Source organism: Mycobacterium gordonae, assembly GCF_001417955.2.
GTDB classification, from domain to species: domain Bacteria; phylum Actinomycetota; class Actinomycetes; order Mycobacteriales; family Mycobacteriaceae; genus Mycobacterium; species Mycobacterium gordonae_B.
On the sequence record NZ_LKTM01000267.1, the window covers coordinates 1 to 56,273 of the forward strand.

General features: G+C 66.9%; 47 protein-coding genes and 1 tRNA gene. 30 read left to right on the forward strand and 18 right to left on the reverse strand.

Annotated elements, in window-relative coordinates; translation table 11 throughout:
* Window positions 1–1,221 precede the first annotated feature (1,221 nt).
* The 3 genes from AO501_RS36065 to AO501_RS18765 all read right to left on the reverse strand — a co-directional run bounded on the left by AO501_RS36065 (window position 1,222) and on the right by AO501_RS18765 (window position 3,040).
* A complete protein-coding gene (locus AO501_RS36065) occupies window positions 1,222–1,389 on the reverse strand; it encodes a helix-turn-helix transcriptional regulator (RefSeq protein WP_231752544.1) in 168 nt (55 codons plus the stop codon).
* 147 nt (window positions 1,390–1,536) lie between these two features.
* The gene (locus AO501_RS18760) at window positions 1,537–2,868 is read right to left on the reverse strand and encodes a tyrosine-type recombinase/integrase (RefSeq protein ID WP_055579145.1); all 1,332 of its coding nucleotides are present in this window, start codon (window positions 2,866–2,868) and stop codon (window positions 1,537–1,539) included.
* 98 nt (window positions 2,869–2,966) lie between these two features.
* Window positions 2,967–3,040, reverse strand: a tRNA-Leu gene (locus AO501_RS18765).
* Window positions 3,041–3,111: 71 nt separating this feature from the next.
* On the opposite strand from AO501_RS18765, the gene AO501_RS18770 reads away from it, so the two are divergent.
* Window positions 3,112–3,729 carry an ANTAR domain-containing response regulator gene (locus AO501_RS18770; protein ID WP_055579179.1) on the forward strand — a complete coding sequence of 206 codons (618 nt, stop codon included), beginning with the start codon at window positions 3,112–3,114 and terminating at the stop codon, window positions 3,727–3,729.
* A gap of 178 nt (window positions 3,730–3,907) precedes the next feature.
* Here AO501_RS18770 and AO501_RS18775 read toward each other — a convergent pair whose 3' ends face one another.
* Together AO501_RS18775 and AO501_RS18780 are read right to left on the reverse strand one after the other, a co-directional pair.
* Window positions 3,908–5,116 carry a lipid-transfer protein gene (locus AO501_RS18775; RefSeq protein WP_197419893.1) on the reverse strand — a complete coding sequence of 403 codons (1,209 nt, stop codon included), beginning with the start codon at window positions 5,114–5,116 and terminating at the stop codon, window positions 3,908–3,910.
* On the reverse strand, window positions 5,107–5,550 hold the full coding sequence (locus tag AO501_RS18780) for a Zn-ribbon domain-containing OB-fold protein (RefSeq protein ID WP_055579147.1): 444 nt from the start codon (window positions 5,548–5,550) through the stop codon (window positions 5,107–5,109). Before AO501_RS18780 ends, AO501_RS18775 begins: the two co-directional genes overlap by 10 nt.
* A gap of 140 nt (window positions 5,551–5,690) precedes the next feature.
* Here AO501_RS18780 and AO501_RS18785 point away from each other — a divergent pair, with 140 nt between their 5' ends.
* The 6 genes from AO501_RS18785 to AO501_RS18810 all read left to right on the forward strand — a co-directional run bounded on the left by AO501_RS18785 (window position 5,691) and on the right by AO501_RS18810 (window position 13,505).
* Window positions 5,691–5,978 carry a putative quinol monooxygenase gene (locus AO501_RS18785; RefSeq protein WP_055579148.1) on the forward strand — a complete coding sequence of 96 codons (288 nt, stop codon included), beginning with the start codon at window positions 5,691–5,693 and terminating at the stop codon, window positions 5,976–5,978.
* A gap of 97 nt (window positions 5,979–6,075) precedes the next feature.
* Window positions 6,076–8,742 (forward strand): DNA polymerase I, encoded by a 2,667-nt coding sequence (polA, locus tag AO501_RS18790; RefSeq protein ID WP_055579180.1) that lies wholly within the window; start codon window positions 6,076–6,078, stop codon window positions 8,740–8,742.
* A 28-nt stretch (window positions 8,743–8,770) separates the two neighbouring features.
* The gene (locus tag AO501_RS18795) at window positions 8,771–9,724 is read left to right on the forward strand and encodes a lysophospholipid acyltransferase family protein (protein ID WP_055579149.1); all 954 of its coding nucleotides are present in this window, start codon (window positions 8,771–8,773) and stop codon (window positions 9,722–9,724) included.
* A 113-nt stretch (window positions 9,725–9,837) separates the two neighbouring features.
* Window positions 9,838–11,283 (forward strand): 30S ribosomal protein S1, encoded by a 1,446-nt coding sequence (gene rpsA, locus AO501_RS18800; RefSeq protein ID WP_055579150.1) that lies wholly within the window; start codon window positions 9,838–9,840, stop codon window positions 11,281–11,283.
* Between the two features lie 10 nt (window positions 11,284–11,293).
* A complete protein-coding gene (gene coaE, locus AO501_RS18805; protein WP_055579151.1) occupies window positions 11,294–12,508 on the forward strand; it encodes a dephospho-CoA kinase in 1,215 nt (404 codons plus the stop codon).
* 37 nt (window positions 12,509–12,545) lie between these two features.
* Window positions 12,546–13,505, forward strand: a complete 960-nt coding sequence (locus AO501_RS18810) for a DUF2889 domain-containing protein (protein ID WP_055579152.1) — start codon at window positions 12,546–12,548, stop codon at window positions 13,503–13,505.
* Here AO501_RS18810 and AO501_RS18815 read toward each other — a convergent pair.
* Window positions 13,488–14,171: a TetR/AcrR family transcriptional regulator gene (locus AO501_RS18815; protein WP_231752543.1), complete on the reverse strand. Its 684-nt coding sequence runs from the start codon at window positions 14,169–14,171 to the stop codon at window positions 13,488–13,490. The genes AO501_RS18810 and AO501_RS18815 overlap by 18 nt on opposite strands.
* Before the next feature lie 37 nt (window positions 14,172–14,208).
* Here AO501_RS18815 and AO501_RS18820 point away from each other — a divergent pair, with 37 nt between their 5' ends.
* Window positions 14,209–14,658, forward strand: coding sequence for a hypothetical protein (locus AO501_RS18820; RefSeq protein ID WP_055579153.1), 450 nt, complete (start codon window positions 14,209–14,211; stop codon window positions 14,656–14,658).
* 6 nt (window positions 14,659–14,664) lie between these two features.
* On the opposite strand, the gene AO501_RS18825 is transcribed toward AO501_RS18820, so the two are convergent.
* The 3 genes from AO501_RS18825 to AO501_RS18835 all read right to left on the reverse strand — a co-directional run bounded on the left by AO501_RS18825 (window position 14,665) and on the right by AO501_RS18835 (window position 18,262).
* Window positions 14,665–15,141 carry a DNA polymerase ligase N-terminal domain-containing protein gene (locus AO501_RS18825; RefSeq protein WP_055579154.1) on the reverse strand — a complete coding sequence of 159 codons (477 nt, stop codon included), beginning with the start codon at window positions 15,139–15,141 and terminating at the stop codon, window positions 14,665–14,667.
* Between the two features lie 58 nt (window positions 15,142–15,199).
* Window positions 15,200–15,640, reverse strand: a complete 441-nt coding sequence (locus AO501_RS18830) for a DUF402 domain-containing protein (RefSeq protein WP_055579155.1) — start codon at window positions 15,638–15,640, stop codon at window positions 15,200–15,202.
* A 75-nt stretch (window positions 15,641–15,715) separates the two neighbouring features.
* Window positions 15,716–18,262: an FHA domain-containing protein gene (locus AO501_RS18835; protein WP_082658719.1), complete on the reverse strand. Its 2,547-nt coding sequence runs from the start codon at window positions 18,260–18,262 to the stop codon at window positions 15,716–15,718.
* Window positions 18,263–18,419: 157 nt separating this feature from the next.
* On the opposite strand from AO501_RS18835, the gene AO501_RS18840 reads away from it, so the two are divergent.
* The 4 genes from AO501_RS18840 to AO501_RS18855 are packed head-to-tail and all read left to right on the forward strand — an operon-like array spanning window position 18,420 to window position 25,475.
* Entirely contained in the window at window positions 18,420–20,402 is a 1,983-nt protein-coding gene (locus tag AO501_RS18840) for a serine/threonine-protein kinase (protein WP_055579157.1), read from the forward strand.
* A gap of 58 nt (window positions 20,403–20,460) precedes the next feature.
* Complete coding sequence (uvrB, locus tag AO501_RS18845) at window positions 20,461–22,617, forward strand: excinuclease ABC subunit UvrB (RefSeq protein WP_055579158.1); 2,157 nt, start codon at window positions 20,461–20,463, stop codon at window positions 22,615–22,617.
* A complete protein-coding gene (locus AO501_RS18850) occupies window positions 22,614–24,044 on the forward strand; it encodes an MFS transporter (protein WP_055579159.1) in 1,431 nt (476 codons plus the stop codon). Before uvrB ends, AO501_RS18850 begins: the two co-directional genes overlap by 4 nt.
* 27 nt (window positions 24,045–24,071) lie before the next feature.
* A complete protein-coding gene (locus AO501_RS18855; RefSeq protein ID WP_055579160.1) occupies window positions 24,072–25,475 on the forward strand; it encodes an MFS transporter in 1,404 nt (467 codons plus the stop codon).
* Here the strand turns inward: AO501_RS18855 and AO501_RS18860 are convergent.
* Entirely contained in the window at window positions 25,464–27,047 is a 1,584-nt protein-coding gene (locus AO501_RS18860) for a glycosyltransferase family 39 protein (protein WP_055579161.1), read from the reverse strand. The genes AO501_RS18855 and AO501_RS18860 overlap by 12 nt on opposite strands.
* 122 nt (window positions 27,048–27,169) lie before the next feature.
* On the opposite strand from AO501_RS18860, the gene AO501_RS18865 reads away from it, so the two are divergent.
* Window positions 27,170–27,610 carry a universal stress protein gene (locus AO501_RS18865; RefSeq protein WP_055579162.1) on the forward strand — a complete coding sequence of 147 codons (441 nt, stop codon included), beginning with the start codon at window positions 27,170–27,172 and terminating at the stop codon, window positions 27,608–27,610.
* A gap of 9 nt (window positions 27,611–27,619) precedes the next feature.
* Here the strand turns inward: AO501_RS18865 and AO501_RS18870 are convergent, their stop codons facing one another.
* Complete coding sequence (locus AO501_RS18870; protein WP_055579182.1) at window positions 27,620–28,303, reverse strand: MBL fold metallo-hydrolase; 684 nt, start codon at window positions 28,301–28,303, stop codon at window positions 27,620–27,622.
* Window positions 28,304–28,442: 139 nt separating this feature from the next.
* Between AO501_RS18870 and uvrA the strand changes: the two genes are divergently transcribed.
* The 3 genes from uvrA to AO501_RS37340 all read left to right on the forward strand — a co-directional run bounded on the left by uvrA (window position 28,443) and on the right by AO501_RS37340 (window position 32,263).
* Window positions 28,443–31,349 (forward strand): excinuclease ABC subunit UvrA, encoded by a 2,907-nt coding sequence (uvrA, locus tag AO501_RS18875; RefSeq protein ID WP_055579163.1) that lies wholly within the window; start codon window positions 28,443–28,445, stop codon window positions 31,347–31,349.
* A gap of 197 nt (window positions 31,350–31,546) precedes the next feature.
* The gene (locus tag AO501_RS18880) at window positions 31,547–32,026 is read left to right on the forward strand and encodes an LppA family lipoprotein (protein WP_055579164.1); all 480 of its coding nucleotides are present in this window, start codon (window positions 31,547–31,549) and stop codon (window positions 32,024–32,026) included.
* Window positions 32,027–32,038: 12 nt separating this feature from the next.
* Window positions 32,039–32,263 (forward strand): hypothetical protein, encoded by a 225-nt coding sequence (locus AO501_RS37340; RefSeq protein WP_156452674.1) that lies wholly within the window; start codon window positions 32,039–32,041, stop codon window positions 32,261–32,263.
* Between the two features lies 1 nt (window position 32,264).
* Here the strand turns inward: AO501_RS37340 and AO501_RS18885 are convergent, their stop codons facing one another.
* From AO501_RS18885 to lysX, 6 genes are read right to left on the reverse strand one after another with little or no spacing between them, the layout of a single operon-like run.
* The gene (locus AO501_RS18885) at window positions 32,265–33,146 is read right to left on the reverse strand and encodes a DMT family transporter (protein ID WP_197419891.1); all 882 of its coding nucleotides are present in this window, start codon (window positions 33,144–33,146) and stop codon (window positions 32,265–32,267) included.
* A gap of 34 nt (window positions 33,147–33,180) precedes the next feature.
* The gene (locus tag AO501_RS18890) at window positions 33,181–34,350 is read right to left on the reverse strand and encodes a winged helix DNA-binding domain-containing protein (protein WP_055579165.1); all 1,170 of its coding nucleotides are present in this window, start codon (window positions 34,348–34,350) and stop codon (window positions 33,181–33,183) included.
* An 8-nt stretch (window positions 34,351–34,358) separates the two neighbouring features.
* The gene (locus tag AO501_RS18895; RefSeq protein ID WP_055579166.1) at window positions 34,359–34,589 is read right to left on the reverse strand and encodes a hypothetical protein; all 231 of its coding nucleotides are present in this window, start codon (window positions 34,587–34,589) and stop codon (window positions 34,359–34,361) included.
* Between the two features lie 10 nt (window positions 34,590–34,599).
* Window positions 34,600–35,037, reverse strand: coding sequence for a DUF6653 family protein (locus AO501_RS18900; protein ID WP_331457935.1), 438 nt, complete (start codon window positions 35,035–35,037; stop codon window positions 34,600–34,602).
* Window positions 35,038–35,040: 3 nt separating this feature from the next.
* The gene (locus tag AO501_RS18905) at window positions 35,041–36,549 is read right to left on the reverse strand and encodes an alpha/beta hydrolase (RefSeq protein WP_082658716.1); all 1,509 of its coding nucleotides are present in this window, start codon (window positions 36,547–36,549) and stop codon (window positions 35,041–35,043) included.
* A gap of 57 nt (window positions 36,550–36,606) precedes the next feature.
* Entirely contained in the window at window positions 36,607–39,942 is a 3,336-nt protein-coding gene (lysX, locus tag AO501_RS18910; protein WP_055579167.1) for a bifunctional lysylphosphatidylglycerol synthetase/lysine--tRNA ligase LysX, read from the reverse strand.
* Between the two features lie 416 nt (window positions 39,943–40,358).
* Between lysX and infC the strand changes: the two genes are divergently transcribed.
* The 6 genes from infC to AO501_RS18940 all read left to right on the forward strand — a co-directional run bounded on the left by infC (window position 40,359) and on the right by AO501_RS18940 (window position 44,630).
* Entirely contained in the window at window positions 40,359–40,949 is a 591-nt protein-coding gene (gene infC, locus AO501_RS18915; RefSeq protein WP_055579186.1) for a translation initiation factor IF-3, read from the forward strand.
* Between the two features lie 56 nt (window positions 40,950–41,005).
* The gene (gene rpmI / locus AO501_RS18920) at window positions 41,006–41,200 is read left to right on the forward strand and encodes a 50S ribosomal protein L35 (protein ID WP_055579168.1); all 195 of its coding nucleotides are present in this window, start codon (window positions 41,006–41,008) and stop codon (window positions 41,198–41,200) included.
* A gap of 91 nt (window positions 41,201–41,291) precedes the next feature.
* On the forward strand, window positions 41,292–41,681 hold the full coding sequence (gene rplT / locus AO501_RS18925; RefSeq protein ID WP_055579169.1) for a 50S ribosomal protein L20: 390 nt from the start codon (window positions 41,292–41,294) through the stop codon (window positions 41,679–41,681).
* A gap of 29 nt (window positions 41,682–41,710) precedes the next feature.
* Complete coding sequence (locus tag AO501_RS18930; protein WP_055579170.1) at window positions 41,711–42,508, forward strand: TrmH family RNA methyltransferase; 798 nt, start codon at window positions 41,711–41,713, stop codon at window positions 42,506–42,508.
* Between the two features lie 152 nt (window positions 42,509–42,660).
* Window positions 42,661–43,647: a PE family protein gene (locus AO501_RS18935; protein ID WP_082658717.1), complete on the forward strand. Its 987-nt coding sequence runs from the start codon at window positions 42,661–42,663 to the stop codon at window positions 43,645–43,647.
* 188 nt (window positions 43,648–43,835) lie between these two features.
* Window positions 43,836–44,630 carry a PE family protein gene (locus tag AO501_RS18940; protein ID WP_055579172.1) on the forward strand — a complete coding sequence of 265 codons (795 nt, stop codon included), beginning with the start codon at window positions 43,836–43,838 and terminating at the stop codon, window positions 44,628–44,630.
* A gap of 6 nt (window positions 44,631–44,636) precedes the next feature.
* Here the strand turns inward: AO501_RS18940 and AO501_RS18945 are convergent, their stop codons facing one another.
* On the reverse strand, window positions 44,637–45,680 hold the full coding sequence (locus AO501_RS18945) for an oxygenase MpaB family protein (protein WP_055579173.1): 1,044 nt from the start codon (window positions 45,678–45,680) through the stop codon (window positions 44,637–44,639).
* A gap of 358 nt (window positions 45,681–46,038) precedes the next feature.
* Here AO501_RS18945 and AO501_RS18950 point away from each other — a divergent pair, with 358 nt between their 5' ends.
* The 8 genes from AO501_RS18950 to AO501_RS18985 form a co-directional block, all read left to right on the forward strand.
* Entirely contained in the window at window positions 46,039–46,824 is a 786-nt protein-coding gene (locus AO501_RS18950; protein WP_371935011.1) for an adenylate/guanylate cyclase domain-containing protein, read from the forward strand.
* An 8-nt stretch (window positions 46,825–46,832) separates the two neighbouring features.
* Window positions 46,833–47,621 carry a rhomboid-like protein gene (locus tag AO501_RS18955; RefSeq protein WP_055579188.1) on the forward strand — a complete coding sequence of 263 codons (789 nt, stop codon included), beginning with the start codon at window positions 46,833–46,835 and terminating at the stop codon, window positions 47,619–47,621.
* 154 nt (window positions 47,622–47,775) lie between these two features.
* Window positions 47,776–49,347: a PE domain-containing protein gene (locus AO501_RS18960; RefSeq protein WP_055579174.1), complete on the forward strand. Its 1,572-nt coding sequence runs from the start codon at window positions 47,776–47,778 to the stop codon at window positions 49,345–49,347.
* A 163-nt stretch (window positions 49,348–49,510) separates the two neighbouring features.
* On the forward strand, window positions 49,511–50,554 hold the full coding sequence (gene pheS, locus AO501_RS18965) for a phenylalanine--tRNA ligase subunit alpha (protein ID WP_055579175.1): 1,044 nt from the start codon (window positions 49,511–49,513) through the stop codon (window positions 50,552–50,554).
* Window positions 50,554–53,040, forward strand: a complete 2,487-nt coding sequence (gene pheT, locus AO501_RS18970; protein ID WP_055579176.1) for a phenylalanine--tRNA ligase subunit beta — start codon at window positions 50,554–50,556, stop codon at window positions 53,038–53,040. The genes pheS and pheT overlap by 1 nt, the downstream gene beginning before the upstream one ends.
* Window positions 53,041–53,210: 170 nt before the next feature.
* Window positions 53,211–53,897 carry a GTP cyclohydrolase I gene (gene folE, locus AO501_RS18975; protein ID WP_055579177.1) on the forward strand — a complete coding sequence of 229 codons (687 nt, stop codon included), beginning with the start codon at window positions 53,211–53,213 and terminating at the stop codon, window positions 53,895–53,897.
* 248 nt (window positions 53,898–54,145) lie between these two features.
* Window positions 54,146–55,597, forward strand: coding sequence for a PE family protein (locus AO501_RS40260; RefSeq protein WP_055579178.1), 1,452 nt, complete (start codon window positions 54,146–54,148; stop codon window positions 55,595–55,597).
* 143 nt (window positions 55,598–55,740) lie between these two features.
* The coding region (locus AO501_RS18985; protein WP_156452675.1) for a PE family protein at window positions 55,741–56,273 on the forward strand (533 nt) is incomplete at its 3' end.

A 56,273-nucleotide genomic window follows, 5' to 3' on the forward strand; every position in this document is an offset into this window, starting at 1 on the left:
GGGGAGTCTCTCCATCCCCGCCCTCGGGTCACTAATTGTCAGGGGGCGGGTGCCTCAACCCAGGTTGGCAGAGAGGGGGCCGGTCACCTCCAACCCGAGCTCGTCGAGGCGGCAGAACGTGGTCAGATCAGGGCACGCGAAGGTAGCGTCAGGCACGTCGAGGTCTTTCGGATGGGCAGCGTGAGAACTCCCATCTTCGGAAGACCTCGACCCCTATCCCGACAACGACGCGCCGAGCACCCCTACACCCTCATCTGCGAAGAGCCCTTTTACCTGCAACATAAGAGGCAAAGATATTTCTGAAGCCGAAAGCGATAACACCCTTTCGGGAGTGGGGTACGAACAACCAATGACAACGCGCTTTTTGTGTCGCTTGGCTGTCAACACGCGTCAGCTTGGGTGAGTGGTTGGGTTACCGGGGACAATCCCCAAACCCCTTCACGCCCTGCGGGCTATCGGAGGATGACTCACTATTGGTCGCTCCGGAGAACCAATTACATGTCACAGTCAGCCGCTCTGAGTACTCTCTTGCCCCCCATGGGGTTGCGGCGGGCACTTGGGTACCGCTTCAAACGAACGCTCCGGCTGCAACTTGGACGTTCCGGGTATCACCAATCGGATCAATATCCAGATACCGCGCGTGTTCTGGCCGTGCCCTCACGGTTTTAATCCGTGCTCTGGTTCCCAGTTCGATTCCAATTCAATGGAGTGCAGGATATGTGCTTTCGCTACTGCTTTCAGGACACAGGGGAAGTTGCCCCTCTCCCAACGAAATCCCTTTCTTGGGTGCGGATATCCGCGTTACGGGCGTCTCAGCAGGGCTGGCGTCTGTCGTCCCGACGATGCTCAGTACTCCTGCTCCGGGTTGGTCACCGGTCCTCGGGTGCTAGCCGTAGGATATTACAGTTTATGTCTTGGATAGAAGACGAACGCTACGCACACGGAATTGCGGCGGTACCCTGTCTCCTAACTACCATTCTACCGCCTTTGAATCGCGCACTTATTGGGAATAGGGTGACTAAAAATTGTGAGATTAGTCACCGAAGTAATCGGTTCGTTCTAACTCTGTAATTGCGCGATGAACTCTGTCCTCCGACCACCCCAAGATGATCGCGATATCCAATCTGTTTAGATGAATTTCGCTGCTGTTATGGGCAGCCTCTTCTGACAGAGAATCGAGGCTCTTGCGCAAGTGCTCAGCATCCGCCGATAGATCATTGTTCATCGAACACCTCCACGTTCAGATTTTGCTTCTTCTGCTTCCAGCCAATCCATCACGTCCGATTTGTGATAGCGCACCCTGCGACCAATTTTCACCGAACGCGGACCCTGGTCGGTAGCGCGGTACCATGTCAGGGTGGCGACGGGAACACCGGTAAGTTCGGACACTTCGGGCGCGTCGATAAGGTCATACAATGGCGTTCTCCAAGGAACTCGCAATGCGTGCGAGTGCGCATCCCCGGTACTTCGCGTGACATATTTACCGTGGTCAATCAATTGTAAACCATGTGGTTCTAGCCGAACGAATGTTCACCGTCACTCTCGACCTGCGGAAATAGCTTTGTCCATCGCAACGGCGAGGTTATCGAAATCGTCGGGCAGCATGTGGCTGTAGACGTTCATCGTCGTTGTGGCGTTCCGGTGCCCTAGAAGCTTCTGCACGGTCACCACAGACGCACCCGACGCCAACGCTAGGGAACCGGCTGAATGGCGCAGAGTGTGCGGTGTGACCCCATCTAAGCCGAGCTTGGCGGTCGCCCTATCGAACCGCACCCGGAACCAACCAACGGTCATGGCCTCGCCGTCCGGTCCCGGAAACAGGAACTCCAACGGGTCGCGACCGTCCACCAGGTGCTTAAGTTCGTCGGCAACCGCAGTCGTCAGGATCGGAACCGCGCGTTTCTGGTGTGTCTTGGTGTCACCCTCGACACGTCCCTGTCCGCGTACACCCGTAATCGACTTAGAGACGGCGATTCGGCGCTGCTTGATGTCCACATCGCCAACACGCAACGCAGCGCATTCGCCGTACCTCAAACCGGAGTAGGCCAGAGTGCGGACCATCGTTGCGAGCGCCTGTGGGGGGACTCTGGACGGTGCTGTGTCGGTTCGGTGCCGTACGTCCGTCTCAGCGTTGGCCGTCTCGTCGGCAAGCCGACCAACCTGCTCATGCGTGAGAGCCAAATCCTTGCCCTGCGGCTTACTCGGTAGCACGATGTTGTCGGCGGGATTGGTGGCGAGGTATTTGCTTCGGATCGCGTAGGCGAACACCTGGTGTAGCACCTGGTGAGTCTGGATCACACGCGCGGGGGAGAGACCTGCGTTCGGTTCGCTTTTGCGTTTGTGCTGGCGTGCTGCGGGGTCGGTCGACAGCCACGTAATCCAGTCCTGCACCCGTTCGTGGTCGATGTCCCTTAGCGGTTCGTCTTTCCATTTGGGCAGGATCACCACGTCAAGCAACCCGCGATACCCGGCAATCGTCTTCGGTGCCCGTTTAGCGGCCTCTTTGGTCCTAATCCACGCTTCTGCGACCGTGCCGAAATTGATTGATGAACGCTGCGGGTCGGTGTAGGTGCCGGTGTTGAGCGCCGTCGTGGTGCCGTCGATGTGGCGTTGCGCGTCGTTCCGCTTGTCGAAAGCTTTGGTTCGTTCCTGTCCGTCGTGGTCGACCCATCGCGCAAGCCACCGTTTGCCCTGCCCGTGACGGACGGTGCTAACCATTGTTCCCGGTGTTTTCGCGTGTCGTGTGTCTACACACCACGTTGGTCCTGCGGACTGGTCCGCAGGCCAGTAGACCTGTTCGCCGCGCTTTGCGGGTCGGTGCCAACGGTCCTCTACACCAGCGCGAACACTGCGCTTACCTGCGGTCATGCCTGCATCTTAGCCGGTTACTGCGGACTGTCTGCGGACTGCGGCTGAAATCTGGTGTGGTGCATTTCGCAAAAATTGCTGTGAGCTGGTGTTTTGTGTGCCCTCGGTGAGATTCGAACTCACACTGTACGGGTTTTGAATCCGTTTCCTCTGCCAGTTGGGATACGAGGGCTCGCGTCGGTTCCCCACCTTAGAGCAACCCCCCGAGTGACCGCGCACAGCCGTCACGTCACAATGTCCGTCATGACCGGCCCCACCACCGATGCCGCCGCCGCTCCGCCGCCGCGCCGGGTCTTGATCGCGGAAGACGAAGCGCTCATCCGCATGGACCTGGCTGAGATGCTGCGAGAGGAGGGGTACGACATCGTCGGCGAGGCCGGCGATGGCCAGGAAGCCGTCGAGCTTGCCGAGCAGCACAAGCCCGACCTGGTGATCATGGACGTGAAGATGCCCCGGCGTGACGGCATCGACGCGGCGGCCGAGATTGCCAGCAAGCGCATCGCGCCGATCGTGGTTCTGACCGCCTTCAGCCAGCGCGATCTGGTCGAGCGGGCCAGGGACGCAGGCGCGATGGCGTACCTGGTGAAGCCGTTCACGGCCAGCGACCTGGTTCCGGCGATCGAGTTGGCGGTCAGCCGGTTCAGCGAGCTCACCGCTTTAGAGCGGGAAGTCGAGACGCTGTCGGACCGGTTGGAGACCCGCAAGCTGGTCGAGCGCGCCAAAGGCCTCCTGCAGGTCAAGCAGGGCATGACCGAGCCCGAAGCATTCAAGTGGATTCAGCGGGCGGCCATGGACCGGCGGACGTCGATGAAGCGGGTCGCCGAGGTCGTGCTGGAGACGCTGGACACCCCCAAGGAGTAGGCCTTCGGCCGCTGGCCGCCGCGAGCGTGCACTCCGGTACAGCGACACGCCGTTAGTGGTGGCATTTAGTGCACGCTCGCGCCTGGTGTTGGGGGCGCCCGCCGGCCGAGCGTGCACTCCGGTACAGCGACACGCCGTTGGCGGTGGCATTTAGTGCACGCTGGCGCCGCAAGCCAACCTAGCGGGCGACGATCACCGACGAGCCGTGGCCGAAAAGCCCCTGGTTCGCGGTGACGCCGACGCGCGCACCCTCCACCTGCCGGCCCGTCGCCTGACCGCGCAACTGCCAGGTCAACTCGCAGACCTGCGCGATCGCCTGGGCTGGGATTGCCTCGCCGAAGCACGCCAGGCCACCCGACGGGTTGACCGGAACGCGGCCCCCCAAAGCCGTTGCCCCGGACCGCAGCAGCGCCTCGGCTTCGCCCTTCGGGCACAGCCCCAAATGCTCGTACCAGTCGAGCTCCAGAGCAGTGGACAGGTCGTAGACCTCAGCCATGCTGACGTCCTCCGGCCCGATGCCGGCCTCGGCGTAGGCGGCATCGAGGATCTGGTCCTTGAACACCCGCTCGGGTGCGGGCACCACGGCGGTGGAATCCGTTGCGATATCCGGCAATTCAGGCAGGTGCTGAGGGTACTGCGGAGTCACCGTGCTGACCGCGCGCACCGACGGCACACCCTCCAGCGAGCCCAGGTGCTTGCGGGCGAAGTCCGCGCTGGCGACGATCAAAGCTGCCGCTCCGTCAGACGTAGCGCAGATGTCGAGCTGGCGCAACGGGTCGGAGACCACCGGGCTGGCCAGCACGTCCTCCACCGAGGATTCCTTGCGATAGCGGGCATTCGGGTTCTGCAGGCCGTGCTGGGAGTTCTTGACCTTCACCTGTGCGAAGTCCTCGGAGGTGGCGCCGTAGAGGTCCATCCGGCGTCGCGCCAGCAGCGCGAAATAGACCGGGTTCATGGCGCCGATCAGGTGGAACCGCTGCCAGTCCGGGTCGTTCTTGCGTTCCCCGCCCACCGGCGCGAAGGCGCCCTTAGGCGTGGTGTCCGCGCCGATGACCAGCGCGACGTCGCAGAAGCCGGCCAGGATGTGCGCGCGGGCACTTTGCAGAGCCTGCGAGCCGCTGGCGCAGGCGGCGTAGCTGGAGCTGACCGGCACCCCGTTCCAGCCGAGCTTCTGCGCGAACGTCGACCCGGCGATGAAGCCCGGGTAGCCGTTGCGGATGGTGTCGGCCCCGGCGACCAACTGGATCTGTCGCCAGTCCAGACCGGCCTCAGCCAGTGCCGCACGGGCGGCGACCACGCCGTACTCGGTGAAGTCGCGGCCCCACTTGCCCCACGGGTGCATGCCCGCGCCGAGGATGTAGAGCGGTTCGGGAGCACTCATGAGCAGACCTTCCACGCGTGCACGATGCGTTCGACCCCGTCGCTGTCCGTGAACAGGGTCATGGTTGCCAGCTCCATCTCCATGCCGACCTTCAGGTCCTCGGCAAGGGTGCCCTCAATCACCTTGCCCAGCACGATGATTCCCTCGTCGGCGAGTTCGACGGCGGCGATGGCGAACGGCTCGAACGGGTCCGCGGCGGGATAGGGCGCCGGTGGCGGGTAGCGGTTCTCGGTGTAGCTCCACAGCTTGCCGCGCCGCGACAGGGCGACGGACTCCAAGGTGTCGCTGTCGCAGCCCGGGTTCGGGCAGTTGTTCTCGCGCGGCGGGAAGACGTAAGTGCCGCACGCGGGGCACTTGCTGCCGATCAGATGGGGTTGTCCGGCGTCGTCGGTGGCGAACCACCCGTCGATGGCCGGTTCTTGGCTGGTGACCTCTGGCACCAGGTCAGATTACTCAACGGGGGCCGGAAAACTGAAACGTGTTCCAGTCACCGGGTCGCCGACTCGCCGGTCACCCGATGAGATCGGCGGGCGCAGGCGGTCATACCGGGAAACTGACCACGCACACAGAGGAGCGTTTCATGGTGATCGTCGCGGGCTTCATCGTCGTCGACCCCGCGAGCCGGGACAACTACCTGGCCAATTGCCTGGAAGTGATCCGGCTGGCCCGTCATACAGCGGGCTGCGTGGATTTCGCGATCAGCGCCGACCCGCTCGATCCGGGTCGCGTCAACATCATCGAACGGTGGGAGTCGCAGGCCGCCGTCGACGCCTTTCGCGGCAGCGGACCGAGCGGCGATCAACAAGACGCGATAGTTTCCGGCTGCGTCTGCGAGTACGACGTGGCCGCCGAGCGGCGCCTGCTCTGATGTCAGCGGCGGTGCCTAGAGTAGGGCCGTGAGCCCAGCACGGACCGCAGCCGCCGCGGCGAATCCCGCAGACACCGCCAACGACAAGCCCACCCTGATGCTGCTCGACGGCAACTCCCTGGCGTTCCGGGCCTTCTACGCGCTGCCCGCGGAGAACTTCAAAACGCGGGGCGGGCTGACTACCAACGCCGTGTACGGCTTCACCGCCATGCTGATCAACCTGCTGCGCGACGAGGCACCGACGCACATCGCCGCAGCGTTCGACGTGTCCCGGCAGACCTTCCGTTCCGAGCGCTACCCCGAATACAAGGCGAACCGATCCTCGACCCCGGATGAGTTCCACGGCCAGATCGACATCACCAAAGAGGTGCTCAACGCCCTGGGCATCACGGTGCTGGCCGAGGCCGGATTCGAAGCCGACGACATCATCGCCACGCTGGCCACCCAGGCCGAGAACGAGGGCTACCGGGTGCTGGTGGTGACCGGCGACCGCGACTCGCTGCAACTGGTCAGCGACGACGTCACGGTGCTCTACCCGCGCAAAGGTGTCAGTGAACTCACCCGCTTCACTCCCGAGGCCGTCGTCGAGAAATACGGTCTGACCCCGACGCAGTACCCCGACTTCGCCGCGCTGCGCGGCGACCCCAGCGACAACCTGCCGGGCATTCCCGGGGTGGGGGAGAAGACGGCGTCGAAGTGGATCATCGAGTACGGCTCGCTGCAGGGTCTGGTCGACAACGTCGAAGCGGTGCGCGGCAAGGTCGGGGACGCGTTGCGGGCCCATGTGGCCAATGTCGTCCTGAACCGGGAGCTCACTGAGCTGGTCAAGGACGTGCCGCTGGCGCAGACGCCGGACACGCTGCGGCTGCAGCCCTGGGACCGCGACCACATCCACCGGCTCTTCGACGACCTCGAGTTCCGGGTGCTGCGGGACCGGCTGTTCGACACGCTGGCCGCCGTCGAACCCGAGGTAGACGAAGGCTTCGACGTGCGCGGCGGCGCCCTGGAGCCGGGCACCGTCGGGCAGTGGCTGGCCGACCATGCCGGCGACGGCCGCCGGTCCGGCCTCACGGTGGTGGGCACGCACCTCCCGCACGGCGGTGACGCGACCGCGCTGGCCATCGCCGCAGCCGACGGCGACGGCGCCTACATCGAGACCGCCACCCTGACACCCGAGGATGACGCGGCGCTGGCAGCCTGGCTGGCCGATCCGGACAAACCCAAGGCCCTGCACGAGGCCAAGTTGGCCATCCATGACCTGCGCGGCCGCGGCTGGTCGCTGGAGGGGGTCACGTCCGACACCGCGCTGGCCGCCTACCTGGTGCGGCCCGGGCAGCGCAGCTTCACCCTCGACGACCTCTCGCTGCGGTACCTCAGGCGCGAGCTACGTGCGGAAACCACTGAGCAACAACAGCTTTCGCTGCTCGACGACTCGGATGGCACCGACGACCAGGCCGTGCAGACCGCGATCCTGCGAGCTCGGGCCGTCATCGACCTCGCGGATGCCCTCGATGCCGAGCTGGACCGGATCGACTCCACCGCGTTGCTGGGCGAGATGGAGCTGCCGGTGCAGCGGGTGCTGGCCGGGATGGAAAGCGTCGGCATCGCGGTCGACCTGAACATGCTCACCGAGCTGCAAAGCCAGTTCGGCGACGAGATTCGCGACGCGGCCGAGGCCGCCTACGCCGTCATCGGCAAACAGATCAACCTGGGCTCGCCCAAACAGCTGCAGGTGGTGCTGTTCGACGAGCTCGGCATGCCCAAGACCAAGCGCACCAAGACCGGCTACACCACCGACGCCGACGCTCTGCAATCCCTTTTCGACAAGACCGGCCACCCGTTCCTGCAGCATCTGCTGACCCACCGCGACGTCACGCGGCTCAAGGTTACTGTCGACGGATTGCTGAACTCGGTGGCCGCCGACGGGCGCATTCACACCACGTTCAACCAGACGATCGCCGCGACCGGCCGGCTGTCCTCCACCGAGCCGAACCTGCAGAACATCCCGATCCGCACGGACGCCGGACGGCAGATCCGCGACGCGTTCGTCGTGGGCTCGGGCGAGTATGCCGAGCTGATGACCGCCGACTACAGCCAGATCGAGATGCGGATCATGGCGCATCTGTCCCGTGACGAAGGACTGATCGAGGCCTTCAACACCGGCGAAGACCTGCACTCGTTCGTCGCCTCCCGGGCCTTCGGGGTCCCGATCGGTGAGGTCACCGGAGAATTGCGGCGCCGGGTGAAGGCGATGTCCTACGGCCTGGCCTACGGGCTCAGCGCCTACGGTCTGTCGGCCCAGCTCAAGATCTCCACCGAGGAGGCCAAGGAGCAGATGGACCAGTACTTCGCCCGGTTCGGCGGGGTGCGCGACTATCTGCTGGCCGTCGTCGAACAGGCACGCAAGGACGGCTACACCTCGACGGTGCTGGGCCGGCGGCGCTACCTGCCCGAGCTGGACAGCAGCAACCGCCAGGTGCGCGAGGCCGCCGAACGCGCCGCGCTCAATGCGCCGATCCAGGGCAGCGCCGCCGACATCATCAAGGTGGCGATGATCGAAGTGGACAAGGCGATCAAAGCCAGCGGCCTGGCGTCGCGGATGCTGCTGCAGGTCCACGACGAATTGCTGTTCGAGATCGCCCCCGGGGAGCGCGAGGAACTCGAGACATTGGTTCGCGACAAGATGGGCGGGGCCTACCCGCTCGACGTGCCGCTGGAGGTGTCGGTCGGCTACGGCCGCAGCTGGGACGCCGCCGCGCATTAAAGGCGTTTCCGGAATTTAGACTGCTGAGATGTCGGATGCCGCTGAGCGCCGCCCGCTCGCGCGTTACCCGCTGATGGTGGCGTCGAAAATATTCGCTCTGCTGCCGGCCCCGGTGGCTGACGCGTTTCTGGCCGTGGTGGCGCGCCTCGTCTACTGGCGGGGGCGTGCCCAGCATCTGAACGTGCTGCAGGATTTCCGCGACAACGTGGACCCGACGGCGCAGTTCTCCACCCGCAAGTGGCAGCCGGTCCGGGCGATGTATCGAGCACTGGTCCGCAACGCCAACGACGCGATCTGGTTCCTCGCCGCACCCCATGCGGTCGCGCGGCGGCGCTTCCGCATCGCCGACCCGTCGCCGCTGCACGCCGCTCTCGATGCCGGCCGCCCCGCAGGGGTCGGCGCCATCGTCGCCTTTCCACACCTGGGCTCCTACGCCGCCCTGCCGATTGTGCTGGCGCTCAACGGGTTGCCGACCACGGTTGTCGCCAACCGGCAGCGTGCCTTGATGCAGTGGGTGATCACCCGCGGCGCACAGAAGGCCGGGCTCGAGCTCATCGTCGTCGACCGCACCGGGGGAGGCAGCATCACCGCGGCAATGGCCGATGCCATCCGGCGTGGCCGGATCGTCGCGATCGCCGGCGACTACTTCCGGGCCCGCGAAGGGGGCGGTAACGGAATCGAGGTCGATCTGGCCGGCATCAAACGCCCGATCGGCCCGGGACCGGCCCTGCTGGCCCTGCGTACGGGCGCCCTGATCGTCCCCGGCGCGGTATTCCAGCACAAACACCAGCGTGAACCCGTGTTCGGCCAGCCGATACCCGCCGAGGTCCCGCTCGGCGGGGACGACCAGAACGTGCGAGACGCGGTGCAGGAGACATCGCAGCAAGTGGCCGACGCGATCGCACTGTTCATCGAGCGCGAGCCGCAACAGTGGTTGATGCCCGGGGGGCTGGTGTCGGATTCGATCGGGCGCCGGCGGTAACGGTCCCGGCTTCGGTGGGGGGCGAGTTTGTCCAGCTTGCGCACCGTCGAGTAGCCTCAATGGGTAAACCCAAATGTCCCTTCGATGAACCCTGTCCGGAGCAACCCAACAATATGCCGAGTCCCACCGTCACCTCGCCGCAAGTAGCCGTCAACGACATTGGCACCAGCGAGGACTTTCTCGCCGCAATAGACAAAACGATCAAGTACTTCAACGATGGCGACATCGTCGAGGGAACCATCGTCAAAGTGGACCGGGACGAGGTGCTCCTCGACATCGGCTACAAGACCGAAGGGGTCATCCCCGCCCGCGAACTCTCCATCAAGCACGACGTCGACCCCAACGAGGTCGTTTCCGTCGGTGACGAGGTCGAGGCCCTGGTTCTCACCAAAGAGGACAAAGAGGGCCGGCTAATCCTCTCCAAGAAGCGTGCGCAGTACGAGCGCGCCTGGGGCACCATCGAGGAGCTCAAGGAGAAGGACGAGGCCGTCAAGGGCACCGTCATCGAGGTCGTCAAGGGTGGCCTGATCCTCGACATCGGGCTGCGCGGCTTCCTGCCGGCCTCGCTGGTCGAGATGCGCCGCGTCCGCGATCTGCAGCCGTACATCGGCAAGGAGATCGAAGCCAAGATCATCGAGCTGGACAAGAACCGCAACAACGTGGTGCTGTCGCGCCGCGCCTGGCTGGAGCAGACGCAGTCCGAGGTGCGCAGCGAATTCTTGAACCAGCTGCAGAAGGGCACCATCCGCAAGGGTGTCGTCTCCTCCATCGTCAACTTCGGCGCCTTCGTCGACCTCGGTGGGGTCGACGGCCTGGTGCACGTCTCCGAGCTGTCCTGGAAGCACATCGACCACCCGTCCGAGGTGGTGCAGGTAGGCGACGAGGTCACCGTCGAGGTGCTCGACGTCGACATGGACCGCGAGCGGGTTTCGTTGTCGCTCAAGGCGACCCAGGAAGACCCGTGGCGCCACTTCGCCCGCACCCACGCGATCGGTCAGATCGTGCCGGGCAAGGTCACCAAGCTGGTCCCCTTCGGTGCGTTCGTCCGCGTCGAGGAGGGCATCGAGGGTCTGGTGCACATCTCGGAGCTGGCCGAGCGCCACGTCGAGGTGCCCGACCAGGTGGTTGCCGTCGGCGACGACGCGATGGTCAAGGTCATCGACATCGACCTGGAGCGTCGCCGTATCTCGTTGTCGCTCAAGCAGGCCAACGAGGACTACACCGAAGAGTTCGACCCCGCCAAGTACGGCATGGCCGACAGCTACGACGAGCAGGGCAACTACATCTTCCCCGAGGGCTTCGACGCCGAAACCAACGAGTGGATCGAAGGTTTCGACACGCAGCGCAACGAGTGGGAGGCCCGCTACGCCGAGGCCGAGCGCCGGCACAAGATGCACACCGCGCAGATGGAGAAGTTCGCTGCGGCGGAGGCGGCGGATCACGCCAGCGGCGGTCAGTCCTCGTCGAGCAGCAGCTCCTCGGAGAAGTCCGCGGGCGGGTCGCTGGCCAGCGACGCCCAGCTGGCGGCTCTGCGGGAAAAGCTCGCCGGCAGCGCTTAATTCCGCGAGGATGCTGCGCATCGGTTTGACCGGTGGCATCGGTGCCGGGAAATCGGCATTGTCGAAGACCTTCTCGGACTGCGGTGGAATCATCGTGGACGGGGATGTCATCGCCCGTGAGGTGGTCGAGCCAGGGACCGAAGGACTGGCGTCGCTGGTCGACGCCTTCGGTGAAGACATTCTCCGTCCCGACGGTGCCCTGGATCGGCCTGCCTTGGCCGCCAAGGCATTTGCCGATGAGGAAGAGCGCAAGAAGCTGAACGGCATTGTGCATCCGCTGGTCGCCAAGCGCCGCGCCGAGATCATCGAGGCAGTCCACGAGGATGCAGTTGTCGTGGAAGACATTCCGTTGCTGGTGGAGTCGGGGATGGCGCCGCTGTTCCCGCTCGTCGTCATCGTGCACGCCGACGTCGAAATGCGGATGCGTCGTCTGGTCGAGCAACGCGGGATGGCCGAGGACGATGCCCGTGCGCGCATCGCCGCGCAGGCCACCGACGAACAACGTCGTGCGGTCGCCGACATCTGGCTGGACAATTCGGGCAGTCAGGAAGATCTGGTGCTAACCGCACGCGACGTATGGCACAACCGCATCCTGCCGTTCGCGCACAACCTGGCTGAGCGTCAACCCGCCCGCGCGGAGGCGCGGTTGGCCCCGGCCGACCCGACGTGGCCGGATCAGGCCCGCCGCGTCGTCAACCGCTTGAATACCGCATGCGGCCACCGCGCGTTGCGGGTGGACCACATCGGCTCCACCGCGGTCGCGGAGCTGGACGCCAAGAACGTCATCGACATCCAGATCACCGTCCAATCGCTGGATGTGGCAGACGAACTCGCCGAGCCGCTGCTATCCGCCGGTTACCCGCGCCTCGAGCACATCACCCAGGACGCCGCCAAGACCGATGCGCGCAGCACCGTCCCCGGCTTCGATCACAGCGACGATCCCGCATTGTGGCACAAGCGAATTCACGCGTCGGCCGATCCCGGCCGGCCCACCAACGTGCACATCCGGGTGGCCGGCTGGCCCAATCAGCAGTTCGCGCTGCTGTTCGTCGACTGGCTGAAGGCGAATCCTGGTGTGCGCGAGGATTATTTGAAAGTCAAGCGGGCGGCCGACGCGACCGGTGACGGCAACATCGTGCGTTACGTGAGCGCCAAGGAACCCTGGTTTCTGGATGCCTACCGGCGCGCCTGGGAGTGGGCTGACGCCACCGGCTGGAAGCCCTAGCTCCGCAGGGCTTCCGGGCCACGGTACCGTCAATTTCATGCCGTTTGTCACGGACATCCTGGGACCGCGGCGGCCCGTCGCCTGCGAGGCGCCCCCGCTGGTGAGGGGCAGGCGGCGACGCACCAGCACCATCGACACCCATCCGGACGAGGAGCGCGGATCGATCGCGGATCTCCGGGCGCGCGACATGGACGGCGCCGATGTGCTCAGCGAGGTTCGCGTCGGTGCGCGCTTGGTGGATAACGTCATCGACGAGATCTCCGCCACATCGCAGGCCCCCGCGCTGCAACAGCTGCGAGGTCGTCGGGTCGGGCGCGGGTTCCGGTCCACGGTCGAGACGCTCTTTCCCGAGGAGGTTGAGCGGTCCAGCCTGCTTCACCTGCTGCTTGATGACTGGGTGGGGGCGGCACTGGTGTCGGGATATGCCACCCAGCACGCGGCGATCGTCCTGGGCGTCGAGGAGAAGATGCCGCCCGGCGTGGCGGACCGCATGTCCGGGATCTGCGCGGGTTTCGCCCCTGAGGCGTCTTTGATCCGATACACGCGACAGCACGATCTCATTCCGACCGGCCGAGGTCCGTTGGCACCACCGTTGGACGGCCTGCACCAGGTGGAGCCGCTGCGCGCCCGGGGCATGCGCAGGTTCCGTCGCCTCGATGTATGGCCGGTCGCCGATGGTGGTGCGAAGTTTGACGCGCACTTCCGTGATTCCCACATGGACGACGACCGCGTCGAGACGATCGTGCACGAATACACCGTGGCAGGCAGCGTCGACACGTCCGCGCGGACCATCACCTCGGTCGTCGCCGAAGTGCGCGTGCTGCCGTGGCAGGAATGCCCCGGGGCCATCGGAAGCGCGTCGCGGATCACGGGCATGGCGCTCGCCGAGTTGCGCGACCGCGTGCGCGGCGAATTCGTCGGCACCAGCACGTGCACGCACCTCAACGACACGCTGCGCGCGATCGCCGATCTGGAAGCCTTACTTCCGCGTCGATGACCTGCTCGGCCGGTCCAGATAGCCCATGAGCACAAGAACGATCTCGTCTTCGACATCCTGGAGGTCCGCCGCGTCGGGCGCGGTGACGAGGCGGTGCACCAGTGAGTCGACCGTCGCGACGACGACGTGCGCGGTCATCGGGCCGGTGCGGACGGCGGGGTGCTGCTCGAGCAGCCGGGCCGCCACGTCCACACCGAACCGTTCCAGTTCGCGCAGCCGCTCCAAAAAGGCCGGCGCGCGGGGGGCTTCCTCGAACAGCACGCGGTGCAGGCGCGGGTTGTCCCGATGGTTGTCGATGGCCGCACGTACGAACAGTCGGAGGGTGTCGTCGAGTCGTGGTGGCAGGCCGCCGGCCAGACGTTCGCGCAGCAACGTCGATCCCGCGTCTACGTGCGCGTCCATCAGGGCCCGCAGCACCGCGTCCTTGTTGGGAAAGTACTGATAGAGGGACCCGATCGACAGCCCGGCTTGTTCGGCGATGCGGTTGGTGGTCCCCGCGACGTATCCGTGCTCGGCGAAAACCTGAGCAGCCGCGTCGAGGATGCGTCGCCGGGTCTGCGATGCCCGTTCCTGTTTGGGCTGCTTGCGCTGCCGAAATCGGTCTGTTGGAGTGATTGTCCGCCTCCTGGGTGAAAGCGAGTAGTCACGCGGCCCGGATGACCGCAAAATTAGGTTACCCTAACCACCATCCGAGGAGCCCTCCGTGCGCACCGTTCATGTGGAAACCACCCTGCCCACCAGCGCCGAACGCGTGTGGTCGGCGATGCTCTCACCGGCCACATTTCTCTACGTATGCAGGGGGCTGCTGGGATTCCCCGCGCTCGCCGGGCGCACCGAGTCGCTGCGGCCGGGTGAGCGCGGAACGGGGTGGCTGATGGCGTTCCATCTGATTCCCGCCTACCGGCACACCATCGAGGTCACCGGAGTCGACGAGGCGACCGGCACTATCCGCACCAAGGAGCACGGCGGGGTCCTCAAGGCTTGGAACCACACCTTGCACGTCGAAGCGCTGCAAGCGAATTCGTGCCGCTACAGCGACACCGTCGACATCGACGCGGGTGTTCTCACCGGAGCCGTCGCGGCGATCGCGAACGGGATCTACCGGTATCGGCAGTGGCGCTGGCGCAAACTGGTGCGGCGCCTGCCGGGCTGACGCATGTCAGGAAAGGCTGTGCGCGCTCTCGTCGCGGCGTTTGACCAGCAGCCACGTTTCCTCGGCACCCTCGCGGATCCGGGTCATGGCGTAGCGTCCGCGCATCCTGTCGCCCCGCAGGTCGAACGAAACATGGCCGCAGGCAAGGCCCTTGGACATGTCGTGCTGGGTTCCGTTGGCGTACGTGCCGTGGTCCCAGACGATGACGCTGTCGGGGCCGTGCCGGCCCTCGGGGATCACACCCTCGAAAGTCGCATAGTCAAGGGGATGGTCTTCGGTGCGCCGGGCCATCCGCTGATCCGCGGGACTCACCCACGGGCCGTCGGATATGGTCCACGACACCAGCACTCCGTCGATTTCCAGCCGGAAGTCGTAGTGGTCGCCGCGCGCCAGTCGGTGCTGAACGACGAAGCACGGTCCGTCAACAGGAGCGCGGCGCTGTCGTCGATGTCGGCCGCCTTGCTCATAGTTGGTTAACGACATAACAGTTGCATACCCGGGCGCTGGTCCGGAAAACTGTTGAACTGATTACACTTTCGCCCTACGCGTCACGCCAGGTGAGCGTCATGCCGTTGCCTGCCAACCAACCGGCCAGGTCATATCCGTTGCGGGCCAACCCATCAACGACTGTGACGGCGCGCCGGATCGCCAGCTCGGCGACGTCCTGACTCAGCAGTCCCTGGTGCACGGCGTCCAACAACTCGTCGACGTCGGCCAGATTCGCGCCGTTACCGGTGCTCACCTCGATGTCGAGGTAGTGGTCCTCCGATCGCCACACCGTGCGGCCGGGTGTGTATTCACCGATGTCGAGGTAGAAGTCGTGGTCGCGCTCATGGCCCGGGTTGAAGTGAAACACCGTGGTGCGCAACCCCAGCGACGGCAGCAGCCAGGACTCCAGGTAGTGGAATTGCTCACGGCCCGGTGTCGGGCGAGCCAGATAGAGACCCCACGGATGCACGGCGTACTGGTCAACCGCCCGCACGATGCCCTTCGGATCGGTGTTGGTGCGGGCGATCAGGTCGAACGTCTCGTGCTTCGGAGGATGGATGAAGTCACTTTACCTACGAAGACGCAATTTCCAGCGGACAAAGCAGGCGTAGAACACCGACAGCGCGGCCAGCATGCCCATGTCCAGCAACCAGATCTTGGACGTGTGCTGCCAGAACCTGTCCTGCGGGACCAGCGACCCGGGCACCAGAGACCGCACATCGACCGTCGACGCGGCCGCGGCATAGCCCCACCGTGCCGGGACTACCGTAGAAACCTGTTCCAGCACAATCCGATTGGTTACCGGCACCATTCCGCCGCACAGCACGAGCTGCGCCATGATCGACACCACGAACAGCGGCATGATCTGTTCAGTGGAACGGACCACCGCCGAGATGCCCAGGCCCAGCAGCGCCGAGGCCACGCAGGTAGCGGCCACAGTGAAGAACAACTCGAAGGTGGCGGCGACGTTCCCGTGCCCCAGCACCAACCCGCCCCGGGTGGGTGCACCCTTGCCTATGACGACGATGGCGCTGGCGATCGCGGCCTGCAGCACCGCGAAGACGCAGAAGACCGCCGTCTTGGCCAGCAGGTACGCCGTCGTCGACAAACCCACCGCTTGTTCGCGCTGGAAGATCGCCCGCTCACCGACCAGGTCGCGAATCGTCAGGGCGGTGCCCATGAATGCCGCGGCCAGCAGCAGCAGGTTCAGGATCTGCGCGGATTCGTCCGGAGTGCCCCCGTGCTCGCCGACCGCCCGGAATCCGTTCGAGCCGGGCACCGTCAGCGACAGGGCGCCGAGGATGAACGGCAACAGTGCCAGGAACACGAAGTAGGCGCGGTCTGCGACCACCAACCGAACCTGGCGGCGGGCGACGGTCGAGATCTGCCGGCGCACACTGGTGTGGACCGGTTCACCCAGGTCAGCGGGGGCCGAGTCCGGCCCGGGCCGTTCCTGTGACTGACTGCGTTCCAGGAATCGGCGGTTGGCTTCGGCCGGGTCGGCACCCACCTGGCTGAATATCTTGGCCCAGTTGGTGGTGCCCATCGCGCCGCCGATCTGGTCGGGCGGACCGCAGTACGCCGTCTTACCCCCAGGTGCCACCAGCAGCAGCTGATCGCAGATGTCCAGGTAGGACAGCATGTGAGTGACAACGATCACCACCCGGCCGGCGTCGGCCAGTTGGCGCAGCATCATCATGACCTGGTGGTCGAGGGCGGGGTCCAGGCCCGACGTCGGCTCGTCGAGGATGAGCAGCGACGGCCCGGTGAGCAGTTCGAGCGCCACCGATGCCCGTTTGCGCTGCCCCCCGGAGAGCTTGTCCACCCGGGTGTCGGCGTGTTTGGTGAGGTCGAGTTCTTCGAGAACCTGGGCCACCACCCGGGCGCGGTCGGATTTGCTGGTGTCCGGTGGTAGCCGGAGCTCGGCGGCGTAACCGAGCGCCTGGTGCACGGTCAGCTGCCGGTGCACGACGTCGTCCTGCGGGACCATGCCGATCCTGCTGCGCAACGACGCATACTCCCCGTGTACGTCATGACCTTCGAAGCTGACCGAGCCCTTACTCGGGCGGGCGTACCCGGCGACGAGCCGGGCCAGTGTGCTTTTTCCGGCACCCGACCCGCCGATGACAGCGGTCAGCGTTCCGGGGCGGGCGGTCAGGGAGATGCCGTGCAGCAGCTGTTTGCCGTTGTCGACGGTGTAGTCGACCCCGCGTACCTCGAGACCACCGGTGCGGCTTGCGGTTTCATTGCGCGGAATAAGTGTGCCGTCGCTGAACTGCAGGTCGACGTTGCCGATGGTGACCACGTCACCCTGAGACAGGATCGCCGACCCTACCCGGGTGCCGTTGACGAAAGTGCCGTTGACGCTGCGATCTTGGATCTCGGTGCCCAGCGGTGTGGTCCGCAGGGTCGCGTGCTGGCGGCTGGCCAGTACGTCGGACACGACGATGTCGTTGTCGTTCGCGCGGCCGATCGTGATGGCGCCGGTCGACTTCGGGGCCCCGGAGATCGCGCCCGAGCGCGGCGAAAGGATTCTCACCATCCGCGTGGCCAGGCCCGATACGTCCGCGGACTTGGCGTCGATGACCGTCAGTTCGGCGGGCGGGGGCCCGGCGTTGACGGTGGTGACTTCCTCGGGCGGCATCGGTGGGGGCGCCGGGCGCCTGGGCGTCGGCGGGACTGGACGCCCGTTGGGCGGCGGTGGCGCCGGACGCGGTGGGCTCACCGACCATGCCAGGGTGGGCGGCCCGCTCTCGTGACGGGCCCCATTGTTGAAGGTGCTGGGGGGCCGGCCTGCCGGCCCCCGCTGCCGCCCGACCTCGAAGGTGAGCCTCGGCCCGGCGGGATTGCCGACGTTGATGCTCTGGCCGTCGTGGATGTCGACGACGGGCATCCGGTAACCGTTGACGTAGGTGCCGTTCAGCGAGCCGTTGTCGATCGCCAGCCAGCGGCCCTGGTCGAAGCGCAGGATCAGGTGCGCGCGGGAGATACGCGGGTCCGGGATGCGGAGATCGGCGTGCAGATCGCGCCCGACGACCACCTCATAGCCGGGGGCGAAGGAACGTTGGGACCCGTCGTGCCGAATCGTCAGGGCCGGCGGGGTTGGTCGACTCACCACTCCTAGATTAGCCCGCTCGCACGTTGCTGGTTGTGTCCCAGCTGTGACGTTCCTATGTGTCCCGTGCCGCCATACATAGCTGTTTCATAGCTTGCATCCCGTCCTGCGCCAATGCTTTTCATGCATCATGCCAATGGAGGAGGGGATTTTGCGGATGGAAGAACGAGCAGGCGCCACCCGGCGTCTCAGGGCCGGGCTCAGGGCCGGTCGCGGGCTTGTGACAACGGTCACGCACCGCCGGCGCCGGGTCCCCGCGTCCGGGTCCGCACCCGAAACCTCGGGTCGGCCGGGCATGGCCCGCGGCGCGTCGTTCGCCGGCTACACGATCCTGCGGCAGCTCGGCGCCGGCGGGATGGCCGAGGTGTACCTCGCGCTGCATCCGAGGTTGCCCCGCCGTGACGTCATCAAGGTGCTTGCCGAGGCGATCACCGCGGACACCGAGTTCCGCGAAAGATTCAACCGGGAGGCCGATCTCGCGGCGACGTTGTGGCATCCGCACATCGTCGGCGTGCACGACCGCGGCGAATTCCAGGGCCAGCTCTGGATTTCCATGGATTACGTCGAAGGCACCGACGCATCGCGGTTGGTGAGAGAGGCTCACCCGCAGGGAATGCCGGTCGGCGATGTGTCCGCGATACTCGACGCCGTTGCCGGAGCGCTGGATTACGCCCACGACCGTGGGCTGCTGCACCGCGACGTCAAACCCGCGAACATCCTGCTCACCCACCCCGAAGCTGACCCGCACGGCCCGGAGCGCCGAATCTTGTTGGCGGACTTCGGTGTTGCGCGTCACCTCGCGGACATCAGCGGAATCACCCAGACCAACGTCGCGGTCGGAACCGTCGCCTACGCGGCGCCCGAGCAGCTGGCGGGTTCCAACATCGACCGGCGCGCCGACCAATATGCGCTGGCCGCCACGGCGTTTCACCTCCTCACCGGTGCGCCGCCATTTCGCAACGCCAACCCCGTCGCGGTCATCAGCCAGCACCTGCACGACGCGCCGCCCCGGCTCAGCGACCATCGTCCGGATCTGGCCCGCCTGGATGACGTGTTCGCCAGAGCGCTGGCCAAGGATCCGGAGGATCGGTTCGAGCGGTGCCGGATGTTCGCCGCCGCGGTCCGTGCGGGCTCGGATGAAGCCGGTGCGACCGATCTACCCGAGCCGGCGCCCGCCCCAGGCGTCCGGGTCCGCCGGATCCCGCCCCGCGTCCGGATGGCGGCCGCCCTGGTCTGTGCGGTGCTGATCGCCGTAGCGGCGACCTGGTCGACGCTGTACAGCTTCGAGCCCGACCCGTCCCAGCCCAACCCTGCCCTGGCCGCCCGGCCGGCCGCGCCCGCGCCTTCCGCGCCGGCGCCTTCCGCGGCGGTGACCGCACCGTCCGGCAGGGTGCTCGACGGCATCTACCGGCTCGACCTCAACCGGGCCAAGCGCACTACCAACGGCACCCCGATCCGCCACGACGGAGGTACCACCAACTGGTGGGCGTTCCGTTCGGTCTGCACGTCCGGCGGGTGCGCCGCCACCGGTGTCCGGCTCGACGACGCCACTCATCAGGTGGCTGACACCACCGACGGCGGCGAGACCGACACCCTGAAATTCGCCGCCGGCTACTGGCAGGGAGCCTCCCAGCAGATACGGATCAGCTGTCATCAGGCGAATAAGACAGGGCAGAACACCCAGCAGGAGACGGTGGCGCTGTCGCTGGCACTGCAGTCCGACGGCACCCTGCGCGGCGTGCAGACCGAGACGGTCGGCAGCAACGAATGCGGCGCCCAGGGTGCGGTGCTGCGAGTACCGGTGGTCGCGACGCGGGTTGGTGACGTGCCCCCGAACCTGCCTCTCGCCGACCCGGCGCGGGTGATGGGTGCGACCGCCACGCCTGCCACCCGTCCGATGCCGCCCGTGCTGGGCGGAAGTTGCAGCGCCGTGGACAAGCTCGGCTACGACCAGACCAGTAATGAGCAGGTCGTCTGCGAGGGCGGCGTGTGGAGCAAGGCGCCGATCACGACCGGGGTGCACTCCGCCGGCAGTTCGTGTGACCGACCGGACATCCCGGTCTTCGCCATGTCCGCATCCAGCGACGGCTACCTGATCGAGTGCAACCCGGTCACCCGGGTGTGGGCACGACACAGCTGACCCGGCGGCCTTCCCGCGCGGAACAAAGCTTGTCGGTGGCTGGTTCTACCCTGGTGCTATGGCTTTCGCCACCGAACACCCAGTACTCGCCCACTCGGAATACCGCGCTGTCGACGAGGTCGTGCGTTCCGGAGCCCGCTTCGAGGTGGTCAGCCCGCACCAACCCGCCGGCGACCAGCCTGCCGCCATCGAGGAGCTCGAGCGCCGGATCAGGGCGGGGGAGCGCGACGTGGTGCTGCTCGGTGCCACCGGCACCGGCAAATCGGCGACCACCGCCTGGCTGATCGAGCGCCTCCAGCGGCCCACCCTGGTGATGGCGCCGAACAAGACGCTGGCCGCCCAGCTGGCCAATGAACTGCGAGAGATGTTGCCGCACAACGCGGTCGAGTACTTCGTCTCGTACTACGACTACTACCAGCCAGAGGCGTACATCGCGCAGACCGACACCTATATCGAGAAAGACAGCTCGATCAACGACGACGTCGAACGATTGCGGCACTCGGCGACCTCGAGCCTGCTGTCCCGCCGCGACGTGGTGGTGGTGGCGTCGGTGTCGTGCATCTACGGCCTGGGCACGCCGCAGTCGTATCTGGACCGCTCCGTCGAGCTGCAGGTCGGGATGGAGGTGCCGCGCGACGGGCTGCTGCGGCTGCTGGTCGACGTCCAGTACACCCGCAACGACCTGTCGTTCACCCGCGGCTCGTTCCGGGTGCGCGGCGACACCGTGGAGATCATCCCGTCCTACGAAGAGCTGGCCGTCCGCATCGAGTTCTTCGGCGACGAGGTCGAGTCGCTGTACTACCTGCACCCGCTCACCGGTGACGTGGTCCGCCAGGTCGACTCGCTGCGGATCTTCCCCGCCACCCACTACGTGGCCGGTCCCGAGCGGATGGCGGTGGCCATCTCGACGATCGAACAGGAGCTGGCCGACCGGCTCGCCGAACTCGAGGGGCAGGGCAAGCTGCTGGAAGCGCAGCGGCTGCGGATGCGCACCAACTACGACATCGAGATGATGCGGCAGGTCGGGTTCTGCTCGGGCATCGAGAACTATTCGCGCCACATCGACGGTCGCGGCCCCGGTTCGCCTCCCGCGACCCTGCTGGACTACTTCCCCGAGGATTTCCTGATGGTCATCGACGAGTCGCACGTCACCGTGCCGCAGATCGGTGGCATGTACGAGGGCGACATGTCGCGCAAGCGCAACCTCGTCGAATACGGGTTCCGGTTGCCCTCGGCGGTCGACAACCGCCCCCTGACCTGGGAGGAATTCGCCGACCGGATCGGGCAGACGGTGTACCTGTCCGCCACGCCGGGGCCCTACGAGCTCAGCCAGACCGGCGGTGAGTTCGTCGAGCAGGTGATCCGCCCGACCGGCCTCGTCGACCCGAAGGTCGTCGTCAAACCGACCAAGGGGCAGATCGACGACCTCATCGGCGAGATCCGCAAACGCACCGAGCGCGACGAGCGGGTTCTGGTAACCACCCTCACCAAGAAGATGGCCGAGGACCTCACCGACTACCTGCTGGAGATGGGTATCCGGGTCCGCTACCTGCATTCCGAGGTCGACACGTTGCGCCGGGTCGAGCTGCTACGCCAGCTGCGGCTCGGCGAGTACGACGTGCTGGTCGGCATCAACCTGCTGCGCGAGGGCCTGGACCTGCCTGAGGTGTCGTTGGTGTCGATCCTGGACGCCGACAAAGAGGGCTTCCTGCGCTCGGTGCGCAGCCTGATCCAGACCATCGGCCGTGCCGCGCGGAACGTCTCCGGCGAAGTGCACATGTACGCCGACAAGATCACCGACTCGATGAAAGAGGCGATCGACGAGACCGAGCGCCGCCGCGCGAAGCAGATCGCCTACAACGAGGCCAATGGAATCGATCCGCAGCCGTTGCGCAAGAAGATCGCCGACATCCTCGACCAGGTCTACCGCGAGGCCGACGACACGGACGTGGAGATCGGCGGGTCGGGACGCAACGCCTCCCGCGGCCGGCGCGCGCAGGGCGAGCCCGGCCGGGCCGTGAGCGCCGGTGTGATCGAGGGGCGCGACACCTCCACGATGCCGCGCGCCGAGTTGGCCGACTTGATCAAGGACCTCACCGCGCAGATGATGGCCGCCGCGCGCGACCTGCAGTTCGAGCTGGCCGCCCGGTTCCGCGATGAGATCGCCGACCTGAAGAAGGAGCTGCGCGGGATGGACGCCGCCGGTCTGAAGTGACGCAGACGACGAGCGAGACCGGCAGCTGGCGTCAGCTGCTCGGCCGGCACCTGGGCACATCCACGGTGCTGGCGGGCGGGGTCGCGATGTACGCCACCAACGAATTCCTGACCGTCAGCCTGCTGCCCAGCACCATCGCCGACATCGGCGGCGACCGTCTGTACGCGTGGGTGGTCACCCTCTACCTGGTCGGATCCGTGGTCGCGGCGACCACCGTGAACTCGATCCTGCGCCGCTTCGGGGCGCGCTCGTCCTTTCTGCTGGGGCTGGCCGTTTTCGGGGTGGCCAGCGTGGCCTGCGCGATGGCCCCGACCATGGAGGTGCTGATCGCGGGACGCACCCTGCAGGGGATCGCCGGCGGCACCCTGGCCGGGCTGGGCTACGCGCTGATCAACGCCGCGCTGCCGCGCGAACTGTGGACGCGCGGCTCGGCGCTGGTCTCGGCGATGTGGGGCGTCGCGACGGTGGTCGGGCCGGCGATGGGTGGTTTGTTCGCGCAATTCGGCCTGTGGCGCTGGGCTTTCGGCGCGATGGCCGTCCTCGCGGCGCTGCTGGCCATTCTGGTTCCGGCGGTGCTGGCGGCCATCGCAACCGTCGAGGACGAACCGGCAGCCCCTGCGCTCCGGGTACCGGTCGGGTCGCTGCTGCTGGTCGGCGCGGCCGCGTTGGCAGTCAGCGTCGCCCAGCTACCGCACAATTCCGCAGCGATCGGCGCACTGCTCGTGGTGGGCGTGCTGCTGGTCGCGGCGTTCGTCCTCGTCGACCGCCGCAGCCGGGCGACCGTCCTGCCGCCCAGTGTGTTCGGAACCGGGCCGCTGAAGTGGATCTACCTGACACTGGCCGTGCTGATGATGGCCGTCATGGTCGACACCTATGTGCCGCTGTTCGGTCAGCGGCTGGGGCACCTGACTCCGGTTGCGGCCGGTTTCCTCGGCGCCTCGTTGGCGGTCGGATGGACACTGAGCGAGGTCGCCAGCGCTTCGCTGACCAACCCCCGGGTGATCAACCGCGTCGTCCTGGTCGCGCCGCTGCTGATGGCATCCGGGCTCGCGTTCGGTGCCGTCACCCAACGTGCCGACGCGTCGTCCGGCCTGATCGCGGTGTGGGCCCTGGCCTTGCTCATCGCCGGAACTGGCATCGGGATGGCTTGGCCGCATCTGTCGGCACGTGCCATGGACTCCGTTGACGATCCCTCGGAGAGCGGCGCGGCAGCCGCGGCCATCAACACCGTCCAACTGATCTCCGCGTCTTTCGGCGCCGGACTCGCGGGTGTCGTGGTGAACTCGGCCAGCGGAGGCGAGTTGATGGAGGCGCGCTGGCTGTACGGGGTCTTCACCGTGCTGGCGGCGCTCGGTGTGCTGGCCTCCTATCGGGCGACTCGCACCGCGCGTCGCTCGACGCCACCAGCAGCCGAGTTGCGCCCCTGACGAACCTGCACCTCTTACGGTGGAGGAGTGACGGAGACGGTCAGCGAGACCGGCAGCTGGCGTGAGCTGCTCGGACAGCACCTGGGCACCTGCACCGTATTGGCCGGTGGCGTTGCGCTGTACGCCACCAACGAGTTCCTCACCGTCAGCATGCTGCCCAGCATCGTCGCCGATATCGGCGGTGACCGGCTGTTCTCCTGGGCGACGACGCTGTACCTGATCGGCTCGGTGGTCGCGGCCACCACCGTCAACCCGATGCTGCAGCGGGTCGGCGCCCGATCCTCCTATCTGATGGGGCTCACCGTGTTCGGGCTCGCCGGCCTGGTCTCGGCGCTGGCGCCGACCATGGAAGTGCTGGTGGCGGGGCGCATGCTGCAGGGTGTGGCCGGCGGCCTGTTGGCGGGTCTGGGATACGCGCTGATCAACACCGCGCTGCCGCGCCACCTGTGGACCCGTGGTTCGGCGCTGGTGTCGACGATGTGGGGTGTCGCCACGCTGATCGGGCCCACCGCGGGCGGCATATTCGCTCAGTTCGGTTGGTGGCGATGGGCTTTCGTCGCGATGGGCCTGGCGGCCGCGCTGATGGCCGTGCTGGTGTTGAAAGTCGTTACAGCACAGACTGATTCGCAAGAAGAGTCGCCCAACCGGGCGGTGCCCATTTGGTCGCTACTGCTGATGGGAGCCGCCGCGCTCGCCGTCAGCGTCGCGGCGCTTCCGCACTACCTCGTCCAGACGCTGGGGCTGCTGGCCGCCGCGGTGCTGCTGGTCGCCGTCTTTCTGTTCGTCGACTGGCGCATGCACGTTGCGGTGTTGCCGCGCAGCGTGTTCGGCCCCGGTCCGTTGAAATGGATCTATTTGACGATGGCCGTGCAGATGGTCGCCGCGATGGCCAACACCTACGTGCCGCTGTTCGGCCAGCAACTGGCTGACCTCAGCCCGGTGGAGGCGGGTTTTCTCGGCGCAGCACTGGCCACCGGGTGGACCATCGGAGAGATCGCCAGTGCGTCGCTGACCAACCGTCAGGTGATCGGTCATGTCGTCGCGGCCGCGCCCCTGGTGATGGCGGCGGGCCTGGCGCTGGGCGCGGCGACCCAGCGCCCGTACGCCCCGCTCGGGATTGTCGCGATCTGGGCGCTGGCTCTGCTGATCACCGGCGCAGGCATCGGGATGGCGTGGCCGCACCTCGCGGTGCGGGCGATGACGGCGGTCGACGACCCGGCCGAAAGCAGCGCCGCGGCCGCCGCGATCAACATCATCCAGCTGAGTTCCGGGGCCTTCGGCGCAGGTCTGGCCGGCGTGGTGGTCAACACCGCGCCGGGCGGTGAGGTGACCTCAGCGCGCTGGTTGTTCTCGGTGTTCACGGCGCTGGCCGCGCTCGGCTTCCTCGCGTCCTATCAGGCGACGCACCGGGACCGGCGCTCAGCGGGTTGACTTGACGACCTGGGAGTAGTGGAACTGCCACCGTTCCACGATGTGAAAGCCGAGATAGCTCGGGAACTGATACACCGGTGCCCGCCCGAATGCCGTGCCCGGCGGCAACGTCTGTCCGACTTGATGATCCGGCAGTGACTTGTCCCGGTTGGTGATCGTCCACAGCGCCGGGCATTTGTTGATCTTCGCCGTCGTCAGCCACACCGCGACGTGGCCGTCCCACAGCGCACCGACCTTGGGGCCGTAAAACCCCCGCTCGACGTCGATCAGCGGGTGGAATGCGGCGGGCCTGCTCGCCAGCAGGGCGCGGATGGGGCCGGGCCGCCATGGAACCGTGTTGTCCACCAGCAGGCAGTCACCCGGCGAGGCGTGGGCGCTGATCACATCGGCGACCTGGCTGTAGTCCCAGCCCTCCTTGGCGTATGGACCGCGCTGGGTGAAGTAGTAGTTGGGGAAGGCCGCGCCGGCCAGGACCACCACGAGCGCGACAACCTGCCAGCGCTTGCGGGCGATCGCGACGATGCAGACCGCGAGCACGACGGCCGCGGCGGGAGCGGTGAATATCAGGTAGCGCGGATAGTAAATCGGTTCGCCGACGGCTGAATAGATCAAGACGGTCGCGGTGGGAATCACTACCCACAGGGCGCTGACGAGCCGCAATCGGCCCGCGCCGTTCTCGGTCCGAGCCTTGCCGGCCAACCGCAACACGGCGGCGGCCAGCACCAGAACGCCGGCCAGAATCGCGAACGGGACGCTGTAGTCGAAGTACTGGCGGTGTACGACGTCCAGGAACAGGTTCCGGTTGAGCCCGTTGATCCACCCGACCTGCCACACCTGTTTGTGGGCAAACAGTATGAACGGCGTCATCGCGCCGAGAGCAACCCCCGACGCCACGCCTAGCCAGATGGCGGGCCACTTGCGCGGCCGGCCGGGCGCCACCGCCGTCGCTATGAGCGGCAGGACCGCGGCGTAGACCAGCACCAACAGCACCATGTTGACGTTGACCAGGATGGCCACCATCAACAACAGCGCGTAGGACACCCACAGCCGCGCGCGATTGTGCCGAGTCGCGGCGACCACCAGCACCGTCAGCCAGGCCGCCACCGCCACGACCAGCGCCGACGAGCGCGCCTCGATGCCCGCCCAGGTCACCCGCGGGAGGATGGCGAAGACGGCGCCCGCGCACAGGGCCGTCCCGCGCCCGGAGAACTGCTTGGCGAACACCACCACACCGGCGGCGGCGGCGCCCACGGCCAGCGCGCTGGGGAGCCGCGACCAGAACTCGGTCGGTGGAAAGACCGCGAACCAGCCGTGCATCAGCAGGTAGTAGAGGCCGTGCACGGCGTCGATGTGACCCAGCAGTTTCCACAGTTCCGGCAGCGTGCGACTTGCCGAAGCGGAGATGGTCGCGCCCTCGTCGAACCACAGCGACGGCCGGCCGGCCCAGGCCGCGCTGATGACGGCCGTCAGCGTCGCGACGACCCACGGGTCCAGGATGCGGCCCCGCGGATGTGCCGTGGCGGCCGGTTCGGCGTCGTCAGCCACGGGATTTTCGACGATTGACACAGACATGATTGTTTTCAACTTTATGTGTACGGCGGTCTGAACGTGACCCGCGCCGCAAACCTCTCCCGTCGACGTCCAGCAACGCGATAGGGTCTGGGGTTGGCGGAAACCGACACCTGGGAGGGTAAATGAGCGCCTATCAAACCGTGGTCGTAGGGACTGACGGCTCAGATTCGTCGATGCGCGCGGTAGACAGGGCAGCTGCGATCGCGGGGTCGGACGCCAAACTGATCATCGCGTCGGCATATCTGCCGCAGCACGAAGACGCTCGCGCCGTCGACGCCCTGAAGAGCGAGAGCTACAAGGTCACCGGCACCGGGCCGATCTACGAGATCCTGCACGACGCCAAGGAGCGGGCACACAACGCCGGCGCCAAGAACGTCGAGGAGCGGGCCATCGAGGGTGCCCCGGTGGACGCGCTGGTGCAGCTCGCCGAGTCGGAGAAGGCAGACCTGCTGGTGGTCGGCAACGTCGGTCTGAGCACGATCGCGGGCCGGCTGCTGGGTTCGGTCCCGGCCAACGTCTCCCGCAAGGCCAAGGTCGATGTGCTGATCGTGCACACCACCTGAGACCCTGGACTACCAGCCGCGCTCGCGCCACTCCTGAATGTGCGGGCGTTCGGCGCCCAGCACCGTGTCATCACCGTGGCCGGGATAGATCACGGTGGAGTCGTCGTACACGTCGAACACCCGGGTGGTGACGTCGTCGAGCAACTGCTCGAAGTCGCCGGGCTGCCAGGTCTTGCCGACGCCACCCGGGAACAGGCAGTCGCCGGTGAACAGGTGGGTCACCCCGCCGGTCGCGGACCCGTCCAGCGCCAGGGCGACCGAGCCCGGGGTGTGTCCGCGCAGGTGGATCACGTCGAACGTCAGCTCTCCGATCCGCACCGTGTCGCCGTTCGCCAGCAATCGATCCGGCCGGACCGGAAGGGGCTCCGCGTCGATCTCGTGGGCGGCGGTCGGCGCTCCGGTGGCCTCGGCCACGGCTTCCAGGGCCTGCCAGTGGTCGAAGTGTTGGTGGCTGGTCAGAATGAGCGATAGCGTCGGCGCGTACCGTCGAATCAGGTCGATCAGGACATCGGCGTCGTTCGCGGCGTCGATCAGCAGGGTTTCTCCGGTCGCGGAACAGGTGACCAGGTAAGCGTTGTTGTCCATCGGGCCGACCGAGGCCTTCACGATCGTCGCTCCGGGCAGCGTGCGTCGGGCCGCAGTGCCCGGTTCGACATGTCCGGTGTAATCGTCGCTGAGCTGGGAAGCGGTCATACCCATGCACGCTACTTGGATGGCTGGCCGGGTTGCTTGTCGGTGGGGACACCTAGCATGGAATGCGGCCTGCGCTCTGACTGTTCCGCTGTGATCGTTCAACGCCAGGGCCGTACGAGTTTGAGCTGAAAGGGGCAGCGTGGCTGACCGCCTCATCGTCAAGGGCGCGCGCGAACACAACCTGCGCGGTGTCGACCTTGATCTACCCCGGGACGCCCTGATCGTCTTCACCGGGTTGTCCGGCTCGGGCAAATCCTCGTTGGCGTTCGACACCATCTTCGCCGAGGGTCAGCGCCGCTACGTGGAGTCGCTGTCGGCCTACGCCCGGCAGTTCCTGGGCCAGATGGACAAGCCGGATGTCGACTTCATCGAGGGTCTTTCGCCGGCGGTGTCCATCGACCAGAAATCGACCAACCGCAACCCGCGCTCGACGGTCGGCACCATCACCGAGGTCTACGACTACCTCCGGTTGCTGTATGCCCGCGCCGGCACCCCGCACTGCCCGATCTGCGGTGAGCGCATCGCGCGTCAGACCCCACAGCAAATCGTCGACCAGGTGCTGGCGATGGAGGAAGGCATCCGGTTCCTGGTGCTCGCCCCAGTGGTGCGAACCAGGAAGGGAGAGTTCGCCGACCTCTTCGACAAGCTCAACGCGCAGGGGTACAGCCGGGTGCGGGTCGACGGGGTGGTCCACCCGCTGACCGACCCGCCGAAACTGAAAAAGCAGGAGAAGCACGACATCGAGGTGGTGGTGGACCGCCTCACGGTCAAGGCGAGCGCCAAGCAGCGGCTCACCGATTCGGTGGAGACCGCGCTGAACCTGGCCGACGGCATTGTGGTGCTGGAGTTTCCCGACGACCGCGACGAGCATGACCACCCCCGTGAGCAGCGCTTCTCCGAGAAGCTGGCCTGCCCGAACGGCCATGCCCTGGCCGTGGACGATCTGGAACCGCGGTCCTTCTCGTTCAACTCGCCCTACGGCGCCTGCCCCGAGTGCGTGGGTCTGGGCATCCGCAAGGAGGTCGACCCCGACCTGGTGGTGCCCGACCCCGATCTCACCTTGGCCGAGGGCGCGGTGGCGCCCTGGTCGTCCGGCCACACCGCCGAGTACTTCACCCGGATGATGGCCGGACTGGGTGACGCGCTCGGCTTCGACGTCAACACCCCGTGGCGCAAGCTGCCCGCCAAAGCCCGCAAGGCGATCCTGGAGGGTGCCGACCAGCAGGTGCACGTGCGGTACCGCAACCGCTACGGGCGCACCCGGTCCTATTACGCGGAGTTCGAGGGCGTGCTGGCGTTCCTGCAGCGCAAGATGTCCCAGACCGAGTCCGAGCAGATGAAGGAACGCTACGAGGGCTTCATGCGGGACATCCCGTGCCCGGTGTGCGACGGCACGCGGCTCAAGCCGGAGATTCTGGCGGTGATGCTGACCGCGGGGGAGTACGGCCCGAAGTCCATCGCCGAAGTCTGTGAGCTTTCGATCGCCGACTGCTCGGACTTCTTGAACGCGCTCACGCTGGGCACCCGGGAGGCGGCGATCGCCGGGCAGGTGCTCAAGGAGATCCAGTCCCGGTTGGGCTTTCTGCTCGACGTCGGGCTGGAGTACCTGTCGCTGTCGCGGGCGGCGGCCACCCTGTCCGGCGGTGAGGCACAGCGCATCCGGCTGGCCACCCAGATCGGCTCCGGGTTGGTCGGCGTGCTCTACGTCCTCGACGAGCCGTCCATCGGGCTGCATCAGCGCGACAACCGCCGGCTGATCGAAACCCTCACGCGGCTAAGGGATCTGGGTAACACCCTGATCGTCGTCGAGCACGACGAGGACACCATCGAGCATGCCGACTGGATCGTCGACATCGGGCCCAGAGCCGGTGAGCACGGCGGTCTGATCGTGCACAGCGGTCCGTACAGCGAGTTGCTGACGAACAAGGAATCGATCACCGGCGCTTATCTGTCCGGGCGGGAAACCATCGAGATGCCCGCGCTGCGGCGCCCCACCGACCGTAAGCGCCAGATCACCGTGGTGGGGGCACGCGAGCACAATCTGCGGGGCATCGACGTGTCCTTCCCGCTCGGGGTCCTGACATCGGTGACCGGTGTATCAGGCTCCGGCAAATCGACACTGGTGAACGACATCCTGGCCGCCGTGCTGGCCAACCGCCTCAACGGTGCGCGGCAGGTGCCCGGGCGGCACACCCGCGTCACCGGCCTGGACCACCTGGACAAGCTGGTCCGGGTCGACCAGTCGCCGATCGGCCGGACCCCGCGGTCCAACCCGGCCACCTACACCGGGGTGTTCGACAAGATCCGAACCCTGTTCGCCGCCACCACCGAAGCGAAAGTGCGCGGCTACCAACCGGGCCGGTTCTCGTTCAACGTCAAGGGCGGCCGCTGCGAGGCCTGTACCGGCGACGGCACCATCAAGATCGAGATGAACTTCCTGCCCGACGTGTATGTGCCGTGTGAGGTCTGCCAGGGCGCCCGCTACAACCGGGAAACCCTGGAGGTGCACTACAAAGGCAAAACCATCTCCGAGGTGCTCGACATGTCGATCGAGGAGGCTGCGGAGTTCTTCGAGCCGATCAGCGGTATCCACCGCTACCTGCGCACCCTGGTCGACGTCGGCTTGGGTTATGTACGACTCGGACAACCTGCGCCGACGCTGTCCGGCGGCGAGGCCCAGCGGGTGAAGTTGGCATCCGAGTTGCAGAAGCGCTCGACCGGACGGACGATCTACATCCTCGACGAGCCCACCACGGGCCTGCACTTCGACGACATCCGCAAGCTGCTGAAGGTCATCAACGGCCTCGTCGACAAGGGCAACACGGTGATCGTCATCGAACACAACCTGGACGTGATCAAGACCTCGGACTGGATCGTCGACATGGGACCCGAAGGCGGAGCCGGCGGCGGAACCGTTGTCGCCCAAGGCACTCCGGAGGACGTGGCCGCGGTGCCGGAAAGCTACACCGGGAAGTTCCTGGCCGAAGTGGTGGCGCCGCCGGCCGCCCGGCGCACCGGCACCAAACGACGCAAAGTCAGCGCCTAATACCCTGGCGCTGCACCGGCAAAACAACCTGCCGCGGACCACGGGCTACAACATCGCCGTCGTGGCCGACCTGAGCCATCGGGCGATCCCAGGAAGCTGATATGACCCGTCACAGGACGATGCGCGCCGCCAGGGGCGGCAGCACGATTATCCGGGTAGTGAGCTTCGCTGCTGTTGTTGCGGTGACAGGATGTCACGTGGACAGACCGTACGAACCGACCCCGCCCGCGGAGGCGACGCAGGCCCTCCAGCAACTCAAAGCTTTGCCCTCACTCGAGGACACCACGGCTCAGGTGCAGGCCGCGATGGACGAAATCACCGCAGCCGCAAGCAGATTGATTCCCGAAATGAAGTGGGAGACGCTGCACGAGGGGACCACCGGAAATTGTGAGCGACCCTACGAACATACGGATGGACAGCGATACTTCCTGCCGGATCGTGTCGCAGAGAACGTCGCGGTGTCGGAGCAGGCCTGGACGGCGATAGTCCAGGCGGCGAAGGAGTCGGCGGCGAAGATCGGCGCCACCGACGTTCAGGTCATGAGAAACCAGGCGGGAGATCACGATGTCTGGTTCTCCGGACCGACCGGCGTCTTCATCAAGATCGGTTACGCCGGCAACCTGGGGGTCGCGGGCTACACCGGTTGCCGGTTACCGCGGGACAAGAAGACGGGCTGATCGTGGCCGGACGTGACGGGTTCGAGGAACTCGGCCTCAAGGTGCAGCGCGCCCAGTCGGCGCCGGAGCAAGGTCCGCGGCGTCGGTGCGGCCGACGGCATACGAGTGGTGGTCGATGCCGAGAACCGGTTGCTGACGGTGCCCGACGAAGCCGCCATCCTGGCCGCCTACAACGCCGCCGTGGACGACGATGCGTACTTCGAAGAACGGCATCGCCGGGGCTGGCGCGATCGCTGAGTCAGCGTCGTAGCGCTGCTGCCGCCTCCTGCGTCTGGGCGCCCTCGCCGCGGGCCAGTGCGATCGTGGCCGCCAGCATGGCCGCGATCGCCACCGGCAGCGCGACCGCTCCGACACCATGCGCCGTCAGATGCTCACCGAGCACTACGACGCCCAGCATCACCGCGACCACCGGCTCGCCGACCAGCATGATGGGGACCGACGCCTGCAACGCCCCGGCGTGAAAGGCCCACTGCTGCAGCACTGTCGCCACGACCGCCAGGACTACCAGCACGTACGGCGCCGGCGAGGTGAAAAGGGCGTGCCACCCGCCGACCGCATAGCGGTGCGTGCACGTCTTGGTGAGCACGGCGATCATTCCGAGCAGCAGGGCCACCGCCACGCCCAGCCACGAGGCGCGGACTCGGCCGTCGGTCCGACGGGCGGCCAGCACCGCCACGAGCACCGGCACTGCCGCCCCGACAGCCAGCGTCCAGGCCGGCGTCGGCGGGTGATAGTTTCCTTCCCGCGGCCGCCCCACCAGCACGAACACGGCGAGGGAGGCGGTCAGCAACGACGCCCAGGCCCATTCGGAGCCGGGCACGCGGTGCCCCAGTCGAACCGCACTGAGCGGCAGGACGAACAGCAACGAGGAGACCAGCATCGGTTGCACCAGCAGCAGCGATCCGTGCGCGAGGGCCATGGCTTGAAACGCGTATCCGGCAGTGGCGGCGGCCGTGCCCGCCCACCACAACCGGTCTCGGAGGACGGCAACGGCGCCGGGTCCGCCGTCGAGCGCGGGATTCTGCAGGGCGGCCTGCCGGACGACGATGCCCACCGCCGCGACAAACGATGCCAGCAACGCCGAGCCGATCGCGACCGCATGCGACATCAGCCAGTCCATGGTGCTCGCATACCCGGTGTCCCGTCCTTCGATGTCACCGCTGCGGAACCGACTTCGACAACGGGGAGGGGAAACGCGCGTTGATCCGGACCCCGTCCAGCCAGTCGGTGAGTTGATCGGCCCGCTGCTGTAGAGATCGCCGCGCCTCGGCGCCGGGATCTTCCAGCAACTGCAGGTGGACGCGCGCCCGGTCGTCCTGGCACCAGCCGCCGACTACCCGCCCGTTCCACCATGCGGTGGGCCCGGCGTTGCCGTTGCTGTCGAAGACCTGACCGCGATGGTCACCTAAATACCAGTCCCGCTCCGACCAGCCCATCGTGGTGCAGTCCAGACCCGGGAGCAGCGCGCTCCACGGGGGCACCTCGGGCTCGACCGCCAAGTCGTTGGCCAAGGCGTATCCGGCGCCGCCATGCAGGTCCACCTCGACGGCGCCGATGGTGGCCAGCGCTGCCCGCACCGCCGTCAGCGTGGTGCCGAACCACCACTTGATGTCGGTGACGGTCGCCGGACCGAATGTCTGCAGCCACCGGCGGATCAACTCGGCCCGCGCAGCGGCCTCGGGTAGGGGTGTGCCGTGCTCGGTCAGCCAATTTCTGGCGGCGCTCCACCGGGGGCGCGACGCGGTCCAGCCCCCGTCGTTGGGGCCACGCACGATGTCCCCGCGCGCCGACAGCACCGTCAACACCCGCGGGGCTACCGGAACTGAACCGCCCCAACGCTTTCCGGGTGCCGGATCGTAGCTGCCGGCCAGCTCCGGCAGCGCGGCCCGCAGTTCGGTGCTGCTGGCCGGCCCGTGCTCGGACAAGTGACGCAGCACCGCGGCGCACGCCTGATCGAGCCAACCGTCGCCGTCGGTGGTCACTTCGGCCTTGTGCAGGTCGGCGACCAGTCGGCGGCGCTCGTTGTCGGCAACCTGGCCGCTGGCCGCCGCCTGGACCAGCGCCACGTCGTCGGAGTTCACCACCCACAGCGTCCTACGCATCGCCAGATGCTTGAGCGCAGAACGCTTTTCGTATAACACGCGATCGAGGTCGGTGGTGGAGAAGCCGCGGCAGCGCGCCCACAGCGACAGGTACGGGGTGGCGGGATCGGTGGCGTGCAGTCCGATCAGCCCGGCGGTGACGCGGGACACCGAACCGGTGCCGGACAGAAAGTGTCTGCGCGCCAACCGGTTCCGGCGCTCCGCGATGCTGAATTTACGCATACGCCGTGTCAGTCATCGGTGCGCATGGATTCCCTGATCTTGGCCAGGCGCTCCGCGGCCGCCCGTTGGCGCTCCTCGTACTGCTCCTCCAGGGATCTGCCTTCGGCGGTTTCGGCCGCGAGTTCCTCGGCGCCCTGGGCGGCCCCGAAGCGCGTCTCGATCTTCTCGCGCACCGAGTCGAACGTCGGCACGCCAGAGTCGTCGTATCCGGGGTCGGGGGGAGACGGTTGGTCCGGCATGTTCGACACGTTACTGGTCACCGGCGCCGGGACCGCCCTGCCGCGCGAGGTAACGCACCATCTGCTGCCAGTAGAGCATCGTCAGTGCCATCTGCACCGCCACGGCGATCACCGCGGGACGCACTTGACGCCGGCGCGCGGCGACCACCCCGACCGCTGCCGCCGCCGAGGTCGCGACGCTCACCACCATGGCGCTGTCGCGGGGGCGGCGGCTGATCCACAGTTCCTCACCCAGCATCGCCCGAGTGGCCCAGGCGCGGTGGTGTTGCGGCTTGCCGAACACAAACGGGTTGATCGCCAGCCACGCGGCGAGCAGCAACGCGTGGCTCCGTCGCCGGGTCCAGACCGGAACCAGAATCAGAGGTGTGCCGGCCCAGCGGGTCCAGGCGCTCCACGGGTGGCAGTGCCGTGCGAAGATGGCGCGCCGGATGCGGGCGACTCGGGACACCGGTTACCGTCCGGCCGCGACCACTTGCGCATTGGACGGTCCGGCCGGGGGCGGGGGAGTGTCGTTGCCCGGCAACGGAATCCGTGGCACCCCCGGGGTGCCCAGGCGCCCAGCCAGCCATGGCAGCGCCGCGGCGAAGGCCTGATCCGCGAATGGCCAGTCATGCTTGCCCGGTTGCGCGATCACCGCGCAGTCGATGTCGTAGGAGCGACCGAGCGCACACAACGCGTTGGCGGCCGCGGTCTGGTTGCTGGGGTTGGCCGCGGCGTCACGACCGGCCTGCCGCATGGCCGGTGTATCGGCGATCGGCAGTTCGCGGTGCGCGGGAATCGCGAACCATCCCGCAACCCCGCTGTACGGGCCATGCCGGGTGATCACGGTGGTCGGGTCGAATGCCGCCCAAGCCTCGGCGTTGCCACCGAACAGCCGGGATATCGTCTCTTCCTTGTTCCCCGCATTGGGATAGAGGTCGCCTGCCACGTCGACGAACGAACTGAACATGCCGGGATGCATGACGGTCAGATCCACCGCGCAGGTCCCACCCATCGACCAGCCCACGATGCCCCAGTTGGGTTGTTCGGGGCTGGAGCCGAATTTTGAAACCATAAAGGGCACAACATCTTTCGTCAGATGGTCGGCGGCGTTGCCGCGTCGCCCGTTGACGCACTCGGTGTCGTTGTTGAAAGCGCCGCCGGAGTCCACGAACACCAGCACCGGAGCATTGCCGTCGTGCGCCGCCGCGAAGGCGTCGGCGGTTCGCACCGCATTGCCGGCCCGTACCCAATCGGCGGGGGTGTTGAACTGGCCGCCGATCATCATCACTGTCGGCAGCCGCGGCGGGGGATTCGTCGCGAACCAAGCCGGCGGCAGGTACACCAACTCACCGCGATGCTTGAAGTGCGACGCATCGGAAGGGATGACGACGGGCACCACGCTGCCGTGGGCGGGGCGAAGGCCCTTGCCCATCATCGCGGCGACGGTGACCGGATCGGTCTGGTCGGGCAGTGGGCCGGACGTGAGCTGACCCCACGCGGCCTGCACCGTGGGGAAGTAGCCGACCCACATGTTGAGCGTCAGCGCCGTACTGAACAGGGACAGCGGCACGGCCAGCAGCGCCACGCCACGCCGCCACCAGTGCGCGCTGCGCCACCCGAGCACCAGCACCGTCACGGCCATTCCGGCCAACCCGGCCCACACCCACAGCGCGCCCGGGGCCGGTTCGGTGGAGAGCCGGCTGACATACACGCGCGTCCCGTACGCCGCCCCCGCGCCCGCCACCGTCGCCAGCGGCAGCCAGCGCAGCCGCCACACCCGCGTCCGCCAGCCGATCGCCACCAACAGCGCCACGCCGGTCACGACCTGAACGGTGATCGGCACCCAGCCGTGCATCAGGGAGGTGTGACTGAAGGCCTGCGTCGAGAACCCGTCAGCCGACGCAGCGTGCGCCAATTCATGAGGCGTCGACGCGGTCACAGGTTCATTGTTGTTCGCCGGGATCCCATCCGGGAACATGTTTCCGCACTATTTCCTGTGAGTTAACTGAGCCCGGGCGGGTCAGCTAAGCCGGAGCTAGCGCGGCTTGGCGAGCGGGAACGGCAGGGTCTCGCGGATGCTGCGCCCGGTGATCAGCATGACCACCCTGTCGACGCCCATTCCGAGGCCTCCGGTGGGGGGCATCGCGTACTCCATCGCCTGCAGGAAGTCCTCGTCGAGCTCCATCGCCTCCGGATCGCCGCCGGCGGCCAGCAGCGACTGCTCCTCGAGGCGGCGCCGTTGCTCGACGGGGTCGGTGAGCTCGCTGTAGGCGGTGCCCAGCTCGACGCCCCACGCCACCAGGTCCCAGCGTTCGGCCACCCCGCGCTTGCTGCGATGTGGCCTGGTCAGCGGTGATACCGAGGTCGGAAAGTCGATGTAGAACGTCGGGTGCTCGGTGCGGTCCTCGACGAGGTGTTCGTAGAGTTCCAGCACGACCGCGCCGGCGTCCCAGTACCCGCGGTAGGGGATGCGCGCCGCGTCGCACAGCTTGCGCAGGGTCTTCAGGGTGGTGTCGGCATCGATGTGCTCACCGAGGGCCTCGGACACCGCGTCATGCACGGTCTTCACCGGCCACACCCCGGAGATGTCGACCGGCTCGAGCCTGGCCCCGTAGCTAATCGAATCATCCTGAGTTCTGGGGCGTAGCGCGATCTGGGCGCCGTTGGCGGCCTGGGCCGCGTTCTGGATCAGTTCGCGGCAGCCGTCGATCCACACCGTGTAGTCGGCGTGCGCCTGGTAGGCCTCCAGCAGCGTGAACTCGGGATTGTGGCTGAAGTCGACGCCCTCGTTACGGAAGGCGCGGCCGAGTTCGAAGACCCGCTCCACGCCGCCGACGCACAGGCGCTTGAGGTACAACTCCGGCGCGATTCGAAGGAAGAGGTCCATCGCGTAGGCGTTGATGTGGGTCACGAACGGACGGGCGGTGGCACCGCCATGCACCTGCTGGAGCATGGGCGTCTCGACCTCGATGAAGCCCTTGGCGAACAGGGTCTCGCGGATGGACCTCAGGGCACTGCTGCGCGCCGTGATCAGGTGGCGCGATTCGGCGTTGACGGCCAAATCGACGTACCGGGTCCGTACCCGGGCTTCCGGGTCGGTGAGTCCCTTCCACTTGTCCGGCAGCGGCCGCAGGCATTTGCCGGTCAGCCGCCAGTGCGTGACGATCAGCGACCGGGTCCCTTTATCGCTGAACCCCATCCGCCCGGTGGCTTCCACCAGGTCGCCCAGGTCGATCGCCGCGTTGAAGTCGGCCGCCCGGCCCTGCTCCAGGCGCGAATTGTCCAGCAGCAGCTGCATCTCGCCCGACCAGTCGCGCAGGTGCGCGAACAGCACCCCGCCGTAGTTGCGCACCCGGAGGATACGTCCGGCCACCGAGACCGAAGCCCCGTCTTCGGCGGCGAGCGCCTGTGCGACGGTGTGACTGGGCGGCTCGCCCACCGGGTACGCCTCGATGCCGCTGTCCTGCAGCTTCTTCAGCTTGGCCAGCCGGACCCGCACCTGTTCGGGCTGGCGGCGCCGCATGTCATCGCTCCCCGGCAGGTCTGCCACCTGTAGTCCGCTGACGTCAGGTGCCGTTCCGTCGGGGTGCAACAGCCCGCTGTCCACCAACTGCTGCGGTACGGCCGGGTGGTGGCCGGTGTGCACTTTGTCGCGCCGGGTGAAGGGCAACGTCAGGAAGCCCTCGGCGAACGCCGACGCGACGCCGACCTTGGGTATCAATCGAGCGTCGTCGTAGCAGGCAAAACGTGGCACCCACTCGGGCTGGTACTTCATGTTCGAGCGGTACAGGGTTTCGATCTGCCACCAGCGCGAAAAGAAGATCAACAGTCCTCGCCACAGCCGTGCAATCGGGCCCGCTCCCAATTGTTCGCCCTGCTCGAACGCTGAGCGAAACATCGCGAAGTTCAGCGAAATCCGGTTGATCCCGAGGCTCTCGGCGTGCAGCGCAAGCTCGCTGACCATCAGTTCGATGGTGCCGTTGGGGGATTCCCGGGAGCGGCGCATCACGTCCAGTGAGGCGCCCGTATTACCCCACGGAACCAATGACAGCATCGCCACCACCTGGTTGGCCGGGCCGATCGCCTCCACCAAGAGGCAGTCACCGTCAGCCGGATCTCCCAGCCGGCCCAGCGCCATGGAGAAGCCCCGCTCGGTTTCGGTGTCACGCCAGGAGTCCGCGCGCTCGACGGTCTGCGCCATCTCGTCCCGGGGAATGTCGCGGTGCCGGCGGATGCGCACCGTCAGCCCGGCCCGGCGAGCGCGTGTCACCGCTTGGCGCACCCCGCGCATCTCCGGGCCGGACAACTTGAATTCGGCCGGCCGCAGAATCGCCTCGTCGCCGAGCACCAGGGCGTTGAGGCCGGCTTCCCGATATACCTGGGCGCCTTCGGAACTGGCGCCCATGACCCCCGGCGACCAGCCGTAGGTCTGGCAGAGTTCCATCCAGGCCGCGACGGCCTGCGACCACGCCCGCGGGTCGCCGATCGGGTCGCCACTGGCCAGGCAGACCCCGAGTTCGACCCGGTAGGCGATCGCGGCGCGACCGCTGGGGGCGAAGATCACCGACTTGTCGCGGCGGGTGGCGAAGTAGGCCAGCGAATCGTTCTTCCCCCAGAGTTCGACGAGCCCGCGGATGGCGGACTCGTCCTCACCAGTCAGCGCGTTGTCGGCGCGCTGCGACAGAAACAGCACGACGGTGGCGGCGATCAGTGCAAACGCGCCGAACAACCCGAAGATCGCGTTGAGGAAGACGTGCGGCCGGCCGGTGAACAGGTCTGGATCGGCGAATCCGAAGCCGACGACGCGGTTTGCCACGTACGGCAACCGGTCGGGCGCCGCCAGCGTCCCGGGAAACATCTCGACCAGTCCCCAGGACGCCAGGATCCCGATGGCGCCCCCGACCAGCAACACGCCCGCCGCGCGGAACAGCGCGCCACGGCGGACCTTGGCCCAGAACTCCCGATAGCCCAGGACCAGTAGCACGATGGTCACGACATGGAAGGCAAACCCGAGGTTCTCGCCGAATGCCTCGGCGGGGGTGTTTCCGCCGGCAGCGATGTCGGCCGCGTTGATCCCCGCGGCCACCACCATGTTGCCCAGCAACACCCACCAGGCGATGCGTTTGCGAGCCGCCAGCGCCGCCGCCAGCAAGGCCAGCACGAACGACCAGGCGAAGCTGGTGTCGGGAAAGTTGAACAGGTAGCTGTTGATGAATTCCCGCGGCTCGTGGATCAGCCACCGGATCAGCGGGGACAGGCTGGCGAGCAGCGACACGGTCGCGATGACGCCGACGGTCCACCCGGCTACCGCTGGTAGCCAGTGATACCGGGAAGTCGGCCGGCGCGTCGGGCGCGGCTTAGTGAGTGTCACAGACCGCGAGGATATTCGCTTATGCTGGGAAATTCCCGGCGATAGTGCCGACTTGCCAAGACTGGCTTGATAAATGGACGTCGGTTGTCCGCGCTCGGCGCTTTGACGGACTGATCCGTTATGCCTGCTAGACTGATCGCTGCGACCATCCCGGCGTCAGGCCAGGGACAGTGAAGAGGAGTCCCACTCCCACCGGCTGCCACGAGATTTCTCAAGGCAATCCGGTCCGGTCACAGGCATCGTGAAGATGCCTGTTCTGTGCATTGCGCAGGCGGTTTGACCAGTTCAAGCCGTTGATCGGTCGGCAATGGGCCCTGCATCCGCAGGGCTCTTTTGCTGATGGTTGGTGTGCCTCCACCACTGTTTCCGGCCCCGTCCACGGCCGCACTGAAACAGAAGCCAACGAGGGAGGCCCCATCAGCACTGAGACCCGCGTCAACGAGCGCATTCGCGTGCCTGAAGTTCGATTGATCGGCCCGGGGGGAGAGCAGGTAGGCATCGTGCGTATCGAAGACGCACTCCGCGTCGCCGCGGACGCCGATCTCGACCTTGTCGAAGTAGCCCCCAATGCCCGGCCGCCGGTCTGCAAGATCATGGACTACGGCAAGTACAAGTACGAGGCGGCGCAGAAGGCGCGCGAATCCCGCAAGAATCAGCAGCAGACCGTCGTCAAGGAACAGAAGCTGCGGCCCAAGATCGACGACCACGACTACGAGACCAAAAAGGGCCACGTGGTCCGCTTCCTCGAAGCGGGGTCGAAGGTCAAGGTCACCATCATGTTCCGCGGCCGCGAGCAGTCACGGCCGGAGCTGGGCTACCGGCTGCTCCAGCGGCTGGGCGCCGACGTCGCCGAATACGGATTCGTCGAAACGTCGGCCAAGCAGGACGGCCGCAATATGACGATGGTGCTGGCACCGCACCGTGGCGCGAAAACCCGTGCCAGGGCGCAAAATCCGGGAAGTGCGACGGGACCGGCCGATGCTGCCGGCGACGCACAACCGTCCTAATAACAGCTCGCAGCACCACCAGAACAGCTCACGAGAACCAGGAAAACCGAGGAAACATGCCAAAGGCCAAGACCCACAGCGGGGCTTCGAAGCGGTTCCGGCGCACCGGCACCGGCAAGATCGTCCGGCAGAAAGCCAACCGCCGGCATCTGCTCGAGCACAAGGCGACCAAGCGCACCCGTCGGCTCGACGGTCGCACGGTGGTGTCGGCCAACGACACCAAGCGGGTCAACTCGCTGCTCAACGGCTAGCACCGCGCCGAATCCCCCCAACGAAACCCCCTATCGACAGCGGGCTTCTCGGCAGCCCCCGACCGATCTTGAACGAGAGTAGGAACACCCCATGGCACGCGTGAAGCGGGCGGTCAACGCCCACAAGAAGCGGCGCAGCGTCCTGAAAGCTTCGAAGGGTTATCGCGGTCAGCGATCCCGGCTCTACCGCAAAGCCAAAGAGCAGCAACTGCATTCGCTCAACTACGCCTACCGTGACCGCCGCGCCCGCAAGGGAGAGTTCCGCAAGTTGTGGATCTCGCGGATCAACGCCGCCGCGCGTGCCAACGACATCACCTACAACCGGCTGATCCAGGGCCTCAAGGCTGCCGGCGTCGAGGTGGACCGTAAAAACCTGGCCGACATCGCGATCACCGATGCGGCCGCGTTCACCGCGCTGGTTGAGGTTGCCCGGGCCGCGCTGCCCGAGGACGTCAACGCGCCCTCCGGAGAGGCTGCCTGACAGCGGCCTGACCGGCCCGGTTTCAGACCATGAGGTCCGCGCTGACCGAACGTTCGGCTCGGGTGGCCGCCGCGGTCAAGCTGCACCGTCATGTCGGTCGGCGCCGCGCGGGCCTGTTTCTCGCCGAGGGGCCCAACCTCGTCGAGGCGGCCTTGCGGCGTGGGCTGGTCCGGGACCTTTACGTCACCGAGGACGCCGCGCGCCGGCATGACGCGTTGCTCGCCGGGCATGCACCGGTGCACGTGGTGACGGAACGAGCCGCAAAGGCGTTGTCGGACACGGTGACTCCGAGCGGTCTGATCGCCGTCTGTCAGATACCGGCGACAAGCCTCGACGACGTGCTGGCCGGATCGCCGGGGCTGATCACGGTTGCGGTGGACATCAGCGAGCCGGGCAACGCCGGCACGCTCATCCGCATCGCCGACGCCATGGGCGCGGCAGCGGTGATCTTGGCCGGGCACAGCGTCGACCCCTTCAACGGCAAGTGCCTGCGCGCCTCGACCGGCAGCATCTTCTCCATCCCCGTGGTCGTCGCGCCCGACGCTCTGCAGGTGCTCACCCTGCTGCGTACCGCCGGCCTGCAGGTACTGGCCACCGCGGTGGACGGCGAGATCTCCCTCGACGATGCCGACCCGATGCTGGCGCGGCCCACGGCGTGGTTGTTCGGGCCCGAAGCGCAGGGGCTCCCGGGTGAGGTTGCCGCACAGGCCGACCGCCGGTTGCGTATCCCTATGGCGGGGGGCGCGGAGAGTCTGAATGTTGCTGCGGCCGCGGCCATTTGCATGTACCAGAGTGCCCGGGCGCTCAAAGTCGGTCAGCGAACCTGATCTGTCAGTCGGCGGCGTCGGATTGCCGGGACCGTCCAAATAGCGAAGACATCCGAAATTCGTCGGTGACAGTAGTGAAGTCCGACTGTTACTATTCGGCTCTCGTCTAATAGCCGGGATCGGGGTCGGTGGGTCTCCGTAAGGGGGAATTCATGTCTGTTCTCAGCATTGTTCCGGACGCCGTAGCAACGGCAAGTAGCAACTTAGAAAGTGTGGGGTCTGCGCTGCGCAGCGCAAGCGATGCGGCGGTGCGCCGCACCACCGCGATCGCACCTCCGGCCGCGGACGAAATTTCGTCGGCGATCACGCGGCTATTCGGATCGCATGGCCAGGAATTCGCCGCAGTCAATGCTAGGGCCTCGGCTTTCCACGCCGAATTCGTGAAACTGCTGAACGGTGGAGCGCTGCAGTATGTGAACGCCGAGATCGCCAATGCTCAACAGACTTTGAGTAGCCTGCTCGGCGGCGCCTCGGTGGTCAACCCGGCCGAGGCCATCAGCCAAACCAGCTCGATCAGTACCCCGTTCGGCCCGATCGCGATCACGCAGACCTTCGATACTCCGGCATCCGGCAATGGTCCGCTGAGCGCATCCATCAGTGCCGTCACTCCGCTGGGTCCCGTGTCGTTCGCCATCAACGGCGCAGTCTCCACCGTGGCCAGCCCCGCTTCGGTCGTGTCGACACTCGGCCTCACCGGCGGGACGGTCGGATTCCCCACCCCGCTGCGCCTCCTCGTCGGCGCTGCGGGTCCGGTAGTCACCGGTGGGTACTCGCTGTTCAACAGCTATAACGCGGTTACCTCGGCGATGACCGGCGGAAACGTCCTCGGAGCGGCCACCGCCTTCTTCTCCGCGCCGTTCGAATGGACGAAGGCCGTGCTGTTCGGGCATCAGACGGTCACCTTGCCTTTGGGGCAGCTCGCGGCGAGCGGACCAGACATCAGCCTGGGCATCCCGTTCGGCGGGCTCCTGGCCCCTTCGGCGCCGCTCACGATGTCCATACCCCAATACAGCATCACCGATGCGAGCGCCGTACCCTCCATCACGCAAACGTGGACCGGTTCGAATTTCGCCTTCGGTGGTTCACAGTTCGGCGGTCTCGGTACCGAATTATTGAAGGCAATCGGTCTGCCGCTGTAACCTGTCGGCGCGTTGCGAGAACAGCGTCAAGCGCTTGGTTTTCGTCTGCGATAGCAAATCATTTGCATGACGACATTTCTCCCCGACATGCGAATTCGGTCAGCCGCCGTTTGACATCCCACTGTTAGTATTCGTCTCGCGTCAAATAAACGGGCTGGTGTCGAAAGACTGTCGGGGCAGGGGTAGCTATGTCGCAATTAATCGTGGTGCCGGAATTGTTGAAGACAGCCAGCGGGTGCCTGGAAACGATGGGTGACGGACTGCGAACTGCGAATGCCGCGGCGGCCGCCCGGACAACCGCAATCGCGGCCCCGGCACTCGATGAGATCTCGACGGCCATCGCAGCGCTACTCGGCAAACACGGCCGGCAATTCCAAGCCCTGAGCGCCCAGACCGCGGCCTACCATGACACTTTCGTCAACTTGCTCAATGGCGGTGCCGCGCAGTACCTGAGCGCCGAATTCGCCAACGTACAGCGGACTCTGGCGCATGCTGGGACCCTTGGCGCGGCCGAGGCCAGCCCGTTGGACACTTTCATCAGCCTCACCACGGTGAGCCAGAGCTCCAATTACGGCCCGTTGCAGGTTTCTTCGAGCTTCGGCCTGGGCGGCCTGTACCAATCCGCGATCCTCAACGGCCCTCTGGGTCAGGTGGGCGCGTTCTCGCTGAGCGCGGCGCCGATCATCCCCGCCGACCTGAACAGTGTCGGCGGGTTCGCCGCCAATGTGACCGGGACCGTGAACACGGCGTTCGGCCCCGTCACATGGATGTCGGCGGGTGGCAACCTGTTCGTCTCGCCGACCGGAGTTTTCACCGGATCACTGAACGGGCCCACGCCGCTGGGTCCGGTGGCGATAACGGTGAACGGAACCGTGCCCACCGTCACCGGGGGTTCGATCACGGCGCTGGGCTGGGAGTTCTACTACCAGGGCAACCAATTCGGTTTCGTCCCGCGGTTCCTGCAGCCACTCGGCGTGATCTAGCAGGTCTCAAGCCGCCCGGCTGCGTCCGCGCGCCGGCCGCAGCCCGGCGATCGACAGCGTGCCGTGTACCAGCGCTCCGGCCCGCTCCATGATCAGGCGTGCGGGCTCAAGCGGGGAGCGGGGCTTAGGCGGGAAGTAGTGCATGGGTAGCCCACGGCGGTCCCGGGGTGGCGCCATGAACGCGGGCGCCTCGACCAACGGTGCGTCACCGCTGATTCGGCCCTCCGCGCGGCGGTAGGCGGCCAACGCGCGGGGATGCAACCGGATCTCGTCGGGCACCGCGAGGAACGCCAGCTCCACCAGCTTGCCGAAGGCGCGCAGCAGTATCTCGTCGCCCGGGGTCCAGCGCATGCCGGCCTTCTCGCGCACCGCGGGCTCGAACAGGCCGGCCGCGATCCAGCGCTGACCCGCAACCATCGGCTTGAACAGCTGGTCCCAGACCGCAGTGGGCATCAGGACGAACTTCGGCTTGGGGATCCGGATCTGGAAGATGTCCAGGACCGCCTGGTTGATCTCCAGCTCCTCGCGCCCGACCCGCTCCCAGTACTCCTGGAATTCCTCCCACGACTTGGGTACCGGCCGCATGCTCATCCCATACATCCGGTACCACTGCACGTGCTCGTCGAACAGCTGACGCTTCTCGGCTTCGGTCAGGCCGCCACAGAAATACTCCGCGACCTTGATGACGAGCATGAAAAACGTCGCGTGCGCCCAGTAGAACGTCTCCGGGTTGAGCGCGTGGTAGCGCCGGCCCGCGCCGTCGGTTCCTTTGATGGTGCGGTGATAGCTCTTGATCTGCTGGCCGGTTTGGGCCGCCCGGTCGCCGTCGTAGACCACGCCCATGATCGGGTAGACGGACCGGGCCACGCGCTGCAGCGGTTCACGCAGCAGGATGGAGTGCTCCTCGACCCCGGCTCCGAGTTCGGGATACATGTTCTGGATCGCGCCGATCCAGATGCCCATCATCCCGGTACGCAGGTCGCCGAAATATTTCCAGGTCAGCGAGTCGGGCCCGAGGGGGTCAGTCGCAGTCGTAGATGTAGCGGTCATCACGGCCTCCCGAGCGCCTTATTTGCGCTCACGATAAACGCTGACAACATGCGTTGTCTAGCACCTCCACATATGCGTCGCGCCTGTGTTACGGACCCTCCACAGCACTGCCGCACTCCCGTGATCAGCGCGTTTGCGGCGACGTGTGACACAAGTGGCGTGGGCCTCGTTGCCTGGCTCAGTCCGGAGCACCTACCCTTGCCGAGTGGAGGTCGGGTCTGGCGAAGCGGAGTCCGGCGTGCCCGATGAGACCGCGACAGCGGTGGCCGAAGGCGGTACCACTCCCGGTGCCACTGCGGATGCCGCTCCCCGGCGTTCCCCGGGTAAATGGCTCAGCAACACCAACCACAGCCCGGGCCTGGTGGATTTCGTGAAGCGGGCACGACGCGTGCTACCGGGGGATCCCGAGTTCGGTGATCCCTTGTCGACCGCCGGGGAGGGCGGTCCGCGAGCCGCCGCGCGAGCCGCCGACCGGCTGTTGGGCGATCGCGACGCGGCATCACGAGAGGTCAGCCTGGGGGTGCTACAGGTGTGGCAGGCGATGACCGAGGCCGTCTCCCGTAAGCCGGCAAACCCCGAGGTGACGCTGGTGTTCACCGATCTGGTGGGTTTCTCCACCTGGTCGCTGCAAGCCGGGGACGACGCCGCCCTCACGCTGCTGCGTCAGGTCGCCAGGGCGGTCGAGTCTCCGCTGCTGGACGCCGGCGGGCATATCGTCAAGCGAATGGGCGACGGCATCATGGCGGTCTTTCGTCGTCCCGGAGTTGCGGTCAAGGCCGTCCTGGCCGCCCAGGAGGCGATCAAATCGGTTGAGGTGCAGGGCTATCGGCCGCGGATGCGGGTGGGGATCCACACCGGCCGACCGCAGCGGCTGGGTGCGGACTGGCTGGGTGTCGATGTGAACATCGCGGCACGGGTCATGGAGCGCGCCACGAAAGGCGGCGTGATGATCTCGGGCCCGACGCTGGACCTCATTCCGCAGAGCGATCTGGACGCGATGGGCGTCACCGCCAAGCGGGCGCGCCGACCGATGTTCGCCAGCAAGCTCACCGGCATTCCGCCAGATCTGGCTATTTATCGCCTGAAAACTCACAAAGAGTTGTCAACCAGCGATAACACAAATGAGACAAACGTCCATGCATAGTGGAAGTGATGCTTTCTAACGTTTTCACCGGGTTGTCGCGCGTCCGCTTCACAGTGGGCTACGTGGCGGCTCTGTTCGCCGTCAGCACGACGATGCTGATGCTCAGCCCGCAGGCCCATGACCGCGTGATCCGGCACGCCAGCACCAACCTGCACAATTTGTCGCACGGCAGGCTCGGCACCCTGGTCGGCAGCGCCTTCGTCGTCGAGGCGGGGCCGTTGTGGTTCTGGCTGCCCTTCCTGACCTGCCTGCTGGTGCTGGCCGAACTGCACCTGCGCACCCTCCGACTGCTGGTGGCGTTTCTGGTCGGCCATGTGGGTGCCACGCTGGTGGTCGCGGCGGCCCTGGCGACGGCTGTGAAGATGGGCTGGATGCCGTGGTCGATCACCCACGCCAGCGATGTCGGGATGAGCTATGGAGCGCTGGCGGCGCTCGGCGCGTTGACCGCCACGATCCCACGGTCCCTGCGATCAGCATGGATCGGCTGGTGGATCTCGGTGAGCGTGTTCGCCGCGATCATCGGCGGCGAATTCACCAACGCCGGTCACGCCGTCGCGGTCACCCTCGGTGTCCTGGTGTCGCTGCGCTTCCGCGCCCCAATCCACTGGACACCGGCGCGACTGCTCATGCTGCTCGGGTCGGCGGGGTTCGGCTTCCTGATGCTGGCGCACAGCATGTGGGGCATGGCCGGTGGCGTCGTGTTCGGCCTGTCGGGGGCGCTGGTGGCGCACCTCCTGACGAGGCGTTCGGGTCGCGCCGTCGCTCCCGTTCCGGAGCTCGAGCCCTCAGCAAACTAGAATCGGCTTCTGTTTCGAGGCGTGGAGGAGTCTGAGGTCGCCGAGGATCAGCTTTTGAACAGCGCTTTCGCCCACGACCTCGGCCGGAGCGATTGAAAAATGCCTGCGTAAGTGGCAACGTAACCCCGGCGCACAGAACCGACCGGAGGATGCCATGTCGTTTGTGATAGCCGATCCGGAGATGCTGCTGGCTGCCGCATCTGACCTGGAAGGGATCCGTTCCGGACTGGTCATGGCCAACGTGACGACCGGTCCCGCGACGGCACTCGCGCCGGCGGCCGCCGACGAGGTGTCCGCGGCCGTTGCGGGAATGTTCGGTGCCTACGGTCGGGAATACCGCGCGCTGAGCGTCCAGGTGGAGGCTTATCACGCCCGGTTTGTGCAGGCGCTGGCGGCGGGTGCGAATTCGTTCGCGACCGCCGAGGCGGCGAACACCTCGATTCTGCAGTCCCTCGAAGAGCAGCTGCTCAGAGTTGTGAACGCGCCCACCCAGTTGCTGTTGGGCCGCCCGTTGATCGGCGACGGCGCCGACGCTTCGGTGGCCGGAGGACGCGGCGGCGACGGCGGGTTGCTGTTCGGAAATGGCGGCCGCGGGGCGGCCGGTGCCGGTGGCCAGGCCGGGGGTGCCGGTGGGGACGCCGGGTTGTTCGGAAACGGTGGTGCCGGCGGGAACGGCGGCACCGGCGCGCCCGGTGGTGCCGGCGGGCGGGCCGGACTGCTGTTGGGCCGGCCCGGAATCGCCGGGCTCCCCGGTAGCATCGCGCCGCCGACACCGGTCGGCACGGGTGTGTTCTCGCCCTATGTCGACATGACGCTGTGGCCGCAGTTCGACTTCACGGGCGCGAGCCGGATCGGCAGCATCGAAGACGTCACGTTGGGCTTCATCACCGCCAACTCCGCAGGCCAGCCCGCCTGGGGAGGCTTCGACGCGTACACCATCGGCAACGGCGCCGGGGTGCCGAGCGGCAACCTGCTCTTCCAGATCAACAGCCAGATGGACGCCATGCGCGCCGCGGGGATCAATGCCACCATCTCGTTCGGCGGCGCGGCCAACCAGGAACTCGCGCTGACCGGCGGGACAGCCGCCGAGCTGGCCGCGAAGTACACATCGGTGATGAACGCGTACGGAATTCACAAGCTGGACTTCGATATCGAAGGTGCGGCGCTGGGCGACACCGCCTCGCTCAAACTTCGTTCGCAGGCGATCGCATCACTGCAGACCACCGGAATCGCCGCTGGCAAGCCGGTGGATGTCTCGTTCACGCTCCCGGTGATGCCGACGGGCCTGACCGCCGACGGCCTGCGGGCCGTTCAGATCGCCGTCGACAACCACGTGCAGATCAGCCACGTGAACATCATGGCGATGGACTACTACGACCCGTCCTTGCCGTACGCCGGAAAGATGGGGGACTACGCGATTCAGGCGGCCACCGCCGTCCACGGCCAATTGGCGACGTTGTACCCGTCCAAGACCAGCGCGCAGATCTGGTCAATGGTCGACGTGACCCCGATGATCGGCGTCAACGACGACCCAGCCGAGATCTTCAGCCTGGCCGACGCCCAGAAGCTCACCACCTTCGCCGAGCAGAACAACCTCGGTGGCCTGCACATGTGGTCGGCGAACCGCGACTTCCCGGGCGCCCCGGGTGTGTTGACGAATGTCAGCAGTGGAGTGGCGCAGAACCCGTGGCAGTTCTCGCAGACTTTCGAGCAATTCGACTCCTGAGCTTTCCGTGATCCGGGACACAACCCGCCATGACTTATGATCGGCAGTTGCGTCATACCCGTGCCTTGACCCTTCCCGCCGACCACGCGGGCCGCGCTCGAGCTCATCGCGCGGGGTAGAGGCCGGACAGCCCTACCAGCCTCAGCAAGGAGAGTGCCGCCGCGTGGGTGATCAACCCGTCGACCTGTCGCCGGAAGCCCTGGCCGAGGCGGTCGAGGCTGCCCAGCGGGCCATCGCGGCCGCCGGCAGTCTGGATGCGCTCGCGCACACCAAGACCGAATTCCTCGGCGACCGTTCTCCGCTGGCGCTGGCGCGACAGGCGCTGGGCAGCCTGCCCAAGGAGCAGCGCGCCGACGCCGGCAAGCGGGTCAATGTCGCCCGTGGCGAAGCCCAGCGCAGCTACGACGAGCGCCTGGCGACACTGCGTGCCGAGCGTGACGCGGCAGTCTTGGTGGCCGAGCGCATCGACGTGACGCTGCCCTCGACCCGGCAGCCAGTCGGCGCGCGGCACCCCATCACGATGCTGGCCGAGCACATCGCCGACACCTTCATCGCAATGGGGTGGGAACTCGCCGAGGGCCCCGAGGTGGAAACCGAGCAGTTCAACTTCGATGCCCTCAACTTCCCGCCCGATCACCCGGCGCGCAGCGAACAGGACACCTTCTACATCGCCCCGGAGGACTCGCGGCAACTCCTGCGCACCCACACCTCGCCGGTGCAGGTACGGACCCTGCTCGAGCGCGAGCTGCCCGTCTACATCATCTCCATCGGCCGGACGTTCCGCACCGACGAACTCGACGCCACCCACACACCCGTCTTCCACCAGGTCGAGGGGTTGGCCGTGGACCGGGGGCTGACGATGGCGCATCTGCGCGGCACCCTCGACGCGTTCGCCCGCGCCGAATTCGGGCCGCTGGCGCGCACCCGGATGCGCCCGCACTTCTTCCCGTTCACCGAGCCGTCGGCCGAGGTGGACGTCTGGTTCGAGGGCAAGAAGGGCGGCGCCGACTGGGTGGAGTGGGGTGGCTGCGGAATGGTGCACCCCAACGTCCTGCGGGCCGCCGGCATCGACCCGGAGGTCTACTCCGGCTTCGCCTTCGGGATGGGATTGGAACGAACCCTGCAGTTCCGCAACGGGATACCCGACATGCGGGACATGGTCGAAGGTGACATCCGGTTCTCGCTGCCGTTCGGGGTGGGGGCCTGATGCGCATTCCCTACAGCTGGCTGCGTGAGGTCGTCTCCGTCGGTGCGCCGGGTTGGGATGTCGGCCCCGGTGCGCTCGAGCAGGCCTTGGTGCGCATCGGTCACGAGGTGGAAGAGGTCGCCAGGCTCGGCCCGGTCGAGGGCCCGCTGGCCGTGGGCCGGGTGACCGAGATCGAGGAACTGAGCGGTTTCAAGAAACCCATCCGTGCCTGCCTGGTCGACGTCGGCAACCCCGAGCCACAGGAAATCGTCTGTGGCGCAACCAACTTCGCGGTCGGCGACATCGTGGTGGCGGCACTGCCCGGAGCCACCCTGCCCGGGGACTTCACCATCGCCGCGCGCAAGACCTACGGGCGCAACTCCAACGGGATGATCTGCTCTGCGGCCGAGCTCGGCCTGGGGGCTGATCATTCCGGGATCCTGGTGCTGCCGCCGGGCACCGCGGAACCCGGAGCCGACGCCGCGACGGTGCTGGGACTGGACGACGTGGTCTTCCACCTGGCCATCACCCCCGATCGCGGCTACGGCCTGTCGGTGCGGGGGCTGGCGCGCGAGATCGCCTGCGCCTTCGACCTCGACTTCGTCGATCCCGCTGTCGTGGAGCCATTGCCGGCCCAGGGTGAGGCGTGGCCGCTGACGGTGGACCCCGCGACCGGGGTGCGCCGGTTCGCGCTGCGCCCCGTCACCGGGATCGATCCGGCGGCGGTGTCACCGTGGTGGTTGCAGCGCCGGCTGCTGCTGTGCGGCATCCGCGCCACCTCACCGGCCGTCGACGTCACCAACTACGTGATGCTTGAACTCGGCCACCCGATGCACGCCCACGACCGCTCCCGCATCGCCGGCGGCTTCCAGGTGCGCTTTGCGCGGCCCGGGGAGAAGGTCGTCACCCTCGACGACATCGAACGCAAGCTGGAACCGGTCGATGTGCTGATCGTCGACGACGTCGCGACCGCGGCCATCGGCGGCGTGATGGGTGCCGACAGCACCGAAGTGCGCGCCGACTCGACCGATGTGCTGCTCGAGGCCGCCGTCTGGGATCCGGCTGCGATCTCGCGAACCCAACGACGTCTGCACCTGCCCAGCGAGGCGGCGCGCCGCTACGAGCGCGCCGTCGACCCGGCCATCTCGGTAGCCGTGCTCGACCGGTGCGCCAGGTTGCTCGTCGACATCGCCGGGGGAGTCGCCGAACCCGCCCTGACCGACTGGCGGGGTGACGCGCCGCGGGAGGACTGGTCGCCGCCGGCGATCGAGATTTCTGCTGACCTGCCGGACCGCATCGCCGGCGTCGCCTATCCGCCCGGCACCACCGCGCGGCGCCTCACGCAGGTCGGCGCAAGGGTGCGCCAGGACGGCGGCACGCTGACCGTCACGCCGCCGAGTTGGCGTCCCGACCTGCGCCAACCCGCCGACCTGGTCGAAGAGGTGCTCCGGCTCGAGGGTCTCGAGGCGATCCCGTCGGTGCTGCCGTCGGCACCTGCGGGGCGCGGACTCACCGCCACCCAGCTCCGGCGACGCGCGATCGGCAAGTCGCTGGCCCTGTCCGGTTACGTCGAGATCCTTCCCACGCCCTTCCTGCCGGCCGGCGTGTTCGATCTGTGGGGACTGCCGGCCGAGGATCCGCGGCGCAGCACCACCCACGTCATCAACCCACTGGAGGCCGACCGCCCGCAGCTGGCCACCACACTGTTGCCGGCCCTGTTGGAAGCCTTGCACCGCAACGTTTCCCGGGGCCTGGCCGACGTCGCACTGTTCGCCGTCGCGCAGGTGGTGCAACCTACCGAGCAGACCCGTGCCGTCGAGCTCATCCCGGTCCACCGGCGTCCCACCGACGCCGAGATCGCCACGCTGGATGCATCGTTGCCCCGCCAACCGCAGCACGTCGCCGCGGTGCTCGCGGGGTTGCGCGAGCCGCGCGGTCCCTGGGGGCCGGGCCGGGCCGTGGAGGCCGCGGATGCATTCGAGGCGGTGAGGATCATCGCGCGCGCCAGTGGCGTGGACATCACGCTGCAAGCCGCCCAATACCTGCCGTGGCATCCGGGCCGGTGCGCTGAGGTCCTCGCCGCCGGCACCGTCGTCGGGTATGCGGGACAACTGCACCCGGCCGTCATCGAACGCGCCGGGCTGCCGAAGGGGACGTGCGCAGTCGAGCTGAACCTTGACGCCATTCCTGTCGGCGGGGTGCTGCCCGCGCCGCGGGTGTCGCCTTTCCCGGCCGTATTCCAGGACGTCAGCCTGGTGGTGGCGCAGGACGTCCCCGCCCGAGCGGTCGAGGACGCCGTGCGCGAAGGAGCCGGCGAACTGCTCGAACACCTGCAACTGTTCGATGTCTTCGTCGGCCCGCGGATCGGCGAGGATCGTAAGTCGCTGACGTTCGCGCTGCGGTTCCGGGCGCCGGATCGCACCCTCACCGAGGACGATGCCACCGCGGCCCGTGATGCCGCGGTGCGGTGTGCGGCGGAGCGGGTGGGGGCCGAGCTTCGTAGCTGAGCATCGCTCCCGGGTGGATGACCAGCACATATTGGACTGTCATCGTTGAAATCAGTGCAGGTGGCGCGGAAATTCCGGGGGTTGTGCCCGGGCTCAACAGCTGCGTAAATTTATCTCGTCAGTTTGCTGAGAGATCCCCCGCTTTCCGGCGCCGTCGGCGAGGAGCCCGCATGACGAACGTGGCCAGTCAACCGGACAACGTCATCGAGATGGCCGCCGGGGGGACGATTCCGAGCCTGGCCAACCGTTGGTTCGAAATGCCGACCCGGGACATCTCCGAGGTGCAGTGGGAGCGTTTCCGGTCCTCGATCGCCGAGATCTTCACCGCGTTCGGGATGGACCTGCAGACGCCGGGCACTCGGGAGACTCCGCAGCGGTTTCTGAAGGCGCTCTACGACATCACCGCCGGCTACGACGGCGACCCGAAGCTTGCGACGAGTTTTCCCACCGAGCACGGCGAGTCCGGGGAAGCCGCGCCCTCGCAGGTGATCGAGGGGCCGATCGACTTCAACTGCCTCTGCGAGCATCACGCCCTGCCGTTCTTCGGGACCGCGTTCATCGGTTACATCGCGGGCGACCAGATCATCGGTATCTCGAAGTTGACGCGGCTCGTTCGGCTGTTCGCGCGCCGGTTCACGGTTCAGGAGCGGCTGGGTGAGCAGATTGCCGACGGCCTGATCGCGCTGATCAACCCGCGCGGCGTGGCTGTGCACCTGGAAGCCGCGCATCTCTGCACCCACCTTCGGGGCGTCGAGGAGCATTCGCGGACGACCACGACGGCCTGGCGCGGGGAGTTCGCGGACGCCGATCTGCGCCGCGAGTTCCTCGCCGAGGTGCGTTCGCTGCGCCGCGGATAGCGGGTTCCCTGCGGCCGTCCGCGAGGCTCGTGGCCGGTCGATTCGCGGGTGGCCGTATGACAAAAATAGATGCAATCAATCGCATCTGGTGATCATGCCTGGTCGCGTCCCGTAGGCTTCCTGCCTGCTGACTTGCGGGATGCTGCCAGTCGGCTGAGCCTTTTGCACATGCGTGCGATATCGGTTTGAATTCATCTCTGCGGCGGCAGATGACCGCCGGTCACTATCGGGGTAGTGGAGGAGAAGATATGTCGTACGTGTTTGCGGCTCCGGAGTTGGTCGAGGCCGCGGCCCAGAATCTGGCGGGGATCAGTTCAGCGTTGGGCCAGGCGACGACGGCGGCTGCGGGTCCCACGACGTCGGTGCTGGCGGCCGGCGCTGACGAGGTCTCGGCGGCGATTGCGCAACTGTTCGGGACGCACGGCCAGGAATTCCAGGCCATCAGTGCACAGGCCACGGCGTTCCACGACGAGTTCGTCGGACTGCTCAATGCCGGCGCGGGCGCCTATGCGAGTGCCGAGGCCGCCGGCGCGCAGACGCTGGCCGGTACGAGCCTCGCCGGTTTCGCCGATGCGGTGGCCAGTCCCTACCAGACACTGTTCGCCAACACGGCCGGCAACGTGCAGGCGCTGAGCGCCGCGCTGGCCGCGAACCCGACGCCGGTGCTGAGCCAGCTGGCCAACAACCTTTCCGGTTACGGGCCGCAGATCGTCACTGGATTCGCGAACGCGCCGGCCAGCATCGAGGCCGGCTTGAACGCGCTTTCGTCGCTCAACCCGGTGGCCGCGCTGCAGGGGATCGTCAACCAGCAGATCGGCTTCACCCAAGTGGTCGCCACGTCGCTGCAGAACGCCGGACACGACCTCGTCGCCGGATTCAGCGCGCTGCCGTCCAGCTTCCAGGCCGCATCTCAGGCGTTTGCCGTCGGTGATGTCACCGGGGGCCTGGAACTGATCGGCGGAGGATTCCTGAACCCATTCTTCTCGGGATTCAACACGGTGACCGGAGCTGACGGTGTCGTCACGGTGACGCCCACCGGCGCGATCGGGGATCTGCTGCCCATCGTTGCCATCCCCGGGCAGATGGCACAGAACTTCACCGATCTGCTGCCGTTGGGTTCCGTTCCGGCTCAGGTGGCACAGCACTTCACCAACCTGGTGGACACGCTGACGGACACCGGCGTCACGTCGACCGTCGGATTGATCGTCGATCCCAACGGCCCGTTCGGCCTCGGGGTGACGATCGACGCTCACATGGGGTTGCCACTGGCACTGGGGATCGAAGCGTTAGGCGCACCCGCCAATGGACTGAACGCTCTGGGGGCCAGTGCAACGACATTCGTCAACGCAGTTCAGAGTGAAGATCCGTTCGGCGCCGCGAGCGCTCTGTTCGGTGCGCCCGCAGCCGTCACGGACGGCTTCCTCAACGGTCAGATGACTTTGCCTATCACCATCGAAGCCCTGGGCGCCCCCACCACCCTCAACCTTCCGCTGAGCGGGCTTCTCGTTCCTGCGGCTCCGTACACCGCGGTCGTAGATGCCAGCGGGCTGCTAGGGGTTCCGGGGCTGACGTTCAATTCGACCGTGACGGGCACCCCCATCGGTGGCTTGATTCCAGGCTTGCTGGACTTCCTGCCCCGGAGCCTCGCTGCCGCACTCGGTGCTCCGGCTCCGGTGATCCCACCGCTGTCGCCGATATAGCCGCCAGGCAAGGCAGCGGCATCCCGGCGCCAGAATGTATTTTTAGCCGGTTTTGCCACGTGTACACGCACCTCCGACTTAGGCTCCCTCATGCCCTGATGAACGTCAGGTGAACTCCGCAACGGAGCGAGGGGAGCCCGCACATGTCGTACCTGGTTGCTACGCCGGACTTGGTCACCGCGGCCGCGGACAATTTATCGGGCATACGCACGGCACTGGGTGCCGCCGCGTCGGCGGCGGCGGGCCCCACGACCGGATTGGCTGTTGCTGCGGGCGACGAGATCTCGGCGGCCATCTCGCAATTGTTCGGCAGCTACGGGGAGCAGTTCCAAGCGCTCAACAGGCAGGCGACCGCATTTCACGCGGAGTTCGTGAGTTTGCTGAACGGCGGCGCGGCGGCGTACGCCGCGGCCGAAGCCGCCAACTCATCGCCCTTGCAAGCGGTGCTCGACGCGGTGAACGCGCCGACCCAGACGCTGCTGGGACGCCCCCTGATCGGCAACGGTGCCAACGGCCAGGACGGAACCGGGGCAAACCCGGGGACCAACGGCGCGCCCGGCGGCATCCTGTACGGCAACGGGGGTAACGGCGGTGCCGGTGGACCCACCGGCGGTGCGGGCGGTGCCGGCGGGGCGGCCGGGCTGATCGGCAACGGCGGGATTGGCGGTGCCGGCGG

Excerpts from the sequence above, each read along its gene's own strand:
- AO501_RS18785 (WP_055579148.1), top strand. The coding sequence starts at position 5,691 with ATGGTGATCGTCGCGGGCTTCATCGTCGTCGACCCCGCGAGCCGGGAC.
- AO501_RS18860 (WP_055579161.1), bottom strand. The coding sequence starts at position 27,047 with ATGTCTGTGTCAATCGTCGAAAATCCCGTGGCTGACGACGCCGAACCG.
- AO501_RS18760 (WP_055579145.1), bottom strand. The coding sequence starts at position 2,868 with ATGACCGCAGGTAAGCGCAGTGTTCGCGCTGGTGTAGAGGACCGTTGG.
- AO501_RS18870 (WP_055579182.1), bottom strand. The coding sequence starts at position 28,303 with ATGACCGCTTCCCAGCTCAGCGACGATTACACCGGACATGTCGAACCG.
- pheT (WP_055579176.1), top strand. The coding sequence starts at position 50,554 with ATGCGCATTCCCTACAGCTGGCTGCGTGAGGTCGTCTCCGTCGGTGCG.
- polA (WP_055579180.1), top strand. The coding sequence starts at position 6,076 with ATGCTGCTCGACGGCAACTCCCTGGCGTTCCGGGCCTTCTACGCGCTG.
- AO501_RS18795 (WP_055579149.1), top strand. The coding sequence starts at position 8,771 with ATGTCGGATGCCGCTGAGCGCCGCCCGCTCGCGCGTTACCCGCTGATG.
- uvrB (WP_055579158.1), top strand. The coding sequence starts at position 20,461 with ATGGCTTTCGCCACCGAACACCCAGTACTCGCCCACTCGGAATACCGC.
- AO501_RS18905 (WP_082658716.1), bottom strand. The coding sequence starts at position 36,549 with ATGTTCCCGGATGGGATCCCGGCGAACAACAATGAACCTGTGACCGCG.
- AO501_RS18825 (WP_055579154.1), bottom strand. The coding sequence starts at position 15,141 with ATGTCGTTAACCAACTATGAGCAAGGCGGCCGACATCGACGACAGCGC.
- AO501_RS18940 (WP_055579172.1), top strand. The coding sequence starts at position 43,836 with ATGTCGCAATTAATCGTGGTGCCGGAATTGTTGAAGACAGCCAGCGGG.
- AO501_RS18895 (WP_055579166.1), bottom strand. The coding sequence starts at position 34,589 with ATGCCGGACCAACCGTCTCCCCCCGACCCCGGATACGACGACTCTGGC.
- AO501_RS40260 (WP_055579178.1), top strand. The coding sequence starts at position 54,146 with ATGTCGTACGTGTTTGCGGCTCCGGAGTTGGTCGAGGCCGCGGCCCAG.
- coaE (WP_055579151.1), top strand. The coding sequence starts at position 11,294 with ATGCTGCGCATCGGTTTGACCGGTGGCATCGGTGCCGGGAAATCGGCA.
- AO501_RS18810 (WP_055579152.1), top strand. The coding sequence starts at position 12,546 with ATGCCGTTTGTCACGGACATCCTGGGACCGCGGCGGCCCGTCGCCTGC.
- AO501_RS18890 (WP_055579165.1), bottom strand. The coding sequence starts at position 34,350 with ATGCGTAAATTCAGCATCGCGGAGCGCCGGAACCGGTTGGCGCGCAGA.
- folE (WP_055579177.1), top strand. The coding sequence starts at position 53,211 with ATGACGAACGTGGCCAGTCAACCGGACAACGTCATCGAGATGGCCGCC.
- AO501_RS18945 (WP_055579173.1), bottom strand. The coding sequence starts at position 45,680 with ATGACCGCTACATCTACGACTGCGACTGACCCCCTCGGGCCCGACTCG.
- AO501_RS18840 (WP_055579157.1), top strand. The coding sequence starts at position 18,420 with ATGGAAGAACGAGCAGGCGCCACCCGGCGTCTCAGGGCCGGGCTCAGG.
- AO501_RS18885 (WP_197419891.1), bottom strand. The coding sequence starts at position 33,146 with ATGGACTGGCTGATGTCGCATGCGGTCGCGATCGGCTCGGCGTTGCTG.
- AO501_RS18935 (WP_082658717.1), top strand. The coding sequence starts at position 42,661 with ATGTCTGTTCTCAGCATTGTTCCGGACGCCGTAGCAACGGCAAGTAGC.
- rpsA (WP_055579150.1), top strand. The coding sequence starts at position 9,838 with ATGCCGAGTCCCACCGTCACCTCGCCGCAAGTAGCCGTCAACGACATT.
- AO501_RS18955 (WP_055579188.1), top strand. The coding sequence starts at position 46,833 with ATGCTTTCTAACGTTTTCACCGGGTTGTCGCGCGTCCGCTTCACAGTG.
- rplT (WP_055579169.1), top strand. The coding sequence starts at position 41,292 with ATGGCACGCGTGAAGCGGGCGGTCAACGCCCACAAGAAGCGGCGCAGC.
- AO501_RS18865 (WP_055579162.1), top strand. The coding sequence starts at position 27,170 with ATGAGCGCCTATCAAACCGTGGTCGTAGGGACTGACGGCTCAGATTCG.
- AO501_RS18770 (WP_055579179.1), top strand. The coding sequence starts at position 3,112 with ATGACCGGCCCCACCACCGATGCCGCCGCCGCTCCGCCGCCGCGCCGG.
- rpmI (WP_055579168.1), top strand. The coding sequence starts at position 41,006 with ATGCCAAAGGCCAAGACCCACAGCGGGGCTTCGAAGCGGTTCCGGCGC.
- AO501_RS18930 (WP_055579170.1), top strand. The coding sequence starts at position 41,711 with ATGAGGTCCGCGCTGACCGAACGTTCGGCTCGGGTGGCCGCCGCGGTC.
- AO501_RS18960 (WP_055579174.1), top strand. The coding sequence starts at position 47,776 with ATGTCGTTTGTGATAGCCGATCCGGAGATGCTGCTGGCTGCCGCATCT.